Genomic DNA, 44561 nt, shown 5'->3' on the forward strand with positions numbered 1-44561 from the left:
AGCATCTTGAACCTGCCGGGATACGGCAGCACATAACCCATACCCACCCGGGTCAATTCTCAATGGAAACCCCGGGTCACATCTCAGTGGCAATCAACACGCAGCGCCCATAATCATATGCAAGGACCTCGCCGTAGGCCGAAAACTATAATTCGAGCTAATTCAACCCCGTGTACTCCTTCGCGTCACTCTTTTTCTCCTGTTCCATCACCTTAACATGCGCAATGTTATATCCCACAAACGTAATTGCCACGATGGCCAGAACGATACCGATCACCACTACCGCAGCGAGTCCTTTTCGCTTTGCACTCGGCAGGTCGGATTTTTCGCGACGCGTATTCATGAGGCCTCCGTCTGATTGCATGCTGGGGTCGACCAATTCGCGATTGCGTCGGTCAGGCACAGCCCTTGCCAGCAAGGGCTGTGCCCGTTTGGAATTCGTCAATCGCCCTTCGATCCAGAATTCGTATTGCCGCCTGACTTGAGTTCTTGATCGCCGAGCTGGCCGCTGCCGTGATAACCCATTGTCGACTGGCCGCCGTGACCCATCAATGTGTTGGCGAAGTCTTTGCGCTCGGCATCAGACTTGCCGGTATGCGGGTTTGGATAGGGAGCGCCCGCGTCACTGCCATCGCTGGCGCCCCAATCGCCTTGTGTATTCACGCCGTCCGCGCGCCGGGTCGGCCGTCATGCGGCATGGCTTGCAAGGCATGACCGGACGACAGCCCCAATCCGCATGCGTAGTGCTGCTATGGGTCTCATCGATCTGCAGCTTGGCCCCACTCTGATAGTGATCGAATTCCTCCATAAAGCGCTCGGACATTCGGGATTTTTCGTCCGGGGGAAGCTTGTCGCAGAGCGCTGGCAGCCACGTTCCCTCTTCCTGATACATGTGCTGTTGCAGAGCTCCTTCAATGTGCCCCAGCTTTTCCTGAAATTCCTCGGACATCGGATCCAGTTTTTCCAGCTTGGCCAACTGGATTTTGGTCATCGAATGCTCTTCGTACGCCATAACGGCATGGGTCTTGCTCTCATATTCAGATATGTCGGGATAGAGCACAGCCTCCTCGGCCATCGAATGCGCAGTCAGCAACTGAGCCAGTTCCCGTACACCCCATCGCCGGTCTTGCGGGTTGTTAGCGTTCCTGACCTCCGTGATCAGCCTTTCTATCCGCTTATGGTGGTCGAGGATCGCTCCAAGCCAAGGTTCGGACGTCGCCTTCACTTCAGCGAGACGACGGGCTTCAGCGCGTGCGTGATCAGACGCGGCGTGCGTGATCAGACGCGGCGGGCGTGACCGCGGCGGCTATCCTATCTATAAAAGACATCGAGCTTCTCCGTTACTCGGGCGGGCATCTACCGCGATGTACGAAGATCAGACGTAACGACCGCTTCCAGGCGGCGGCTGCCCTGCCGGTTCATGTAGGCCGAACATAGACCAATGGCGTTCGGTTCCAACCGACGGCAAGCCAATTGCAAGGACGAGACGCGCCGTTTCATGCCTGAGCCAAGATTCAGAAGAAACGAGGATGTGTGCCATTGCCAGAATATGGTCGAGCCTGAAGATTGCGCCGCAAAAATACGCGGCACCGACAGCACTAAGGCAATTTATCTCTAGTCCGATACAGCCCGGCTTATTCCGGGCCGTATTTTCGCGAAATGTGGGAGCCCGACTCGGATGAAGCGCATTCTTGGGCTATGACGAAATATCCTCAAAAACGGCGACTGGCTCTCGTCCTCGCGGAATCCACGGTTCAACGCCACTGGCAGGAGCGCGAGCTCGCGCGCGAGGGATATGAAGTTCGCTGCTTCCAGAAAGCGTGGGACGCTTTGGCGATGTTTGGCACCGAGATGCCCGACATCGGGATAATCGGCCAGGCGCAGGATACTGAGTGCCTTGAGTTATTGATCGAGGATCTCGAACGCTACGGCGTGCCGGTAACTGCAGTAGAACCTTTCCGAGACGCGATGCCTCCGGACAGGGCCGTGCTTTTCTCACGGACACGTGGCCGCGCACCGCAATGGCATCACGCTTGAAGCCTATGGGGCGGCCAGCGGATTTTTACACCGCTGCCGCGACATTTCGATACGTTGTTTCAGAGGACTACCAATGTTGGACTTCAGACCAGCCACCGCTCAAACCGAAACCGATTTGTACTTTTCTGACCAGTTCCAGCAGTCGCTTGCGACCTGGAATCGCAAGCGACTGGCACCCCAGTTTCCTGACGCGGATTGGATGCAATCGCTCAAAAATGACGCGCAGATGCAGATCATTGAGGGCGAATTCCTCGAGCACCTCCGCGGCTTGGTACAGGAGAGGGCAAGTCTCGCACCTACTGAGGCCGATGATTTTATCGACTGGTTTGAGGGGCTTAGCGATACCGGGCCGGGACAGAACGATACGCTATTCCCGTGGTTGGCTGAACAAGCGTCCCGCGAAGACCTGCGATGGTTCTTTGAACAGGAAGCTGCCGGCGAAGCAGGTTTCGACGATCTCGTTGCCATGACTCAGATTAAGCTTCCGAACCAGGCAAAGCTCGAACTCGCCCGAAACTATTGGGACGAGATGGGCTGCGGAAATGCAAAGGGCATGCACGGTCCGATGCTGCAGATCGTCGCGGAGGCCCTGGACGTGGACCCAACGATCAAGTCGACCGTCCCGGAAAGCCTGGCGTTGGCCAACGCGATGACTGGGATGGCTTCCTCACGGCGATATGCGTGGCATTCCGTAGGTGCCCTTGGCGTAATCGAGCTCACCGCGCCCGGTCGCTCGGCCTTGGTAGCGAAAGGTCTGCGCCGTATCGGCCTGTCTAACCGCCAGCGACGATATTTTGATTTGCATGCCGTCCTGGACGTCAAGCATAGCGAGACATGGAACCGTGAGGCTCTGCGCCCGCTGGTCGAAGAGGACGGCCGCCGGGCAACGGCGATCGCTGAAGGCGCCTTGATGCGGCTGCTTTGTGGTGAACGGTGCTTTGATCGCTACCGCGCTGAGCTTTGGGACAATGCGACAACCCTGGCGGCTTGAACGGCATATTCTAAAGCGATCGCCGTCGAAAGCCAGATGTCGACGAGCGCCGTGTTCGCATTCCGTCCGCCGCTAGCGCTCATCGCCGGGGGCGTACGGCACGGCCCGGGTGGAGCCTTTAGGTGGTCCGCCTTATCTCTGTGCATGATTGGGGGCGCCTCTGACGCTCATCCGGGCGGCTTTAGCGGCACTTGCCCTCGCTGTTCCCTTGACTTGCACGCTGATACGTCAGTAGGCGCGCCCGCTTTCGATGATATCGGCGGCGAGATCGCCCTAAAAATAGATGGGCCCAGCAAAGCTGCAAGATGGGCTTCCGCGCCCTTTCCGCGGCGGTTCACCCCGCAACGCAGATAGCTCTGGTCAAGATCACGGCGCGAATCTGCTCTTCGGTATATGCGTGATGCGGCAGGCAAGATCGGCTTCGCCGGAGGCGACGACATAGTGATCTCCCCCGTCCGCGATCCCCGTGGTGAAGACTACATCGCGAACGTACATCTGATGTTCGAGTGGCCGGGTCAGCTCAGGATTAGCTTCCAGCAGCGGCGCGTCGTCGGTACGAAGCACGATGCTGGGATCGTCTGCGTCCAGGATCGACCAGTACGTCCGATAGATCCCGACGATCTCCTTTGGCTCTACGCCATGCCAGAGGGTCAGCCACCCGCCGGCTTCGATGCCTCGCGTGAGTACCGGAGGGCTGCCGCCGCCCATTCGGGCAGTTGCGAGAGTAGCGGCATGCGGACGGATGCCAGGCCTGGCATGCGGTTTCCAGAACAAGGCATCTGGCGAGTGGGCAAGATTGATCGAGGGGCCAGCACGCCATTCGCTGCCGGGTGGATAGGCGAAATAGAGATCGCCCAACGGCCGCGTCTGCGCCCAGTAATGGCCATCAATAAGCCCCTCAAAGATCAGCATATCCTTGTTCTGGTGGTCGAGCACGATATCCGCGAAGGTCCAGTCGAGCCCATTGTCGGAAGTGTAGAGCGTAGTCGAGTGGCGCTCTGGGCTGACCGAACATGTGGTCATCAGCCAGCGTTCGCCGACTTTGCTGATCCGCGCGTCCTCGACGCCGTAGCACTGTAGGCTGTTGCGCGGGCCGATCGCCCGGTCGTAATGGATCGCGACCCGTTCGGTGCCGTCCGGCGTGAGCTCGACCGGCAGAAGCCATGACAGGGAAGTCAGCGCCATGATCTTCCACCCCCCGCTGCGCAGCATGAACTTGCGAGGATCGGCAGTGTCGACATGCTCCAACGGCCATTCATCGAGCACGAACTGACCACCATTCATATCCTCCCAGCGAATCGAATGAATGTGGTTATCGAAGACCGGCTCGCGGAGGGCCTCGGCCACTCGCACCATCATCAGCAGATTGCCGTTAGGCAGCCGCGTGAGGGCAGGGTTAAAGGCGCCCAGCACATAGGTCTCGGCATCGAGATGTCCCGCCAAAGGTGAGCGTCCCAGATCGATATCGTCCGGGACCAGAACGAGCTTGTCGATGTCGTACATCATTCCTGCTCCTGAGCGCGGGGAGTGATGGTGAGCTGCTGGACCACCGTTCGACGGGGCTGTGTCAGCAGGTAATGGACGCCGACGGCAATGTCCTCGCCCCGCAACATCGTCTCTTGGATAATCATCTGCCGCTGCTTTTCAGCCGGTATGTCAGGGTATTGAATATCCGCCCCCGTCTTGCCGGGTTCGACAAGAGCAACCCTGATGCCCTTGGGACCAAGCTCCCGGCGCAGCGCTTCTGAAAAACCCGCGATACCGGCCTTCATGCCGGCGTAGACCGTCGATCCAGGCCCAAGCACGTGCGCTGACGTCGAACCGATCAGGACGATATCGCCCTTGTCGGCGAGCAGCGCCTGCGCTGCATGTGCGCTCAACAGATAGGCGGTGAAGTCGACCGCGACCGCATAGCGCACCTCCTCCGCCGTCATTTCGGACAATGACTGGGCCGGCACTGCGGCATTGATCACGGCTATGTCAGGGCACCCGAGCGCATTGTTCGCCGCTTGGAAGAAGCGGTCGAGTTCCGCCGGCTCGGCGAGGTCGACAGCGATGCCATCCCCCTGCCCCACCTCGCGGATCCGCGCGAGCGCATCATCGAGATGTTCGGGCGTTCGCCCGCAGATGAAGACCTCTACCCCCTCGCTGGCGAGCAGAACGGCGATGGCGCGACCGATGCCGGTGGTACCGCCAGTAATGATTGCCTTTCGGCCCTGAAGCGGGCGATGTTCCGTATGCGCGTCCGAAACCCCGATCATGCGCCATGCTCCTCGTCGTTCCAGGTTATGGTCAGCCGGCCACGTGCCGGAACGTTAAAATCAATGCGGTCGGTGCCTTGGGGCGTTCCCCGCAGGACATCACCCCCGGCGCCGACCACTTGGACGCGCGGAACGGTCGCGCGTCTCTCACGAATGAAATTGAGTGCGGCCTGGCACGTCTCGCCCCCGTCGAGAACAATGCTGAGTGAACGGTCGCCTATCCGCTCGGCTCCGCGGATGAAGTGGTCGCAGAAAATCTTGAACGGCGCCCCTTCGACGGTGTGGAAACTGAGGGTCGCAAACACCAGCGCAGCGCCTGCGCCGTATATCTCTTGCCCGACCTGCCCCGGACACTGTCCGTCGGGATAGAGATCCTCGAGGGGAAACGACAGCTTGCGGTCGATGTGGCCATTGCGGTTTTCAGTGGCTAGGATGTCGGCGGGCAGCGCATCCGGGTAATAGTACCAGGCGCGGTCGAGCGCGTACTTGCAGTATTCCGCGACGAGCATACGCACTGCGGGATCCAGGTCGGGCCCGCTGTCGTCGAGATAGGCGGCGAACGCCGTGAAGGCGTCGAAGCACTCGTAGATAGCCATGTAAGGAGCATCCTGCAGGCAGGTCGCCCCGAGGAAATTCTTGTAGTGGACTGCGTGCTCGAGCCGGCTTTCCCATATTTCGCAGTTGTGGAAGAAGCTGGCGAGATAGACATAGCTCTGCTCGGCGTAGACCACGTCGTTGGTGATGCGATAGAGCCGCATGCATGCTGCCGCACCCCAAGCCGTAAGGTTTGCCTGATAGTTCAGGTTGAAGCGCATCCCCATCGCGGCGTCGATCGCCCGCTTCGCTTCATCCAGGAACCGCGGATCGGCGGTCAGTTCGTGGGCCTGCAGCATGATCTGGGCATAGAGGCCGCCGACGTCGGTCTGGCCGCGATCGTCATTGGCTGTGGCGGTAATGACGGAAAAATCCGTCACATCGTACTGAATCGGCCACTTGTAGTCGAAATGCCGCGCGGCGGAGATGCCGAAATCGATGCATTCCAGGAACAGTTTTTCGGAGGGCTTGTCTCCCGCCAGAGCCATCCGCGCGAGGTTGAGCATGGGGTGGTACAGATACCAGCTGTCGACGGCGTTTGCGTCCTTGTCGTCGCCGACATTTGGCAAGTATCGGCGCAGCGCCTTGAGCTTCGGATCGTAAAAGCGGCGCAGACCGGCGCGCAGTTCGGCTTCCAGAGGATGGGCCTCACCGCTCCAGCGCCCCCAGTCGAAGACGGCGGCGAGCACCGACACCTGTACCATGGAATCCGGATATTCGCTCGCCGTGTAGGGATGCACATAGCGATGCCCGTAGTGCCGGATCGTCGCTTCGGGAGCCTTGTCCAGATCGACAAGCGTTCGCTCTGCCCGTTCGATCCAGTCCCGGTACTCTGTTTGGGGTAGCGCAATCAGCTTGTAGGCCTCGCCCAGCATTTGCAGGAACTGGCGGGCGGACTCGCGCTCGTGCGGCGGGGCGTGATGGCGAAACACCACGATCGCATCGGACAACGTGACTTCCACCCCGGCCTGCAGCGGCGCCGACGGCGGCGTGCCGGACTGCGCGGGCGTAGGCGGCAGGTAGCCCAGCTCGGGCCACAGCCCACCCACCGCTCCGTCCGGACTGGTCTTGGTTGCCCGATAATAGTCGTTCATCGCCGTGAGATTCTGGAAGTACAGAACGTTGCCGAAAGCGGGCTTGTCGATCCGAAAATAGAGGACGCCGCTGTTTAGCCCGCGCTGCGCCGCCTCGACATGGCCTTCGGCACCGAGCGGATCGTCGTCGCCATCAAGAGGATAGAGGTCGCGAGGCAGGAATGGGATCAACGTCGGCGTCGATGGCGTGAACTGCACCGTCACCCTGATGTGCTCGAGCGCTTCTCCCCCCGTTGTCACCATGATCCTATGTTGCCCAAGCACGCTGTCGAGGCGCAGGCGAACCGCCTCCTTCGCCCGGGCTTTTTCGCAGGTGCACTCGAATGGCGCGCCCAAGTATGCCGCGCGTAGCGCGATGCCGCCTGCGCCCGGCCGCCGGACCATCACCCAAAGCGAGTCTCGCGACTTGAGGACCTCACCCACCAGCTCGCCGAATTCGAACATGGCCACGCTTTTCCCTTCGCCATCGGCGAGGATTTGCCGAAGCGCCGGAACGTACGGACTGGCAGGACTGACCTGCTTCGCGATCGCGCCGCTTGAGGGAAGCCGCGTCTTTCTGGCGATGTTGGTCATGAAGCTTCAATCCCCGAGGAACTGCCGATCCTGCCAGAGGATAACGATTGGACACCGGAGCCGTTCCGCTACGGTGGATATCGCTTCCGCTGCGATCAGCCAAGCAGCCACAATACCTGGACCAGCGTCTTGGACCGCCCGAGCTTAGGTCCGTTATAGCGTCAGAAACGGTCTGGAAACCTTTCAGGACCTGGGATTGATGGTACCGGTTGACTGCGGAGCTTCGGCACGTCGCGTCTTCCTCGTTCGAAGAAGCGAGCGGGTTGTGGAAAGAACGCAACATTCTGGAACGGAGCCTCGCCTGTGCTGTTGCGAGATCACATTCAGCAAGAGGTATGGCAATGGACAACGACAACAAACGCAGCCACCAGGATAAGGCGCATGGCGATGATAAGAACGAGGAAAGGCTCAATCCCGGCATGAACTCCGAGGGTGCCGGCGGGGCGGGGGCAGACCGGACCAAGCCGCGCGATGGCGGAGCGGCTGAGAAATTTCCACTCGACAGCACCGACCGCGAGCAAGCCGGTAACCAGAGAGATCCGAAGCATCGGAGCGAAGACTAACGGCGTGGTGCCCGCTGTGGAATTTTTTGTCGTCTTTCCTTGGAAAGGTGCTTGAAAGGATAGCGCGCTCGCCTAGCTAATCAGGGCCGGACGCCTGTCAGGGTCCGGTGGACCAGGAGGGCACCGGCTCTTTGGGTTCCGGTGCATCTCAAGTCTGAATTGCTTCATCAGGAGGATTTGGAAATGAGAACGAACTTTGATTTTGCTCCGTATCGCCGGTCGACGGTGGGCTTCGATCGCTTATTCGATCTTCTGGAAACCGGATCTCGTGCGGACACGCCCGACAGCTATCCGCCGTTCGACATCCTGCGAGATGGGGAAGACAGCTATCGAATTTCCATCGCGCTGGCAGGCTTCCGTCCCGATGATATCGAAATCGTCGCGCAGCAGAACTCGCTGATCGTTTCGGCAACCGCAACGTGGACGAGGCAGAAGGCACATATCTCCATCGGGGCATTGCAACGCGCTCATTCGAACGCCGCTTCCAGCTGGCCGATTTTATCGAAGCTGGCAACGCGACCTTCAAAAACGGTCTGCTGACCATCGAACTTAGGCACGTGTTACCCGAGGCGATGAAGCCGCGGCGCATCCAGATCGGCGGCCACGCTGATAACGATCGGATCGAAGGGCCCGGCGACAGAGCACGGGACGCCGCCTGACCTTACTCCGGCCTGCCAGCGCTGTCCCTTCGGGAACTGGCAGGCCACCTTCCTAGGCATCGATATCTGATAGCTTAGTGGTTTGAACCATGCGGACCGAGTCCGCTTGGAACCGCACTGGGGATCCTGAGTTCGAAATCGACTAGCTCGCCACGAAGATCGCTGAGAAACGCCAATGCAACCCTTTCCCTCTTCACCCTCGAATGAACGCCCCCGTCGAATTGAGCTGGACCGGTACCGGGCAATGTCAGCTGCGTGGGAGGCCCATCGCGCAATGATCAAGCGTGTGTGTGGGGGCTCGCGGTTAGTACGGTCGGACCCGTATCGGCTCGATAGCCGGTAATTTCCCGTATCCGCGCGCGCAACGGAACGAGAACAAGAACTGGGGTTTGTTCCAGACATACGAAGGAGAGCGTAATGGCTGCACGTCCCTATTGGAAAGGCCAGATCCGCCTGGCGCTCGTTTCGATCCCCGTCGAAATCTATTCGGCAACCAAAAGCGGTGCGACGATCGCCTTCAATCAGATTCATGAACCGTCCGGCCAGCGCATCAAATATGAAAAGGTCGTGCCAGGGATCGGGCCGGTTGACGTCGACGAGATTGTCAAAGGCTTCGAATATGCCAAAGGCGAATATGTGCTCCTTGATGAAAAGGAAATCGAGGGGGTCAAGCTCGAGAGCAAGAAGACGCTTGAGTTAACGCAGTTCGTCGACGCTCACGATGTCGACATGATCTATTTCGAAAAGCCCTATTACGTAGTGCCGGCTGACGATCTGGCCGAAGAGGCGTTCATCGTGCTGCGTGAAGCGCTGAGACGCACCCGCAAGATCGGGCTCGGGCAACTTGCAATGCGCGGCCGCGAATACGTCGTCAGTATCAAGGCTTGCGGCCGCGGGATGGTCATGGAAACGCTGCGCTACGCCGACGAGGTCAACAAGGCGACAAGCTACTTCCGAGAAATTGGGGACGCCGATCCTGACGAGGAGCTGCTCGATCTTGCGACAACGTTGATCGACAAAAAGACCGGCAAGTTCGATGCAAGCGATTTCCACGACCGCTATGCCGATGCGCTGAAGGAGCTGATCGAACGCAAGAAAAAGGGCAAGACGCTCAATATTGATGCGGACGACAAAGGCGCTGATCCGCGTGGTTCGAACGTTGTCGATCTGATGGCGGCACTCAAGAGTTCTCTGGGAGGGTCCGCTTCGTCCAAGCCAGCGGCCAAGAAACCGGCGTCTAAGACTGAACAACAGGCCGGAAAAACGGCCAAACCGGCAGCCAAAAAGACCGTCGCAAAACCCCCGGCGAAGTCACCGCCCCGCAAGCGAGCTTCATGATGGGTGAACGCGAAAGCACTGCAAACTCGTTGCTCGCTGATGATGACGCCGTTTTTGCTGAAGGCGCCATAACCTTGTGGGCCAACCTGCTCACCCTGATCGGCATGCATCTGCAAGAGACCGGCACCTCGCGTCAGGAGGTGCTCGACATGCTCACCATGCTTCATGAAACCAATGAGGAGACGGTCCGCTCGCCCCGCGCCCGGGCGGTCGCCTCGCGCCATCTAATGTCAGTCTACCGTGCGCTCGGCGAAGCCTGACCGGTCAGGCATCGGGACCGAAGCGGCGGCGCTCCGGATCGCGGCGGCACCGGAAGTGGTGCCTGACACGGCCGCTGAAGAAAGTCCCGGCGGAAGAAGCCTGGCAGAAGGCTTCGAAAATGGCGGCTGGCACGTCTTCGTAGAGGTACTTGCCCGTCTGGCGAAACGAGACCCACAGCGTCCCCCCCTCGTCATCGTAGCTGATCCGATCTATCATCGAGGAATGGTTGAACCGGTGTGCACGCATATCCTGTGGAGCGCGGATTTGCAGTGTGTGTTCCCCCGACCACGCCGAGGCGAATTTGCAGGGGGTCAAAGCGAATGTATCGTGCTGGAACGATCTCCCGTTCGCGGCTTGCTCAACCTGAACGCAGCTTGACGTGGCGGAGGTGAGCGATGAACAGCTGCGCGAAATGGCCCAGCATCGCGGCCTTAAACTCGTCAAGTCACGCAGACGCAAACCTGGCACCGGTGACTTCGGCAAATTCGGATTGAGCGACGCGGCCGGAAACTCTCTTTTCGGTATTGCCGAAGGGGGGCTGACGGCCAGCGCGGAAGATATCCAGCACTATCTGCGGACCAGTGAACTGGGCACATGGAAGCAATCGGCGGACACCACGCCGGATCGCTCCTCTTCTCCGAAAACGCCTCGCACCGAGGCGAATGATGAGGAAACCCCGGGGCCGCGGCGCGCAAGGAAACGGGCATCTGGCAAGCAGTTCGTAACTCCTGTCCCGGCAAAGTCAGCGGCGCGTCAGCCGAAGGCCGAGCAGGTGACGCGGTCAACAGCCCAGCTGCGGATCGTTCCTAAACACGAACCAAAACTCAAGCCGAAGCCCGAACCAAAGCCCGAGCCGGTCCTAAGGATGCGCGCAGCAACCCCGGCCGATAGCGACGCGCTCTTTGGCCTGTTCAACCAGCTTGGCGACACGTCGGTCGATCGAAAGGATGTAGCTGGAAATCTGGACAAAGCGCGCAGGGCAAAGGCTGGAACCCTGGTCGCCGAGCTCGACGAAATCGTCGGCTGCTGCGGCTGGGCACTCATACCTACCCCCCATCGCGGAACGCTGGGCAGGCTCACCGTGCTGGTCGTTGACAAGCGATTCCGGCGACGCGGGATCGCGACGCAAATGTTGGCCGCGGCGCAGAAGGCATTGGAGAGGTCCGGTTGCCATCAGCTTGAAGTGATGAGCGACATCACGGTCAATAACAGCCACAATTTCTTTCGGTCGTTGGACTTCGAGCAGACCAGCTACCGCTTCGTCCGGGCCATCGGCGGATAATTCGCTCTGGAACGAGTCCGGTCCCTTGGGATTTGCAATGAATATCGATCGGGACAGCCATGGCACGAGCTGCAAAAGCAAACCCTACTTCGGCGCAGGAGCGGCTCGCCAAATATCGCGAGAAACGCGATTTTGCGCGCACCGCCGAACCATCGGGCGCAACCGAGCCGACGACCGGAAACGGATTTGTCGTGCAAAAGCATGCGGCATCGCGGCTTCACTACGACTTTCGACTTGAACTTGACGGCACGCTGGTCAGTTGGGCCGTGACCCGCGGACCGAGCATCAACCCGGACGACAAGCGTCTTGCGGTCCGCACCGAAGACCACCCGCTCGATTATGCCCGTTTCGAAGGCACGATCCCCAAAGGCGAATATGGCGGCGGGACCGTTATGCTTTGGGACAATGGCACCTGGGAATCGATTCCTGGCAAGAATCCAGGCGAAACCCTGCCAGAAGGACACCTCCACTTTATCCTGCATGGACGGCGGATGCAGGTGAATGGATACTCTTTCGCCTAAAACCCCGCGGCAGGGAAAAAGGCGAGAATTGGATATTGCGTAAAGTACAGGACGCGTTTGCCGGTGGTTCGGACGACCTGATCGCCACCCACCTGACAAGCGTCGATACAGGGCGCACGATGGAGGAAATCACCGCCGGCAAAGCGGTCGCCAAGCGCAAGACGCGTACCGCCGCCACCAAACCGATCCGGACCGCGCCGGCCCGTCGAAAAAGGGCCGGCATGATCCCCCCGTTCCAGCCGGTGCAGTTGGCCACGCTGGTGGATCATGTTCCAGTTGGCGACCGGTGGCTGCACGAGCTCAAATACGACGGTTACCGTACGCTCCTGGCGATCGGCGGCGGCGAGGGCCGCGCCTATACGCGCTCCGGACTCGACTGGTCGGACCGCTTCGCAGGGCTGATCGCCGAGGCCGTGAAACTCGATGCGGGCAGTGCCCTGATCGACGGGGAGGCGGTTGTCACTCTTCCAGATGGCCGTACCAGCTTTCAGGCCCTTCAGGCGGCGCTCAAGGGCCAACCCGGTGCAATCAATTACTTCGCGTTCGATATTCTCGAACTCGATGGCGAGGACCTGACGCAGCTGCCGCTTACCGTGCGGAAGGAAAAGCTGGCCGCGCTGATTGGGGGCGGCCAAAGTCGCATTCGGTACTCGGACCACATCGTCGGCAATGGCGAGAACCTTCTCACCAGCTTCTGCGACGCTGGCTTGGAAGGCGTCATATCGAAGCGGGCGGATGCGCGCTACTTTGGTTCGCGCAGCGGCAGTTGGGTCAAGACCAAGTGCATCCGCCGCCAGGAATTCGTCATCGTAGGCTGGACCCCGTCGGACAAGCAGCGTGGATTTCGCTCTCTCCTGCTCGGCGTCAACGAGAACGGCAAGCTGCGCTATGCGGGAAAGGCCGGTACCGGCTTCACTGGCGACGAGATCGAGCGGCTGATGGAGCTCATGGCGCCGCTCCAGCGGCAGCAGCCGACTGTAGATGCGCCGCGAGCAGCGGTTCGCGGCGCCCACTGGATTGCACCGAAGCTTGTCGCCGAAATCGCCTATATCGAGTTCACCGATGAAGGCGTGCTGCGCCACCCGAGTTATCTGGGACTGCGCGAGGACAAAAAGCCCGAAGCTATCGTTCTCGAGACCGCGGCACCTGTGGCGGTGGTCACGGCGCCCGCCGCCGCCAGTGTGCGTATCAGCAACCGCGAACGAGTGATTTTCCCCGAGGGCAAACTGACCAAGGGCCAACTGGCGGATTATTACGCGACAGTCGCGCCGATTATGCTCCCATGGGCAGGCAGCCGGCCGATCAGCCTGGTGCGCTGTCCGCAGGGCCGCGGCAAGAAATGCTTCTTCCAAAAACACGATGCCGGCAGCTTCGGCACCGACGTCAAGCAGATCGGCATCCGTGAAAAGGACGGGCATGACGAGCCCTACCTTTTCGTCGACGCTCCCACCGGCCTGCTCACCTGCGTTCAGATGGGCACAATCGAGTTTCATGGATGGGGTGCGCGGATCGAAGATGTCGAAAAGGCCGACAGGCTGGTATTCGATCTCGATCCCGACGAAGGCCTCGACTTCAAGGACGTCGTGTCTGCGGCATTTCACCTTCAGGACCTGCTCGCCCAGATGGGCCTCGCTACCTTTCCAATGGTCACAGGCGGTAAGGGAGTTCACGTCATCGCGCCGCTTACCCCTTCTGCGGTATGGCCTCTGGTGAAAGACTTTGCGCACCGCTTTGCCTTGGCCCTGGCGCAGTCAGAGCCTGATCGGTTCACCGCCGCCCTCGCGAAAGCCAAGCGCACCGGACGCATATTCATCGACTATCTGCGCAACCAGCGCGGCGCGACGGCGGTCATGCCTTACAGCGCCCGCAGCCGGGAATTTGCGCCAATCGCGGTGCCGGTTACCTGGGAGGAGCTTCGCGATCTCGACAAACCCTCGCACTGGCATATCGGCGACAGCGCCGAGATGGTGAAGCGGGCCACGTCGAAGAATCTGGCCCATTGGGGCCGCGCGGACCAGGTTCTGCCGGACATTTGAAAAGGTCAGGGACGGAGAACGACCACTCGGCGCACGCCGGTCCTGCCCCACCCACCACGCCGGGACACTGTCACTATGATTTACGCGCTCCGGTGATCCAGGTGACCGTAATAGGCGTCTTCAATCGTCACGATCACCAAGTGTGTCGTCAGGGTCCTCGACGTCCTCGTCAGGATCATCGTGAAGCAATGGATCGAGATCAAGTTCCGCGATAACTTCAAGCTTGCCGGCAGCTACGATGATCTCGTCCCCGTCCTCAAGCTCGACGATAGTCGTGTCAGATTCCTTGCCGACCTTGACGCCTACCACGTCGTCGCCGTCGATCTCGATTTCATCGCCGTCCGGTGTTTCAAATGTCGATACAGTCATGTTCGTTGGCGCTCCTTGGATTTCGCGTCTCGAACCCAATATCTCGGTCCTAGTTCCCAAGCTTCTAGCGGGACGAACACGAGGCGCCCCGTCGGCTGGCGTAGCTTGCCCCTGTGTCGAAGGTATCGGTGAAACCTGAGTTGCTAGCACGCACGTGGCACTTGATCGTCGAGGACAACCTTATCGCCACTTTTGGCACCTAAGATATCGTCAACCGGTTCGGCGGCGCAATGGAAATAGCGCAGATACCCGAGGCCGCCCACGACTGGCCCAACAAGGGTGCCCGATTTCGCCCCCCCTCAAAATCAACCTTGGCAATCAAGACAGCATCGGCGATCGGCGATCGGACGCCGGCGGGGCGTTCTTCTTCTCCACGGCTGCCGCAACAGGCGCTTCTGCCGGCGAGTAGCGACGGCGCCTCACAGTTGACCGGAACTGAAAGGCATCTCGTGTGCTATATCTCCGTCAGGAGCTGCAGTGGCAGACGTAATATTTAGGAGACGATCATGAGCATCAAGGGTGAAGCCAAGGAAGCAGCCGGATTCGTCAAGGAAGAATTGAACGAACACGGCAAGTCTCCCGAAAGCCAGAAGAAGGCCCAGGAAGGCCGCGACCTTCGGAACGAAGGCCGGGTCGAGGACGGCAAGCCGCCCAAGACCACCGAGCCGGGCACCGGCGCAAAGTAAATCGAACCTACCCCCGCTCCGGCGGGGGTACTTATTTGAGCGTACGCATTTTCGATTGCGCCCCCCATCGAACATTTGTTTGGACTCAGGCGGCGTGCTCGGTGCGGGCGTGGGCGATTTCCTCATCGGTGGGACGGCGGTGCACGCTCAATCTGTCCTGTTCCCACAATACCAGACCCAGCTTTTGGAACGCGGCAAGCCAGCCTTCCATCGGCCAGCGATCCCAGCGAACCCGGAAGACATTCGCGTTGCGCACGATATCGTCCAGGTGCTGCAATGGCGGCTCGAAGCTGTCGTGATGCTGGTGGAAGGCTCCCGGCCCTCCCATGAATAGCAGAGGCAGCCCTACCTCGCGCGCCCGGAACCCGAAATCGGTATCCTCGGCGCCGTAGCCGGTGAAGGCTTCGTCGAAACCGCCGAGGTCGAAGAAGCGTTCGCGGTGGATGCCGAAGACCAGCGACCAGAAAAGCCCGGCGTTCTCCACCTCTCGGATCCCTTGAGCGGGAAACCGACGCCCCGGGTGCCCTGACGAACGGCCCAGAAGCTCCGCCTCCTGCCAGTCCCCGCGCGCGTCCTCGGGCCGAGATACCTGACCTGCGCACAGATCAGCGCGTCGTTCGCGGCGAGCGCATCCGCCATCGCATCCACCAGGCCGCGCATCGGGATACAGTCTACATCGAGGAACAGCAGGTAGTCTCCGCTTGCAGCCCGGGCAGCGGCATTGCGCGCGGCAGCCAGTGGCAGCCCGCCCCCATCCAGCCGCACCACGCGCGCCGGAAAAGGCAGGTCGCCGATGGTGGCGGGCGGATCGCTCCCCATGTCGACAACGACGAGTTCGAACGGAGCGGCGGCGCTGCGCCGCAGTCCCTCGATCAGCTGCGCCAGATGGCCGGCACGGTTCTTGACGATCGTCAGCACGCTCAGTCTCATGGCAGGCGGCGCCAGAGATCGAGCCGGTACTGCGCGGTACGCTCGGCTGTGACGACCGCGATCCTGCCGTTAAGGAAGCCGTTGAGCTTTTCGACCGCCTCGTCCCCGCCTTGCGGGTAATCGGTTTCGCCCGTCCAGTGAGCCAGCAGGATGTCGCCGCCGGTTTCCACCTGCGAGGCGATCCAGGTGGCGGCGCGCCCGATGTCGCGGTCGTCCCAGTAATAGACGACCTCGGACAACACCACGAGGTCGAACGCGCGCGACGGTGCCTGTTGTGGGAACACCATGTTGGCGAACGACACCTGGTCCAGCGGCGCGCACCGCGCCCGCGCCGCCTTCAGCGCGGTGGCGCTGACGTCGATTGCCAGCAAGGCGCCGCAATGGGGCGCGAGGCCGGCGGTGAGCACGCCCTTCGCGCAGCCCACCTCGAACCCCTGCCGGTAGGCCCGTCCACGCAAAGCCTGCACCGTATGGGCGTACTTGCAGCGCTCATAGGCGCTGCTTTCGAGGTCCCAGGGATCTTCGGTGCCGCGAAACATGCTTTCGAAATAGTCGGCCGGGAGGCTGCCCGAGGGGCGGTTCATGGGCGTCTCCGCATGTACAGGCTGTCGGTGGCGGACATCCGCCGGCGTTCGGGCGGCAGGCGGAAACCCGGCCCCAGCGCAGCCGTCAGCTGGCTGCGGTGGGCCTGTAGCGCATAGCGGCGCTTGCCCGGAAGCATCGGCAGCGTACGCGTGCTGCAAAAAGCCCGTGTCTCCGGCGCGTCGCTCCACACGCAATACTCGGCGACCAGCACCCGGCGTTTCGCGCAGGCCTGGACGGCATAGGCCAGCCGGGTGGCTGCGGCATGGTCGCAGTGGGCTTCGTGCAGCGCCGTGACGGCAAGTCCGTCGACCCGCCGCCGGCGGCACAGCGCGGCAAGCCTGCGGGCCGCATGGCCGAAGGCAGCGGTTCCGGGCGCTACAGGTGCGGCGTCCTTCCAATCGAGGTAGAACGGGGGCGCCCTCCGACTTCCCGTCAGCCGGAACAATGCCGTCGCCGCCTCCCGTCGGCGGACGGCGACGAGGCGGCCGGTGCGGCCATCAACGGGTCCGTGCGATCCCGATCCGTCGGTCAGGTAGACGAGCCCCGCCAGCCGCCCCGCCGCCGAGACCTGCGCGATCAGGGCGCCGGCGCCCAGCGTCTCGTCGTCGGGGTGAGGCGCCAGCACCAGCCAGCGCAGCGCCGTTATGCCATGCGCGCTTCGCGGGACGGTCACCACAGGCGGTCCTCCTCACCCCAAGCATCGTGATCCAGCCAGGCCAGCGCTGCCTGGTCGCGCGCATGGTCCGGGCCGGCCTGCCGCAGGTAAAGCGAGAGATCCCGGATGATCTTGTCGATGCGCTGCCCGTCCATGGCGCTGCGCGTGCCGACGATCCGGGCGGCAAGCTCCATCACGTCGAGCGCAGCCCGCTCGACGATGCCGCGCGTCATGCGCGCAAACGCCGGCCCGTCGGGATCGTCGAGGGCAGCGCGCAGGGCGCATTCGCGGACCCACATATACGCCGTGCGCGCCGCCGCGACGCAGTCCGCAAACTTCGCGCGCTGCAGCGGATCGCTGCGGGTCGCCTCGGACATCGCCAGCCGCGTCTCTGCCAGCAGCCCCTCGATCCCTCCCAGTTGCACGGCGGCGAAGCGCCAGGCGCCGGTCGTGAAGCGGGGGTCGCGGTCGTAGTCGCCGGGAAGACCAAGCAGGTCCGCTTCGTCGATGCCGATACCGGTCAGGTCGTAGAGACCACTGGTGGTGGCCCGCATCCCGCGCACGCGCCACTGCGACACGTCGGCGCGCTCTGCGTCGTCAGCGCCCACGATCACCAGTTGCCGCTCGCTTCCGGCTTCCTGCGCTGTCACGATGGCGTGTTTGAGCCCCCCGGCCCCGCTCGCGAACGACTTGCCGCCCTTGAGCACTGCGGTCCCACCTTCACCGCGTTCAATGCTGACGCCGGACTGAGGCTCGGTCGCCCAGACCCCGTAGAACGCACCGTCCTCCAGTTCCCGGCCGAGGCGAACCGCCTGCTCGGGCGAGGCATACCAGTCGAACAGCGCCAGCGCGTTGACGTGGCCTTCGTAGAGCCGCCCGATGCTGAGGTCGGCTCGCCCGACGATGCGCAGGACGTCCATCAACGTCCGGTACCGGGTGGGCACGTCCGCGAAGGCGATCCCGCCGCTCGCGGGAGGGGCGAAATGACGATGCAGGCCGGCAGCGGCAAGGCACGCATGCTCTCGACCGGGAAGACCGGGGCAGCGTCGTAACGGGCGCCGAGATCGGCCAATCGCGAGGCGATCGCGGCGGCCCGCGCCACCGGGTCATCCTGCTCGGCGGTGGTTTGGGTGGATGTTTTCATACCGCGTGTTCCTTGATGCCGCAGGTCACGGCTGCGGCCATGCCTCCCAGCCATGATGCCGCTTTTTGCGCACCCCGTTCGTCGTGCAGAGACCGGCGCGCCGAACTTCGTAGCGACAGGGCTTTCTCTATCAGAACCGGCCAGCTTTCGCCGCCGGGCCACTCCGGCAGCACCACCGCGGCGCCGATCCGGTCGAGGCCGCGCGCGGTCGCCCGCTGTTCGCCGAAGGGTCGATCCTCCGGCACGCATACGAAGGGCTGGTCGGCCGCCATCACCGCGCCGACGAGCCCCGTCTCCGGCTGCTCCCACCACGATCCGGGCGCGGGCGATCTCACGCCCGGGCGCGTCGACCCAGCCCGCGAACTCGAGGTTGGCGGGGATATCGGCGGGCGTGGTTGCTGGGCCGATGACCCGCCACACCCATTGCGGGCAGGCACGGGCGGCATCGGCCAGCATGGCGCCGTCGCCCGCCGCGCCGCCGCGCCCGAACACCACCAGAATACGGCGATCGATCGGCGTGCCAGCGCACGCCTCTGCGGTGATGCCGGGCAGATACCGGGTCTTGTCGCGCACCCAGGCGGGCGTCGCAGCTGCATCCAATGCAGGGGGGAACGGGGCGAGCAGCGCCGACGCCCCGCGAAAGGCGTCGCGATGCGCGGCATCGTCGCGCTCTCCGTTGAGGCGTACGTAGACGGTCGGAACAGACGCCAGCCTGGCGACCATCGCCGCTTCCACCGATACGTCGACGACCATCAGCGCCGGCCGCGCGGTCGCGATCCAGCCGGCCATCTCCGCGACGCGCGCCCGCACGCCCTCGTGATCTAGGGGCGCATAATGAAGCGCGTCCGGGCGGCAGTCTGCGAAGTCCTGCCCATCGAAGCGGCCGGAGACCGGACGGTCGTCGGGCAGTCGATCCCAGCGCCGCCGAGCCCGGTGCCGAGCAGGACGATCGGCCAATCGGAAGCGGCAACGATGGCATCGGCGCGGGCACGGTGGCCGCGCCGTGATGGTGGACGTAGTATCCGATCGGCCGGCGGTTCACGGCGTGACCTCCAGCAGCATGTCGTGGGGCATGGGAGAAAGCAGCGGCTCCGCTTTCGCAATCAGCGCCTGACCGCCCTCCTGCGCGCGCAGGTCGCGGCGCCAGGCCGCGCGTTCGCGCCAGTGCTCGTAACCTGGCGCGCTGGGGCGCTCGCCCCTGGCGGCCAGGTCGAAGAGGTCATGCATGGCCAGAGCCATGCCCCCTTCCGCGCGTCCGTCGCGGCGCGGCGAAACATAAGTGAAGACATCCTGCGGGTGGGCCAGCCGCCCTCCCTGCGCAAGGGCCGCCGCCACCAGCGCGCGATCTTCGCCCGTGGGCAGCAGCGGCACGCGGCCGCAGTCGACATAGAGGGCAGCCCTGATCGCCAGCGAGGCGCCGGTGTGATCCCCGTGCCTTGGCGCGGGGTCCCAGGGCAGCGGGTCGAGCGCATCCTCGATGGCGCGGACTCGCCGCCAGTAAGCGTCCCAGGCCGCACGCAGGCGCGCACTGGCTCGGGCAGCGGTTCGGCCTGCTCGATCTCGATGCGGCCTCCGACGATGTCCGCGCCCCGGGCAAAGGCGCGGCGGATATTCCCGAGCCATTCGGGCGGGGGCCGGGTATCGGCGTCGGTGCTGACCAGAATGCCCCGCCGCAGCGCCGGCAGCATGCAGCCCGCTGTCCATGGCGCACTGCGGGCGGAGCGGCGTGCGCCAGCTCCGGCGCGAACGTCACCTGTTCGACCTGAATTGCCAGCCTGCCTTCGAAGCGAACGCGCGCGCGGTCCACGACCTCGAAGCTGTCGTCGTCCGAGTTGTTGACCACGACCGCGACAGGTATCGGCGCTTGCCAGGTCTGCGCGGCCAGCGCCGAGAGCAAGGTCGGCAGCCGGTCGGCCTCGTTGCGGGCCGGGACGCACACGCACAGGTCGATGTCCCGGCTCTCCGCTGCGCGGCTCTCAGGCATGCAGGCCCGCGCTGCCCGAGGTGGTCGCGTCAGCGCTCTCGAACGCCGCCACACCAAGCGGCATGCCGCCCTGCCCTTGCCTGCGCTGGGCGAGCTGCCGCCGATAGAGCGCTTCGTAGCCTGCCACCATCTGCCCTACGTCGCATATGCGCTCCGCGCGCTGGCGGCAGGCGCGCCGGTCGAGCGACAGCGCCGCCAGACCGGCTGCCGCCAGCGAGGCGACGTCGTCCGGCGTGGCCAGGACACCGCAGGCGGCGTCCAGAATTTCCGGGATCGCGCCGCGTTCAAAAGCCGCGACGGGAACGCCGCATGCGAGGGCCTCGGCTATCACCAAGCCATAAGGCTCGTCCACATCGGGGTGCACAGGAAGACCCTGGCCCCGCCCACCAGGCGCGCCAGTTCGCTATGCGCGAGATGACCGACGTGGACGGCATTGGCACCAAGCTGCGGCGCAATGCGGATGCGATAATACTCTTCGTCCAGGATCGGCCCGGCGATCCTCAGCGGCAGGCCGATCAGCCGCGCCGCCTCGATCGCGAAATGCAGGCCCTTTTCCGGAACGATGCGGCCGTACCAGACAAGGTAGCCCGCCTCGTCCGGGACGGGATGGAAAGCGAACTTCTGAAGGTCGATGCCGTTCAGGATCACCTCGTCCGCCTTCGCGACGTGGTCCCACAGCGCCGCGACCGATTTGGAGACCGCGACGAACGCATGGTCCTCTGCCGAGCACAGGCGAACGCCACTTTCGAGCCAGCAGAACGGCGGCGTGTGGAATGTAGTGACCATCGGCATCGGCAGGCTGTCCGCCAGAGTGACCGGCAGATAGTGCAGCGAATTGTTGTGAATCACATCGAAGTCGCGGCGGCGCAGGCCGTTCATCAAGCTGAGGTAGGCATGATGCTCCTTGAAGAAGGCAATATCCGTCGCCTCGGCCGTCCCGACCTCGCAAAGTGCGGTTTCGGAGCAGATCGCCTCGAGGCCGATACGGCTATCCGAGCGCGACGAGGCGAACACCGTAACGGCATGGCCCCGTTCGCGCAGGGCCCGTGCCAGCAGATGCGTATGCATCTCGAGCCCGCCAGCGAAAGGTTCGGCAATCGGGTGCTTGAGATGGGAGATGATGCCGATCTTCAGGCGGCCGGGGGATGACCCCGGGGGCGACAAAGCGCCGCCCCCGGGGCTGCGTGCCCTGAAGGTAGGTCGATCAGGCTGCGGGCCGTGCATCCAGATCCACCTCGAGTTCCCGGGGCCAATGGCGCAGCGACCGGCAGGCCGTCACGAAGTCTCCGGCATCTTTCGGCCCGGCCAGGGGGAGGCAGGCTTCGTCGAGGTCGTCGGCGATACCGGCCTTGACGAAGATCGCTTCGGCTTCGGCGGTGAACCCGATGAACTTGCAATGTGCGAAAGCATCGGTGACAAAATCCTTGGCCGCCGCATCGATCGACAGCAGCGCGGCGCCCTTCCCGGAAACCACGATGGCCACCGCATCGAACAGGACTGATGGCCCGCCGTCGACCTTCTGCTTGGCCGCAACCGTCGTACCGTCGGACAAGGTAACACCGGCGATTTTCGGCGCGACGACTTCGTAGACTGCACCTTCAACGTCCAGCGCTTCCACGAGCGCCTTGAAGATCGCCGCATCCGCGCCGTCGGTCAGCAAGATACCCAGCTTGCGACCCTTGAAGCTGTTGGGGCCGTTCTTGACGATGCTCAGTTTGTCCGACGGCGCCAGATCGGTGATGGTCTCTCGCGCGGCGACTGCCGGTTCGGGCAGCGCCAGCCCAAGGCCATCGGCGACAGTGGCGGCAAGCGTCGCATCGATATTGAGGAGATGGGAAACCGTACGCGAGCGGATGTCGGGCCGCTCCACTTTCGAAAGCTCGAACACCAGCGCATCACCGATGTGCTTCTGTTCGATCGGCGCCTGGCTGGTAAAGAACTGGCGCGCCTGACTGTAGTGATCGGCGAAGCTCTCCGACCGTACCCGCTGCTTGGGGCCGTCCGGCTCTTCCGCAAAGCTGGTGAAGCCGCGCGCCGGATCCTCTCGCGGACCGCCCCGGGTCGCCCCCCAGCTATTAGGCTCGTAGTTCACCCTTCCCTTGGGATTGCGCATGGCCATGTGGCCGTCCTGCTGGAAGTGGGCCATCGGGCACTTGGGCGCGTTGATCGGGATATGCGTGAAGTTGGGGCCGCCAAGGCGTTTGATCTGGGTGTCGAGGTACGAGAAGTTCCGGCCCTGCAGCAGCGGATCGTTCGAGAAGTCGATGCCGGGCGGGACGTTCTGCGTGCAGAAGGCGACCTGCTCGGTCTCGGCGAAGAAGTTGTCGACGACGCGGTCGAGGACCAGGCGGCCGACCACGCGGATCGGGACGAGTTCCTCGGGAATGATCTTGGTTGAATCGAGTACGTCGAATTCGAAGCTGTCGGCGAATTCATCGTCGAACAGTTGCACGCCCAGCTCCCACTCGGGGAAATCACCGGAATTGATCGCGTCCCAAAGGTCGCGGCGGTGGAAGTCGGGATCGGCGCCGTTGATCTTGACCGCCTCGTTCCAGACGACCGACTGAAGGCCCTGCTTGGGCTTCCAATGGAACTTCACGAACGTCGACTGGCCCTCGGCATCAAGCAGCCGGAAGGTGTGCACGCCGAAGCCCTCCATGGTCCGGAACGAACGCGGGATCGCGCGATCGGACATGGTCCACATGATCATGTGGAAGCTCTCGGGCGTCAGGCTGATGAAATCCCAGAAGTTGTCGTGCGCGGTCTGGGCCTGCGGGAAATTGCGGTCCGGCTCCGGCTTCGCTGCGTGGATGAGGTCGGGGAACTTGATCGCGTCCTGGATGAAGAACACCGGGATGTTGTTGCCGACAAGGTCCCAGTTGCCCTCCTGCGTGTAGAGCTTGACCGCGAAACCGCGAACGTCGCGCGCGAGGTCGAACGAACCCTTCGAGCCCGCCACGGTAGAGAAGCGAACGAAGGCAGGCGTGCGCTCGCCGACACGCTGGAACACGTCGGCGCGGCTGACGTCGGACAGACTGTCGGTCAGTTCGAAGAACCCATGCGCGCCGTAGCCGCGGGCATGGACCACGCGCTCTGGGATGCGTTCATGGTCGAAGTGGAAGATCTTTTCGCGGAAATGGAAATCTTCCAGCAGCGTCGGACCGCGCGCACCCTGCTTGAGGCTGTTCTGGTCGTCGGCGACGGGGATGCCCTGCTGGGTCGTCAGTGTTTCGACTTCGCCGCCTGCTGTCTGGTAAGTCTCGCCTCCACTGCCCTGCGGCTCGGCGAACGACAGCGTGATCTCCGCATCTGCAGGTATGGCAGATGCCTTGGCGGTGGTTTCACCGCCAATATCCACACCAGCCAGATCGGCCGGAGTGAAATCTGCAGGACTGTTAGAGCGTGGTTTCGTGGGAGTCTTGGCCATGGGATGTCCTCTCGAATTAACACAACGCAATACCTGGCTGCCGCAACCTGCCGGAATGCCGCGCCATTTGATCTGCAACCCCAAGCCAACACGCGACAGGCAGCCGAGTTGCGGCTTTCTGGGCAAATTAACTTTTATCAACACGAATAGCTCAGCCTCTTTGCAACGCTGTCTGAAACAGGAGGTTATCCGCTGGGCACGGCGTGAATACCGCGCTTCTGACACATCTGTTGAAGGTCCCCATGCTTACCGAACGGTTCCTTAGGAACAAACGCAACGTCAGCCTTTCGTTGGGCGAACGTGAATGTCTCGAAGCCGCAATCAGTGAAGTGCAAACGATTGAACCGCGACGTGTTTTGGTTAAAGCCGGCGACAAACTAAATCATAGCACGCTGCTCATCGACGGGATTATGTCGCGCCACATCGACGACCATAACGGTCTCCGGCAACTAGTGGCCATTCACGTGCCCGGAGATTTTGTTGACCTTCATGCTTACCCACTGAAGACGCTCGACCATGATGTTGCCTCGATGACCACCGCAGTCGTGGGCATGGTTCCCCACGGGAAGTTGGACGATATCATCTCCGAGCGACCGCAACTGGGGCGAAAGCTTTGGTATGCAACGCTTCTTGATGCCGCCATTCACCGCGCGTGGTTGTTTCGGCTCGGCCGGCTGGCTGCAGTCGGAAGAGTCGCGCATTTCCTCTGCGAAACCAACGCGCGTCTGGCGGCTGTGGGGCTAAGTGATGGACGACAGTTCCCACTGGCACTCACGCAAACCGACATCTCGGAAATCTGCGGATTGACCCATGTCCACGTCAATCGGGTGATGCGCCAGCTTCGCGAAGAACGCCTGTGCATTTTCAGATCGTCCGTCGTCGAAATTCTTGATCCGGTCGGGCTGGCCGCGCGGGGGCAGTTCGATCCCACCTATCTGTACATCGATCAGTGAAACACCCTCCAATCCCTGTTGAAAGTTCGCGTCATGACACACCTGAACAATGAACGCCGACCAGAAACTCAGCCGGGGGTTGCCAGTGCCGAAGACGGGCTGGTCATTCTCGATGGTCCCGATGGCGTGGCCGTGACCATGACCGCCGCGGCGGCAGCGGAGACCGGCCATAACCTCGTGGAAGCAGCACGCGCCGCGCAAATGCAAATCGGAACTACGCCCGGTTCCGACGAGAACTGACTTTCGGTACGTATCTTCGAAATTCTATTACATCCATGAGAGGGATAAAGCCCTGAACGAAATCGCCGGATGGATCGCCCCGATCGCCACGATGCTGGCGGCGATGATGACTGCCGCCAATCTCGGAGCCCGGCTCACCGGGTGGGGCTTCGTCGTTTTTACGTTCGGCTCGATCGCCTGGACCATCGTCGGCCTGACCTCCGGCCAGACCAACCTGATCGCGTCGAACGGCTTTCTCACGCTTGTCAACGTGGTCGGTATCTGGCGCTGGCTGGGACGGCAACGCAAGTACGAGGACGGTGGCCGATCCGCCCGGGAGGCAAGCCGCAGGTCGTCGAAGCCGACGCTATTCACCGCCACTGGGCTCGCCGGAATGCCCGTGGTGCTGGAAGACGGCACGCCGCTCGGCAAGTCCGTCGAGGCACTGATCGAATGCCGCTCGGGCGAAGTCAGCTACGTGGTGGTCGCCACCAGTTCCGCCGCCGGACTGGAGGAGCAACTGCGCCCGGTGCCCGCCCGGTCGATCGGTTTCGGCTGCGACCTGCTGACCCTCGCCATATCGCGAGGAGCCTATGAAGCCATCGCTCCCCTCGACGGCGAGGCCTGGCCCGCCTCAGCCGAGCAAGATACGAAAGCAGTCTCATGAACCTCGCTCTGGTCGCCATGGGCATAGCCCGGGCGTTGGCCTCGGATGATGTCGTATTCCTGGCCGACGACGAACAGCAAGCCCGGGCCCTCTCGGACATCCTGATGGCGCTGCTGCCAGGCGCACCGGTCTTCCATGTCCCCTCGAGCGACGCGCTGCCCGGCGATGTCGCCCCTGCCTCTCCCGCCAATGCGGGACGGCGCGTGGCAGCCTTGCGGGCGCTCCGGCTCGCGCAGGCCGAAGGCGGGCGGCTCCATCTAGCCTGCATCCTGAGCGGAGAAGCGGCGGGGCGCCGCTACCCGCCGCCGCAGGCGTTCGAAGGCGCTCCCCCGACGCTGCTCGCGGGCGACGCGATCGACCCCCGCGCTTTCACGGCGCAGCTGGAGGAACTGGGCTATTTCGCGGACGACCGTGTCGACGAGCCGGGCGAAACGGCCATTCGTGGCGATGTCATCGACGTCTTTCCCGCCGACGCCGGGATGCCAGCCCGCATCGAACTCACCGAGGGCCGGATCAACGCGATCCGGTCCTATGATCCCGTGACCCAGCGCACTGTCTCCGACCTCCAGCAACTCGAGATCGGGCGCGCGGCGGAGCCTGCGATGGATGGCGCGGTCTCGATACTGGCCCATCTCTCGCCCGGCCTGCTCGCCGTGGCCACAAAGGCTCACGCGCGCCGCCTGCGTTTCATACAGCTCGCGCAGGATGCCGCGGGAGGTGGCGATCGCTTGATCGACGCGCTGGACGACGCGGCGTGGCAGGCCGATGCCTCGCGATGGCGCGCGCCGATTTCGGCGGGGATGCAGTGACCGTGCCTCACTTCGCGGAAAGCGGTAGCCCGCTCGCCGCGATGGGCCGCTTCGTGCGACCGCTGCTGGAGGAAGGCCGCTCGCTGGTGCTGGCGGGCAGCCCGAGGGATCTGAGATTCCTCCGATCGCGGATCGCCAGGCGCCTGAAACTGGACTTGTTCGATGTGGAGAGCTGGGCCGAGATCATCTCCTTGCCGCCTGGCGCGTCGGCATCGATCACGATGCCGTCGATGCCGGTATCGTCGACGAACGCCTCGTACTGATCGCCGCCGCCGACGTTATGGGCAGCCGCGCGCTGATCGGTGAAGCCGCGACATCGAGCGCGATCCCCTGGGCCGGCACCGGGGCCGGCATCCGCATCGGCGACGTCGTCGTCCACGAGGACCACGGGGTCGGGCTCGTGCTGGGTCTCGAGGACGCCCCCCCTGCCGAAGGCGCGCCGAGCGAGATGATCGCGCTGGAATATGCCGGCGGCGCCCGCCGCCTCGTCGCCGTCGACGAAGCTGACCGCATCTGGCGGTACGGCTCCGATGCCGAGGCGGTGACGCTCGACAAGCTGGATGGGTCGTCCTGGCTCAAGCGCCGCAGCACCATCGACGCCTCCATCGCTGAAAGCGCGAAGGGCCTGGCCGCGCTGGCGCAGGCACGTGCATCGCTCGAAGCGCCGGTGATCGAACCGGACGCGGCCGCCTACGAACGGTTCGCGGGCGGCTTCGCCTTCAACGAGACGGCCGACCAGGCCCGCGCGATTTCCGCCGTGCGCGACGACCTTGCGCGGGGCCGGCCGATGGACCGGCTGGTGATCGGCGACGTCGGCTACGGCAAGACCGAGGTCGCCCTGCGCGCCGCCGCCCTCGCCGCCCTTTCGGGTCATCAGGTCGTGATCGCCGCGCCGACGACGGTGCTGGTGCGCCAGCATCTCGAGACCTTCCGCCGCCGGTTCCAGGGCACGGGCATCACCGTCGCCGGCCTCTCGCGCCTGTCGAGCGCGCCGAGAAGAAGGCGGTAAAGGCAGGCCTGGCCGATGGCTCGGTGCAGGTCGTGGTCGGCACAGGTGCGGTCATGGCCAAGGGCGTGATTTACGCAAAGCTCGGTCTTGTCGTCATCGACGAGGAACAGCGCTTCGGCGCCGCCGACAAAGCAAGGCTTCGCGGATCGGGCGACGTACACCTGCTCAGCCTGAGCGCGACGCCGATCCCGCGCACGCTGCAATCGGCGCTCGTCGGTCTGCAGCAGATGTCGCTAATCACGACACCCCCGGCGCGCCGCCAACCGATCCGCACCAGCATCGATCGCTACGACGACGCCCGCATCCGCACTGCCCTGTCGCGCGAAAAGGCGCGCGGCGGACAGAGCTTCGTCGTCGTCCCGCGCATCGAGGACATGGCGCCCCTCGCCGAGAAGCTTCGGCGCATCGTACCCAACCTGCAAGTGGTCGAGGCGCATGGAAAGATGCCGGCAGCGGCGATCGACGACGCCATGGTCGGTTTCGGGGACGGCCGGGGCGATATCCTCCTGGCCACCAACATCATCGAGGCCGGGCTCGACGTGCCGCGCGCCAACACCATGATCATCTGGCGAGCCGACCGCTTCGGGCTCGCGCAGTTACACCAACTGCGCGGGCGGGTGGGACGCGGCAACCGTCGCGGGCAGGTGGTGCTGCTGACCGAAAGCGAGAACGCCATCGGCCCGCGCACGCTCAAGCGCCTGCGCACCCTGGCAGCGTTCGACCGTCTCGGCGCCGGGTTCGAGATCAGCGCGCAGGACCTTGACATGCGCGGCGCCGGCGATCTGCTCGGCGAGGACCAGGCCGGGCACATGAAGCTGATCGGCGTCGATCTCTACCAGCACATGCTCGGCGCGCGCTGCGACAGGCGCGGGGAGAAGACGTCAAGCGCTGGACGCCGGAGCTCAACCTAGGATCGGGCGGCGCGTTCCCGGAAGCCTGGATCCCGGAAGACGACGTGCGCCTTGCGCTCTACATGCGATTGGCGCGGATCGATGACGAGGCAGAACTCGATGCTTTCGAGGACGAGTTGCTGGACCGGTTCGGCCCGCTGCCCGATGCGGCAGAGGTCCTGATGGACCATTCCCGGATTCGTATCGGCGCCCGTACGCTGCGGATCGCGCGGATTGACGCGGGCCCCGCCGCCATCGCCCTAACGCCCCGGCGCGATTTCAGCGCCGATGCGAGCCGGGCGGACCTGACAAAAAAGGATGGTCGACTGCTGCTTTCGGAAAAAACTGCGAACGATGAACGCATAACCCGGGTTCGCGTGTTGCTGGAAACGCTTGGCCCATGATCAGCTCGGGCCAAAGCGTTGTGTGATTGCGACGATATTGGGTCGGGGCCGGGGTCTTTATGACGGCTGGCCTCGTTTTACTTACATATCGACGGTCCGACCGGGTTGACCGCCCCAGATAGACGGAGAGCAGAAATGGCAACGGCGAAGGAAGATGCTCCGCCCACAACTTCCAAGGTGCGGGAGGTTCGCGACGCGGAGACGCGCACGGTGCAGGACGCCCAGGGTAGTTCGCTGATTGGGCGGACTGTGACGATCAATCGGCCCCGCGCTGAACTTTACGCCTATTGGCGCGACTTCGCCCGGCTGCCGACTTTCATGGACAACGTACAGCAAGTGGACGTCCGCTCGCCCAAACTCTCGCACTGGGTGGTGAAGGCGCCGGGTGGAAGGACGGTCGAATGGGACGCGCGCATCACCGAGGAGAAGGATGGCGAACTCATCGCCTGGGCCTCGACTGAGGATGCCGACGTGCCCAACAGCGGCCGGATCGAATTCCGTGACGCGGGGGATCGCGGGACGATCGTCACCGCCACCATCGTCTACGAACCGCCCGCCGGCCTGGTCGGCAAGGTAATCGCCAAGATGTTCCAGCGCGAGCCGGCGATCCAGGCGCGGCGCGACCTGCGGCGCTTCAAGCAGCTCATGGAAACCGGCGAAGTCGCTACCTCGTCGCGCACCCGCGCGCAGCTTGAAGAGGAGAAGGCCTGATGCGCGCGCTCACCTGGCACGGCAAGCATGACGTCCGCGTGGATACCGTCGACGACCCTGAAATCCTCAACTCGCGCGATGCGATCATCAAGATCACCTCGACCGCGATCTGCGGGTCGACTTGCACCTCTACGACGGCTTCATCCCTACCATGAAGGCCGGTGACATCCTCGGCCACGAGTTCATGGGCGAAGTGGTCGAGACCGGCCCCAAGTCCACGCTCCAGAAGGGCCAGCGCGTGGTCGTGCCTTTCACCATCGCCTGCGGCAGCTGCTATCATTGCGGCAAGCACCAGTACTCCGCCTGCGACAACGGCAACCCGGCCGACAACCAGGACATCGGCATGGAGCTTTACGGCCAGCCCATGTCCGGCCTGTTCGGCTACAGCCACCTGACCGGCGGCTATGCCGGCGGCCAGGCCGAATACGTGCGCGTGCCCTTCTCCGACGTCGGCCCGATCGTCGTGCCCGATGGCCTGAGCGACGACGAGGTGCTGTTCCTCTCCGACATCCTGCCCACCGGCTGGCAGGCGGCCGAGAATGCCGACATCGAGCCGGGCGACACCGTAGCGGTCTGGGGTTGTGGCCCTGTCGGCCTTTTCGCGGTCCAGTCAGCCTTCCTGATGGGTGCGGCCCGCGTCATCGCGATCGACCACTTCCCGCGCCGACTGGAACTGGCGCGCAAGTTCGGCGCCGAGACCATCAACTTCGAAGAATCGAAGACCTACGAAGCGCTGATGGAAATGACCGGGGGCATTGGTCCCGACGCGGTGATCGACGCGGTGGGCCTCGAGGCCCACGGCTTCTTCGTCGACAACGTGGTCGATCAGATCAAGGCATCGCTGATGCTGGGTACCGACCGCATCCACTCGATCCGCCAGGCCATCGTCGCCTGCCGCAAGGGCGGCCGCGTCTCGATGCCCGCCGTCTATGGCGGCATCGTCGACAAGTTCCCGCTCGGCGCCTTCATGGAAAAAGGGCTGACGCTCAAGACCGGGCAGACCAGCGTGCAGCATTACATGCCGGGACTGCTCAACGCAATTGTTGAGGGCAAGATCGACACTACCTTCCTGATCTCGCATCGGATGAGCCTGGAAGATGCGCCCAAGGGCTACAAGATGTTCCACGACAACCAGAATGAGGTGACCAAGGTCGTCCTCAAGCCCGGCTTCGACGCCGGCACTGCCATCGCTGCGGAATAGGAGAAGCACCAGGCCGAGAAATTCGCGATCATCACCGGCGCCTCCACGGGCATCGGCTTCGAACTCGCCTCGATCGCCGCCGAAAACGGCTATGACCTTCTGGTTGTGGCCGACGAAGGCCTGATCGAAGCGGCTGCCCAGGACTTCCGGCTTCACGGCGTCGCCGTCGAAGGAGTGCAGGCCGACCTGTCGACCATCGAAGGCGTCGACGCGGCTTCTCGGGGCGACTGCGGGGCGAAAGATCGACCTGCTTTGCGCCAACGCGGGGCGAGGCCTCGGCCATGGCTTCCTCGACCAGGATGTCTCCGACTGGCGGCGCGTGGTGGACACCAACATCACCGGCACGCTCTACCTGCTGCAGAACGTGCTCAAGGACATGGTCGCGCGGGATGACGGCAAGGTGCTGATCACCGGCTCGATCGCCGGTTTCATCCCCGGCAGCTTCCAGGCCGTCTACAACGGCACCAAGGCGTTCGTGGACAGCTTCGCCGATGCCCTGCGCAACGAGATCAAGGACGCGAAGGGCGTGACGGTGACCACGCTCATGCCCGGCCCGGTGGAGACCGAGTTCTTCGACCGTGCCGACATGCTCGACACCAGCGTCGGCGCCTCCGAGAGCAAGAGCGACCCCGCCGATGTCGCGCGCGATGGCTGGGATGCCCTGATGAAGGGGCAGGCGCACATCGTCTCGGGCTGGAAAAACAAGATACAGGCCGCAGTGGCCCACGTGACGCCGGCATCCATCCTCGCGGAACAACACCGGAAGATGGCGGAGCCCGGGTCGGCCGAAGTTGATCATGGCGAAGCCCGATAGATCCTCGTCAAACTCATATATCTTCCACCAAAGGACAAACACATGAGCTCCACGATAGAGCGCAGATTCGATAGTCGCCGAGACGCCGAACTCGCGGTCGAAAGACTGGTCCAGGAACATGGCTTCGCGCGAACCGACGTCTTTGTCTCGTCGGCTGGCAGTGAAAACAGCGTAGGCGAAAAGCGCAACGGTGGGGACACCGCGACCCACCTGGAGGAGGAACGCGGCGACGCACCGCTTTCAGATCCGATATCCGTGTCGGTGGACGTCAACGACGATGCCCGCGCCGCTATCGTGGTTCAAGTGTTCGACGAAATCGCCGGCGGCTGACCGGGTCCTATCCGTCTGGACCATATGGGGTAGGGATGGGAGTACGTTGGGTGAACGAGCCGGAAAATCTAATGCCTTCGATATCGCGGGAACCGCCGCAGCTCCCTTCACCGGAAAGAGTGCAGGAATTGCTGTTCGACGCGGCCCGGCTTGGCCGAGACGACATGATCCCGGTCCTGCTAGAAGCTGGCGCGGACATCGAGGCCGTGGACGCGAAGGGTCATACCGCCCTCGTCCTGGCGACCTATCACGGATTCGAGGCCGCCGCGGCGCTGCTGCTGAATGCCGGGGCCAATCCCAACGGCACGACCGCGAGCGGCAGTCCGCTGATGGGTGTCGCTTTCAAAGGGCACATTGCCATTGCCCGGCAACTCCTGACCGCGGGAGCAGACCCGAACATGCGTAATGCAGCCGGACAGACCGCGATCATGATGAGCGCCTTGTTTGATCGACGCGATATCATCGATCTTCTGCTGAGCGCCGGAGCCGATATAGATGCGGTGGACGCGGCCGGAAACGATGCGGCCGCCGTTGCGCGCATGCAAGGCAACGACGAGCTTGCCCAGTGGCTTCAGAGCCCGCGCGAATTGGCGAGTACAGTCAATGCCCAAACCACCTAACGACGGAGCGATTTGCATGGATGACGTTTCGATCGGCCCGGACCCTGAAAATGAGCAGCCGGTGCAGAAAGGTGTGGATGCGCAGTCCGAGACCGAGCGCGACATCGAGATCGGTTTGGCCGGTGCCGAAGCCAAGCCCTTTGCCAGCTCGCCTCAAGACAAGGATACCGTGAAATCTGTTTCCAAGCATGATGAGGAGCCCTCATCCGCCGATGGCGATGAGAACCTCATCGCCGACAGACGCAACGCGGGGCGCGAATAGCTGGCAAGGAAGTCCGTCATGGCCCCACTGGGCCGTACGCTGGCCGAACGGCATGAACGAAGGTCATAGTTCCGGCATCGTGGCATTGGCAGCGCTTATAGATCGGATTTGGCCGCGATACGCTGGTCATTGCTGGTACTATGCGATCGCGCGCGGCGAGGACTATCGGCCGGTCAACCCCAACCGGGTTCGCAAATCCTCGGGCTCGGAAACGACCTTCGAACGTGACCTGACCGACCCTGCCGAGATCGAGGCTGGCGTTCTTCGCATGGTCGACGACGTCTGGCGTTGGTGTGAGACCCGCTCAAGGTTTGGCCGTACCGTGACGGTGAAGATCAAGTACGGCGACTTCAAACAGATAACGCGCCGCCGCAGTCAGGCGGAGGTCGTCGCGACGCTCGACAACTTTCAAAACCTGGCGCGCGATCTCATCCGGTCGGTCCTGCCGCCTACAAAGGGCATCCGGCTCGTGGGCGTCACGGTATCGAACTTCGGTGGGCCTCCCGCCGATCGCGAAGTCGCGCTGCCGATGTTCGCGAAGGAGCAGGCGGCTTGATGCTTGACCTGTTCGACACGCCAGTGCTGCCGGGGCTGAGCACAGAGGCCGACATCATCGACGCTGCCGAAGAACGCGTGCTGATCAGCCGCATCGATTCCAGCGACCTTACGCCATTTCGCTTTCAGGGGTGGACCGGAAAGCGGCTTACGGCGTCGTTCGGATGGAGTTATGATTTTGAAATCGGGCGACCGTTGGAGGCTCCGCCGATCCCGGACTGGCTGCGCCCCTTCCGCGATCGTGCGGCGCGCTTCGCCAATCTCGAGCCCGCTGCCCTTATCCAGGCACTGTTGATCCGCTACGATCCTGGCGCCGGTATCGGGTGGCACCGCGATCGCCCGGTCTACCAGGATGTGATTGGAATTTCGCTGGGCGAGCCGCGGCGATGCGATTTCGACGCAGGCGGGCCGATGGCTTCGCGCGGGTATCGGTGCCGCTCGAACCGCGAGCGGCCTACCACCTGAGCGGGCCTGCTCGGCACGACTGGGAGCATAGCATCGCCGAGATGGAACGGCCGCGTTGGTCGATTACCTTCCGAAGCTTTGCCGGACAGGGGGTTCCCCGAATATAGACCTGCCCCCTCGATGCGCAGCCTTGCCACACGAAGCGGAACAATTCGGTAGCGCAGCCTAACGAGTGGCGCGATCCTATGACGATCCCAATGTTAGGATCGAGCGGGCATGCCTACGTGCGACCGCGTCACGATCCGCCCCGTACCCTCCGCCAAGCGTGCTTGCCAACGGGATCGACCGCTGCCGGGCTGCGTGTGACACTATCTGGTCACGCTCCACCAATCCGGCATCGGTCAGCGCCAACCGCCCCAAGCGGTCATCCACATGCGCATCCACACCCGCCTGCAGCAGGATGAGGTCCGGCCGGAAATCCTCCAGCGCCCCGGTCAGCGTGCGCTTCAGGATGTCCAGATAGACCGTGTCATCCGTCAGGTCGGGCAACGCAATATCCAGGGTGGAGCGCGCCTTTCGGGTGGGGAAGTTCTTTTCCACGTGCAGGGAGAGGGTGAATATATCGCCGCGCCCCGCCGTCAACGCGGCGGTACCGTCCCCTTGGTGGACGTCCAGGTCGAGGATCAGGATGCGCTTTGCATCGCCTTCCTCGATCAGCCTGTTCGCGGCGACCGCGAGGTCGTTGAAAACGCAGTACCCGGCTCCGGTATCCGCAAGGGCGTGGTGGCTGCCGCCGGCGCTGTTGGCGGCGTAGCCATGGCGTAGCGCCAGCTTGGCAGCCAGCCACGTCCCGCCTGGCGAAAGTTGCGATCTTCGCGAAATGCTTTCGTCGATCGGGAACCCTATCCTGCGCTCTTTGGCCGCTGCCACTCTGCACGCAATGATTTCCTCGACATAGCCGGGATCATGGACCGCTTCGAGCCAGGCTCTCGGCATGATGTCCGGGACGTGCACCTTCATCGGCACACCGCTCTCGCGAAGCGCATCCATCACCCGCGCATACTTGTCGTGGCGAAAGGTGCCTTCGCCTCTCGCCGGGACGACATAGTCGGGATGGTGGACAACATGCAGCATAGTGGGAGCCCCGAAAAACAAAGGGGAAGCCGATCGGCTTCCCCTCCCCTGCATCATCCCAGGGTCTTGGCCATCAAGCGCTCCAGCCGCTGGGCAAAGGCTCGTGGATCGGCCGGAGCTTCTCCCTCCGCAATACGCGCCTCGTCGAGGAGCAGGAATGCGATATCCCGCCGCTCATCCTCGCTCGCCGTGGACTGCTCCAGTCTGGCGATGAGCGCATGGCGCGCATTCACTTCCAGCACGGGCTTTTCGCGTTCGGGCGCACGGCCGGCGGCGGCCAGCATCTTCTCAAGCTGAAGATCCATGGCGTTGTCCGGCGCCACGATGCACACCGCGCTGGTGGTCAACCGGTCGGAGATGCGGACGTCAGAAACATGATCCGCCAGCACCTCCCTGGCAAAGGCGACGAACCCGCTGACATCCTCTGCCGGGGGCGATGCATCTGCGCTCTCCTCGGCCAGAGGGATCAGGCTGAGGTCGCTAGCGCCCTGCGTCACCGACTTGAAGGGTTTGCCTTCATAATCGACGCCCATCGTCGTCCAGAAATTGTCGACCTGGTCGGGCAGCAGCAAGACTTCGATACCCCGCGCCTTAAACCCTTCGAGCTGGGGAGACGTCGCGATCCGATCGAGGTCATCGCCCGTGGCGTAGAAGATGGCGGTCTGGTTTTCCTTCAGCGCCGCGACATAATCCTTGAGCGAGCGCCACTCGCCGTCCGATGCCGTGGTCTTGAACCTGGCGAGCCCGAGCAACTGAGCGCGCCGCTCGTAGTCCTCGTAAAGCCCCTCCTTGAGGACAGCCCCGAAGTTGCTCCAGATCGCTGCATAGCGATCGGCATCGCTCAACGAGAGCTTCTCCAGTTCCGAAAGGACGCGATTGCTCACGCCTTTCTGGATGGCGGACAACACGGGGCTTTCCTGGATCATCTCGCGCGACATGTTGAGCGGGACGTCCGCGGAATCGACAAGGCCGCGCACGAACCGCAGATAGCGCGGGAGAATCTCCGCTTCATCGGTGATGAAGACCCTTCGGACATAGAGCTTGATGCGGCCATTGCGGTCGGGATCGAACAGGTCGAAAGGCTTGCTCTCCGGGATAAAGGTCAGCACCGAATACTCGTGCCGCCCTTCGGCCCGGTAGTGCAATGTCACTGCCGGTTTGTCGAACTGCCCCGCCACGCTGCGATAGAAGTCGGCATAGTCGTCCTCGGTGATGTCCGACTTCGCCTTGGTCCACAGCGCCGCGCCGTCGGCAAGCTGCCGTGCTTCTTCCTCGCTGCCGGCTTCCTCAAGGAAAATCGCCACCGGCACATGGCCGGACTGCGCCTTGACGATCCGTTCGATGGTGTGAAGCTCGGCATAGCTTTTCGCCTCATCGAGCAGGGTGAGCCTAACTCGCGTTCCGCGCAGGGGAGCGGCAGCGGGATCGGCCGGAGCTATGGTGTACGTGCCCGAACCATCGGATGCCCAGCTGGCCGCCTCGTCCTCACCAGCGCGGCGGGAGACGACCTCGACTTTCCCGGCGACCATGAAGGCCGAATAGAAGCCCACGCCGAACTGGCCGATGAGCTGCTGTCCTTCACCGTTCTTGTCGGCAGAGAGCCTGTCCATGAACGCCTTCGTCCCTGAACGGGCGATGGTACCCAGGGTCTCGGCCATATCGGCGGCGGTCATGCCGATGCCATTGTCGGTGACGGTGAGTGTTCCGGCGTCCTTGTCGAGCGTCACGGTAATGCGCGGTTGCGGATCGTCGCCGAGCAGTTCCGGGCGGGAAATCGCTTCGTAGCGCAGCTTCTCACAGGCATCGGCCGCGTTCGAGATAAGCTCGCGCAGGAAGACGTCCCGGTCCGAATAGACCGCGTGGACCATCATGTGCAGGAGCTTGGAAACATCCGCCTCGAAAGCGCGGGTCTCAGGAGCTTTAACCGTCTCAGTCGTCATCGTGTCTTTGGCTCACATGTTTCAGATTTACGCCAGCCAGATGGAATGGATCGCTTCCACGTTCAAGAGGGCCTGCCTCGGGACACCCGGGTGGGCCCGGGAACCCAAAGCTAAACCAGCGTGCAGTACGTCAGCCTTCGCTATTTAGGTGCTCCAAAAACTATTGCGCCCAGCGCCTGGCATGTTGGCCGACGTCCGTCGCTGCTGCTGAACATGGCGGTGAGCTAGGGTCAGGACCCATTGATGTGAGAGCGCGATCTGATTCAAGCTCCGTGAGGAGACTGATAATGAGCACCTGTACTGGCTGACGGACGAGCAGATGGCGCGTCTGCGGCCCTATTTCCCCAAGAGCCACGGCAAGCCCCGCGTTGATGATCGGCGGGTGTTGAGCGGCATCGTTTTCGTCAATCGCAATGGGCTGCGCTGGTGTGATACGCCCAAGGACTATGGTCCGCACGAGACGTTGTATAATCGCTGGAAGTGCTGGGGCGAGATGGGCGTCTTCCTCCGCATGATGGAACGATTGGCGGTCGAGGGTGCCGATCCGAAGACGGTCATGATCGATGCGACCTATTTGAAGGCACACCGCACGGCATCGAGCCTGCGGGTTAAAAAGGGGATCTCAGGCGCCTGATCGGTCGCACGAAAGGCGGTATGAACACGAAGCTTCACGCCGTCACTGACGCCAATGGCCGCCCGCTCAGCTTCTTCATGACCGCTGGGCAGGTCAGCGACTACACAGGGGCGGCAGCGCTTTTGGACGACCTGCCAAAGGCGCGCTGGATGCTGGGCGACCGGGGCTATGACGCCGACTGGTTCAGGGACGCCTTGCAGGCGGAGGGTATCGAACCCTGCATCCCGGGCCGAAAATCCCGGATCCAGCCCGTCAAATAGGACAAGCGTCGGTACCGACGCCGCAGCCGCATCGAGATCATGTTCGGACGCCTGAAGGACTGGCGCCGCGTCGCCACACGCTATGATCGATGTCCGACAGCTTTCTTTTCCGCCATCGCGCTCGCCGCCACCGTCATCTTCTGGCTCTGATCAGTGAGTCCTGACCCTAGACGCGCACCCAGTGCCTCTATTGAGCGACGTTAACGGTCTAGAATCCCGCCATTGAACAGCCCCCTTCTATTGTGCGTCGGTGGCTGAACCGGAGCAATGGCCGCACAGATCTTATCGTTTTTGCTTCATGCGTCATCCGTCGTTTGGGCCGCTGTATGGCGATGGGTCCCCAAGGCTTCGGGGCCGCCGCTGGATTGTTCGCGGCTTTCGTTCTCCATGGTTACCTACAGTCTCGTCTGCGGAAGCGACACGACGCAGAAAATCGCGACGCGAGGGTCAGTGATCGTGGCCGGCTCCGGGCAGCGAGACAGCGAAACGCACCTGCATTGCCTGCCTGCAGTGGCGCAAATAGCGGCAGCTTGGGCTGGCGGCAGGACCGGTGCCGCCTAAGGGAAACCTCCAAGCCCTGCTGATCGGCTCGAGCCACGGAACGTGCGACCGAACCGCGCATTTCAGAAAGCGATCGGAGAACGCGATGACCTACTCCACCAGGATGACGGCGATGGCCAGGCTCGGCTTCGCAGCACGGGGCCTTGTCTATATCCTCATCGGATGGCTTGCTTTCGACGCGTCGCGGACGGGCGCCGAGCCAAGTGACAATCAAGGCGCGCTCGGCAGTCTGGCGGAGACCGCTCTCGGCAGGGTCGTCCTCGGCATTTGCGCTGTCGGGTTTGCCAGTTATGCGATCTGGCGATTCACCGAGGCAGCCATGGATCCGGAAGGTCGGAGCCAGAGCGCAAAAGGCAGGCTGGAACGCGCAGCTTACGTGATCAGCGGCGCGGCGAATGCGTCTCTCAGTTTAATTGCCGGAAAGCTCGCCCTCCAGCAGTCTCGTGCCGAGCATGGAAGCCCTGGAGACCAGAGCGCGCAGAGCTGGTCGGGTTGGCTCCTCGATCATCCAGGGGGCGTTCCCCTTCTCATTACAGTTGGCATAATCCTGTTCGCGACGGCATTTACGCAGGCGGTCAAATCATACAAGGCGACGTTCGACGAAATGAACGGCGACGTGCCCGCGCCAGCCTATGTCCGGTGGATCGGCCGGATCGGCTATGCCGCCCGGGCAATCGTATTCGCGATCATCGGTTGGCTGGTGCTTTCTGCGGCGCTCCATCACGATCCGAAGCGGGCTGGGGGATTGGGCGATGCGCTGAGCGAACTACGCTCACAACCGGAAGGCGCCTTACTGCTGGCCATCGTCGGTGTCGGCCTTGGTCTATTCGGCATCTTCAGCCTGGTCGAAGCCCGCTTCCGGCGGTTAAAGGTAGCTAAGCCAAAGATCGCGATCAGCGCCTAAAATCTGTCGCGGGTTCCCTAGCCCATAAGATCGCAGCGCGCCCGATATACCGTTCGAGGCCCCCAGCGCGCTGTGGCAGACGTGCCTTCCCCGAGTAGCTGGGGTTGGCGCTCTCGGTCGCGGCTGCACGATATGGGCAATTGGACGACTGGGTCTCAACACACGCCGCACAGCCATGCGCCTGGCAAGATTGTTTCCGTGGGCAACACGGCCCTGATTTAGCTGATGATTGCAAGGTGCCGGCTTACCAGTTTGCGCCGGTCCATTTATGCAAGGAAATGAAAACGACCTCGCCACGGCTGTGACGAGGTCGTTTCGTTGATGGGGCGCCTCGGTGGCGGATGCGCCCTATCAATCCCTAAAATGGTCTGAGTAAGCCAGTTCATGACCCGAGGCCGGCCTGCTTACCTTGAACTCAAAAGTCTAAGATCACACCGGTATTAGCCGGTTGCTATCGCAGTCGGAGGTTCCGGCTGAGTTCGCAGCCGAAATCTACCGTTGGCCGTGCTATCCGCTTCTGGGGATGCCACGGAGCGGACGGGGTATTTTAGAAGCGGTAGCCGATCAGTGCAGCGACCTGATGGCGGTCGGGCTGAATGCCAGTGCTCTCGTAGTGGCCGTAGTCCGAATAGCGATACTCGAGGCGGGCCAGAAAACCAGACACGTTCGTTTCGACGCCGGCGCCCAGACGGTAGCCTTCGAGCTCGTCACTGCCAGTCACAAGGACGTTGGCATCTTCGTAGCTCGCCTTGACCTTGGCGTTTGTGTAGCCGCCCTTCGCATAGATTAGGAAGCCGGGGACGATTTCGCCGCCGAGACGGATGCCTGCGTAAAGGTCGCGGCCGGTTTTCAGCGAAGCGCGGTCGCCAAGCGTGAATACGTTCTCAACGCTCTCCTTGACGTTGGAATCGGCATACTCGCCCTCGACACCCAGAACGACGCCGTTGATGTTCTTGTCAAAACCGATGACGCCGCCGAAGAGAATGCCATCATCGCTACCCGAGCCGATCGGGGTTTCAATGTTGATATTGTCGTAGCCTGCCATCGCGGCGACGTAGGGACCGTCGAAGGCAACGCCAGCGTCCTGCGCCATTGCAGGAGCGGCGAACGAAGCTGCCAGGGTAACAGCCGAGACGGCGATCATATTTTTCATTATGGTAATTCCTGCACTCAATAACTTTGGCCGAAGCAGGGCCGCTCCTAGCGAGCTTGCGCCTCCTGAGAACCGTCTTCGGGCAATCCGGCGAAATTCATGAATGTTTTGTGACAGTTTAGCACCAGTACCGATGAGTCATGAACATCGCATTCGCTCAAGGCACCACCTGGGTCGCTCGCCGCCGATGGACTACCTAGAGCGGTTTTCGACCGTTCTGAATCGGTCTGGGATTCCCTTCGGGCGCGATTTCTGATTCAGAATCCGTGCTGGTGAAGGAGGCCGGCATGGATGGCTCTTTCGATGGATTTGCGCACTCGGCTGTTGGCAGCGGTGGACAGTGGATCGAGTTGCCGTGCTGCGGCGGCCCGGTTCGGTGTTGCACCATCAACGGCGGTCCGTTGGCGGGCACAGCAGCGCGAGACGGGTGACATAGCCCCAAAGCCGCGCGGCGGGGATATGCGCTCGCGGCGGGTGGAAGAGCGGGCAGCGGACATTCTGGCCATTTGGGAGGAGCGCAGGGACATCACCCTCGAAGAACTACGTCTGGCGCTTGCGGACAAGGGAATGGCCGTTTCCGTGGCCGGGCTACATCGCTTTTTTGTTCGCCGTGGCCTGACGCGCAAAAAAAGACAGGCCATGCGATAGAGCAAGATCGACCAGACGTCCTGAAACAGCGTCAGGACTGGTTCGAGGGTCAACTCGATCTCGAACCGGAGCGCCTGGTCTTCATCGACGAAACCTGGACCGCGACCAATATGACCCGCAGCCACGGACGTTGCCCGAAAGGCGAGCGACTGCGGATGGGCTTCCCGCACGGCCACCGCAAAACCACCACTCTCATCGCTGGCCTGCGCATGACTGGCATGGTCGCGCCCATGGTGCTCGATGGACCGATTAACGGTGACTGGTTCGAAGCCTACGTCGCTCAGGTCCTCGTCCCGGAACTGCGGCCCGGCGACGTCGTCATCATGGACAACCTGTCGAGCCACAAGCGCGCATCGGTGCAGGTGCTCATCGAGGCTGCAGGCGCAACCCTGCGCTTTCTCCCGCCCTACAGCCCAGACTTCAACCCGATCGAGAAAGCGTTCTCCCGCCTGGAGGCCATGCTCCGTAAAGCGGGCGAGCGAACGGTCAGCGGCCTGTGGAGCTTGATCGGCAAACTCTGAGGTGGTCTCGTTTTTCTGGACAGGATGCTAAGCTAATCTCGACCTGATGGATTGGTACGGGAATGAAGACGACGAGGAAGCGCTACAGCGCCGATTTCAAAGCCAAGGTGGCGCTGGAAGCGATCCGGGGTGACCTGACGCTGGCGGAGCTGGCAGCCAAGCACGGCGTGCACCACGCGATGATAGCATCGTGGAAACGCCAAGCGATCGACGGGATGGCTGGGACGTTCTCCGGGGTTGGCGACGTGGCCAAGGCCGTCACCGAAAGCGAGGTGGAAAAGCTGCACGCGAAGATCGGGCAACTGGTGGTGGAGCGGGATTTTTTGGCGAAAGCCTTCGGTCGATGAGCGTAGATCGGAGGCGAGCGATGGTGGAAGTTGCTCACAGCCGCCTGTCGATCTCGGCGCAATGCAATTTGCTACGGATCAGCCGCTCTTCCTATTACTACGCTCCGGTGCCGGAAACGGACGAGACGCTGGGACTGATGACGGTCATCGATGAGACTTTCATGGAATGCCCATGGTACGGCAGCCGCCAGATGGCGCGGCATCTGCGCCGGGCAGGTCATCAGGTAGGGCGCCGCCGGGCTCGACGGCTGATGGCGAAGATGGGCCTGACGCCGATCTACCAGCGGCCGCGCACGAGCGATCCGCACCCGCAGCACCGGGTCTATCCGTACCTGCTGCGCAAGTTGGTGATCGAGCGGCCCAATCACGTCTGGTGTGCCGACGTGACTTACATCGCGATGCGGCGCGGCTTCCTCTATCTGGTGGCGATCATGGACTGGGCGACGCGCAAGGTCTTGGCCTGGCGGTTGTCTAACACGATGGATGCCGGCTTCTGCGTGGCGGCGCTGGAGGAAGCGTTGGGCCGCTTCGGCAAGCCGGAGATCTTCAACACCGATCAGGGCAGCCAATTTACGTCGCAGGCCTTCACCAGCGTGCTGCGCGACGCCGAGGTCCGCATCAGCATGGACGGTCGGGGGCGGTGGATGGACAACGTCTTCATCGAGCGCCTGTGGCGATCCTTGAAGTACGAGTGCGTCTACCTCCATGCGTTCGAGACCGGCTCGGAGTTGCGTGCTGGCCTTGGCCGGTGGATCACCTATTATAACACCCAGCGTCCCCACTCGGGTCTTGCTGGGAAAACCCCGGCAGAGGCCTATGGGGGGTCCGGACAAGCAGATCATGGGGGGCATGCCCCCCATGATCTGATGATCAAGCAGGCGGCATGAACGACAATCGGGATTAGCTTAACTCAGCCGCCAAACTGTCCAAGAAGGCGGGACCACCTCACTCGTCGATATCTTCCAGCCTCAGGAATGCGCCAACTACTTCAGATCGTGCGGCTATGAACCAGAATGATCGAAAACTGCTCTAGTGAGTCATTGCGGCGCTCGCACGGACTATAGGTATCCGTCGTTCCGTTTCTCGAGTGTCGCGGGCCAAGCGATCTTGCAGCATTCTTCCAAAGATTGTTGGAGGCTTTCATGGAAGTCAGCCGGCGACCTCGCTCGGCGGAAGCTGGCGCATCGTTCATGCGAACCTTTCCTGTCCTGCAGTCGACTCCGGGACGTGGCCTCGTGATGGCCTCTCATATCTTGCCCCACGGGCGGTTCTTGCTTCGGTAAAGCAGCACGCGGCAACCCTTGCATTTCGCGAACTGGTCCACGTCGTCGGTCGCCAGGGTGCTACTGTCAGGGACATGCCATCTCACCAGGCAAAGGGACCGCCGGAGCATCGCGTGCAACACCTTAGCCTCTCCACCGCCCACGATTGTGGGCCGGTCCACGAGCAATTGCCATCGAGCAAATCAAGGCCCCCCCCCCTGAGACAAGGGGTAGGTCCAGGCCCCGGCCTCGTCTTCGGGTACCTGACCGCCAGGCACAAGAATCTTGCGCCTCGGGCCTGTAGGATTGGGAGTTCCCGTACCGCTTTCGCAGAAAGTAGCGTTAGGAAGTATTACGCTATATCAATAGTTTGCATATTTCTGCCAAATCGTGTTTCTTTGCAAATCAATGGCTTAATGTGACTTCAGGTTTTGAGCTTGCGTTTAAGCTTGCCGTCGTCCCGCTACTGCGACGCCGGCGTAGTGCTCGATGGGAAAGTGCAGTTTGCCGTGCATGTTGATATGGCGGAAGGCTACCGGCGCGATGTGCCCGAGATGCTCGGCCGGAAACCGATCCGCGCCCTCTCGGTCGACCACTTTCTGCATTGCCGCAGTGTTCCAGGCCATGACGATGTTGGTCAGCAGGGTAAGGGCTCCGGAGGTCGCGGCAACCTCGCGCAAGTTACGCGCGTGCTTGGCTTCAATCCGACCGGCGAAGATGGCGCGCTGAAGTTGGTGCACCGACTCGCCTTGTCCTAGGACGCGGTGCACTTCCCTGCGGAAGACCGGCTTTACAAGATAGTCGAGCAAGAACAAGCTGCGCAGCACTTTGCCAAGTAGCGTCCCGGCTTCGTAGACCGGCATGCCCTTCGCGGCGCTGCCGTGCCGTGCGATGATCGTCGCCGCAGAGCCATGTCCATTCTTAAGCGACAGGATTAAATGGAGCAGGCCATCCCAACCTTCTCGGGCAGCGCGGCTCACCCCAACTCGCTCAACCATGGGCTCCAAGCTCGCGGGCACGCTGACGTCGTGCGGCAGAAACAGCTTGCGGCTCGCAAGATCTGCCAGGCGTGGAGCAAGATCGAAGCCAAGGAGCTTGGCCGCTGCCATCGCGAAGTGCGTAAAGCCATGCGTGTCGACAGCGAGACGTTGGATTGCGATGATGTTTTGTTTCAAAGCTCCTTCAATGGCGACGCCCGCTTGCCGTTCGTTGAGCAGGACAGGTTGGTCATAGATCACAGCCCATCTGTCGCTGATGTGTGAGGTGGTCCCGCCTTCTTGGACAGTTTGGCGGCTGAGTTAAGCTAATCCCGGTTGTCGTTCATGCCGCCTGTTTGATCATCAGATCATGGGGGGCAT

Annotated in this window: 43 protein-coding genes and 7 pseudogenes; 28 read left to right on the forward strand and 22 right to left on the reverse strand. The window is 62.7% G+C overall.

What is annotated here, in order from left to right; genetic code table 11:
• Positions 1–157 precede the first annotated feature (157 nt).
• From ADT71_RS05755 to ADT71_RS30110, 3 genes are all read right to left on the reverse strand, one after another.
• A complete protein-coding gene (locus ADT71_RS05755; protein ID WP_132469963.1) occupies positions 158–343 on the reverse strand; it encodes a hypothetical protein in 186 nt (61 codons plus the stop codon).
• A 98-nt stretch (positions 344–441) separates the two neighbouring features.
• Positions 442–663 (reverse strand): hypothetical protein, encoded by a 222-nt coding sequence (locus ADT71_RS31170; RefSeq protein ID WP_054435768.1) that lies wholly within the window; start codon positions 661–663, stop codon positions 442–444.
• On the reverse strand, positions 623–1225 hold the full coding sequence (locus ADT71_RS30110) for a hemerythrin domain-containing protein (RefSeq protein ID WP_197282928.1): 603 nt from the start codon (positions 1223–1225) through the stop codon (positions 623–625). Before ADT71_RS30110 ends, ADT71_RS31170 begins: the two co-directional genes overlap by 41 nt.
• 473 nt (positions 1226–1698) lie before the next feature.
• Between ADT71_RS30110 and ADT71_RS05770 the strand changes: the two genes are divergently transcribed.
• Both ADT71_RS05770 and ADT71_RS05775 read left to right on the forward strand, forming a co-directional pair.
• Complete coding sequence (locus ADT71_RS05770; protein ID WP_054435770.1) at positions 1699–2037, forward strand: hypothetical protein; 339 nt, start codon at positions 1699–1701, stop codon at positions 2035–2037.
• 73 nt (positions 2038–2110) lie between these two features.
• Positions 2111–3028 carry an iron-containing redox enzyme family protein gene (locus ADT71_RS05775; protein WP_054435771.1) on the forward strand — a complete coding sequence of 306 codons (918 nt, stop codon included), beginning with the start codon at positions 2111–2113 and terminating at the stop codon, positions 3026–3028.
• A 366-nt stretch (positions 3029–3394) separates the two neighbouring features.
• Here ADT71_RS05775 and ADT71_RS05780 read toward each other — a convergent pair whose 3' ends face one another.
• Genes ADT71_RS05780 through ADT71_RS05790 form a run of 3 tightly spaced genes read right to left on the reverse strand, consistent with a single transcriptional unit; the run spans position 3395 to position 7550 of the window.
• Positions 3395–4534 (reverse strand): glycosidase, encoded by a 1140-nt coding sequence (locus ADT71_RS05780; protein ID WP_054435772.1) that lies wholly within the window; start codon positions 4532–4534, stop codon positions 3395–3397.
• The gene (locus ADT71_RS05785) at positions 4531–5289 is read right to left on the reverse strand and encodes an SDR family oxidoreductase (protein ID WP_054435773.1); all 759 of its coding nucleotides are present in this window, start codon (positions 5287–5289) and stop codon (positions 4531–4533) included. Before ADT71_RS05785 ends, ADT71_RS05780 begins: the two co-directional genes overlap by 4 nt.
• On the reverse strand, positions 5286–7550 hold the full coding sequence (locus ADT71_RS05790; RefSeq protein WP_231635628.1) for a hypothetical protein: 2265 nt from the start codon (positions 7548–7550) through the stop codon (positions 5286–5288). The genes ADT71_RS05785 and ADT71_RS05790 overlap by 4 nt, the downstream gene beginning before the upstream one ends.
• A gap of 341 nt (positions 7551–7891) precedes the next feature.
• Here ADT71_RS05790 and ADT71_RS05795 point away from each other — a divergent pair, with 341 nt between their 5' ends.
• The 4 genes and pseudogenes from ADT71_RS05795 (at position 7892) to ADT71_RS05810 (ending at position 10370) form a co-directional block, all read left to right on the forward strand.
• Complete coding sequence (locus ADT71_RS05795) at positions 7892–8113, forward strand: hypothetical protein (protein ID WP_054435774.1); 222 nt, start codon at positions 7892–7894, stop codon at positions 8111–8113.
• A 183-nt stretch (positions 8114–8296) separates the two neighbouring features.
• Positions 8297–8772: pseudogene (locus tag ADT71_RS05800) on the forward strand (Hsp20 family protein).
• 417 nt (positions 8773–9189) lie between these two features.
• Positions 9190–10110, forward strand: a complete 921-nt coding sequence (locus ADT71_RS05805; RefSeq protein WP_054435775.1) for a Ku protein — start codon at positions 9190–9192, stop codon at positions 10108–10110.
• Complete coding sequence (locus ADT71_RS05810) at positions 10107–10370, forward strand: hypothetical protein (RefSeq protein WP_231635629.1); 264 nt, start codon at positions 10107–10109, stop codon at positions 10368–10370. The genes ADT71_RS05805 and ADT71_RS05810 overlap by 4 nt, the downstream gene beginning before the upstream one ends.
• Before the next feature lie 4 nt (positions 10371–10374).
• Here the strand turns inward: ADT71_RS05810 and ADT71_RS05815 are convergent, their stop codons facing one another.
• Positions 10375–10587 (reverse strand): KTSC domain-containing protein, encoded by a 213-nt coding sequence (locus tag ADT71_RS05815; RefSeq protein WP_054435797.1) that lies wholly within the window; start codon positions 10585–10587, stop codon positions 10375–10377.
• 172 nt (positions 10588–10759) lie between these two features.
• On the opposite strand from ADT71_RS05815, the gene ADT71_RS05820 reads away from it, so the two are divergent.
• Positions 10760–11653, forward strand: a complete 894-nt coding sequence (locus ADT71_RS05820) for a GNAT family N-acetyltransferase (RefSeq protein WP_231635630.1) — start codon at positions 10760–10762, stop codon at positions 11651–11653.
• Positions 11654–11712: 59 nt separating this feature from the next.
• Positions 11713–14210 (forward strand): annotated as a pseudogene (ligD, locus tag ADT71_RS05825) (DNA ligase D).
• 120 nt (positions 14211–14330) lie between these two features.
• On the opposite strand, the gene ADT71_RS05830 reads toward ligD, so the two are convergent.
• The gene (locus tag ADT71_RS05830; protein ID WP_054435778.1) at positions 14331–14579 is read right to left on the reverse strand and encodes a hypothetical protein; all 249 of its coding nucleotides are present in this window, start codon (positions 14577–14579) and stop codon (positions 14331–14333) included.
• 506 nt (positions 14580–15085) lie between these two features.
• Here ADT71_RS05830 and ADT71_RS05835 point away from each other — a divergent pair.
• Positions 15086–15265, forward strand: a complete 180-nt coding sequence (locus ADT71_RS05835; RefSeq protein ID WP_007687593.1) for a hypothetical protein — start codon at positions 15086–15088, stop codon at positions 15263–15265.
• Positions 15266–15350: 85 nt separating this feature from the next.
• Here ADT71_RS05835 and ADT71_RS33020 read toward each other — a convergent pair whose 3' ends face one another.
• The 9 genes and pseudogenes from ADT71_RS33020 to ADT71_RS05875 form a co-directional block, all read right to left on the reverse strand.
• Entirely contained in the window at positions 15351–15722 is a 372-nt protein-coding gene (locus ADT71_RS33020) for a glycosyltransferase family 2 protein (protein ID WP_231635642.1), read from the reverse strand.
• Positions 15611–16195: a glycosyltransferase family 2 protein gene (locus ADT71_RS05840; protein WP_231635631.1), complete on the reverse strand. Its 585-nt coding sequence runs from the start codon at positions 16193–16195 to the stop codon at positions 15611–15613. The genes ADT71_RS33020 and ADT71_RS05840 overlap by 112 nt, the downstream gene beginning before the upstream one ends.
• On the reverse strand, positions 16192–16779 hold the full coding sequence (locus ADT71_RS05845; protein ID WP_054435779.1) for an SAM-dependent methyltransferase: 588 nt from the start codon (positions 16777–16779) through the stop codon (positions 16192–16194). The genes ADT71_RS05840 and ADT71_RS05845 overlap by 4 nt, the downstream gene beginning before the upstream one ends.
• Positions 16776–17453, reverse strand: coding sequence for a PIG-L deacetylase family protein (locus tag ADT71_RS05850; RefSeq protein ID WP_231635632.1), 678 nt, complete (start codon positions 17451–17453; stop codon positions 16776–16778). Before ADT71_RS05850 ends, ADT71_RS05845 begins: the two co-directional genes overlap by 4 nt.
• Positions 17450–18379: an acyl-CoA dehydrogenase family protein gene (locus ADT71_RS05855; RefSeq protein ID WP_231635633.1), complete on the reverse strand. Its 930-nt coding sequence runs from the start codon at positions 18377–18379 to the stop codon at positions 17450–17452. The genes ADT71_RS05850 and ADT71_RS05855 overlap by 4 nt, the downstream gene beginning before the upstream one ends.
• The gene (locus tag ADT71_RS05860; protein ID WP_231635634.1) at positions 18355–19389 is read right to left on the reverse strand and encodes a hypothetical protein; all 1035 of its coding nucleotides are present in this window, start codon (positions 19387–19389) and stop codon (positions 18355–18357) included. The genes ADT71_RS05855 and ADT71_RS05860 overlap by 25 nt, the downstream gene beginning before the upstream one ends.
• A gap of 228 nt (positions 19390–19617) precedes the next feature.
• Positions 19618–20202 (reverse strand): glycosyltransferase family 2 protein, encoded by a 585-nt coding sequence (locus ADT71_RS35490; RefSeq protein WP_231635635.1) that lies wholly within the window; start codon positions 20200–20202, stop codon positions 19618–19620.
• A gap of 353 nt (positions 20203–20555) precedes the next feature.
• Positions 20556–21697: pseudogene (locus ADT71_RS05870) on the reverse strand (glycosyltransferase).
• 70 nt (positions 21698–21767) lie between these two features.
• Positions 21768–23990, reverse strand: coding sequence for a catalase (locus ADT71_RS05875; RefSeq protein WP_165913343.1), 2223 nt, complete (start codon positions 23988–23990; stop codon positions 21768–21770).
• A gap of 242 nt (positions 23991–24232) precedes the next feature.
• Here ADT71_RS05875 and ADT71_RS05880 point away from each other — a divergent pair, with 242 nt between their 5' ends.
• The 4 genes from ADT71_RS05880 (at position 24233) to ADT71_RS33030 (ending at position 26638) form a co-directional block, all read left to right on the forward strand.
• Complete coding sequence (locus tag ADT71_RS05880; RefSeq protein WP_054435780.1) at positions 24233–24943, forward strand: Crp/Fnr family transcriptional regulator; 711 nt, start codon at positions 24233–24235, stop codon at positions 24941–24943.
• Between the two features lie 33 nt (positions 24944–24976).
• Positions 24977–25183 (forward strand): hypothetical protein, encoded by a 207-nt coding sequence (locus ADT71_RS05885; protein ID WP_054435781.1) that lies wholly within the window; start codon positions 24977–24979, stop codon positions 25181–25183.
• Between the two features lie 91 nt (positions 25184–25274).
• Complete coding sequence (locus ADT71_RS05890; RefSeq protein ID WP_054435782.1) at positions 25275–25829, forward strand: PRC-barrel domain-containing protein; 555 nt, start codon at positions 25275–25277, stop codon at positions 25827–25829.
• Positions 25826–26638, forward strand: a complete 813-nt coding sequence (locus ADT71_RS33030; RefSeq protein ID WP_231635636.1) for a hypothetical protein — start codon at positions 25826–25828, stop codon at positions 26636–26638. The genes ADT71_RS05890 and ADT71_RS33030 overlap by 4 nt, the downstream gene beginning before the upstream one ends.
• Positions 26639–26645: 7 nt before the next feature.
• Here ADT71_RS33030 and ADT71_RS33035 read toward each other — a convergent pair whose 3' ends face one another.
• Positions 26646–27026, reverse strand: coding sequence for a hypothetical protein (locus ADT71_RS33035; protein WP_231635637.1), 381 nt, complete (start codon positions 27024–27026; stop codon positions 26646–26648).
• Positions 27027–27038: 12 nt separating this feature from the next.
• On the opposite strand from ADT71_RS33035, the gene ADT71_RS33040 reads away from it, so the two are divergent.
• From ADT71_RS33040 to ADT71_RS05935, 11 genes and pseudogenes are all read left to right on the forward strand, one after another.
• The gene (locus tag ADT71_RS33040; RefSeq protein ID WP_231635638.1) at positions 27039–27647 is read left to right on the forward strand and encodes a DEAD/DEAH box helicase; all 609 of its coding nucleotides are present in this window, start codon (positions 27039–27041) and stop codon (positions 27645–27647) included.
• Positions 27648–27700: 53 nt separating this feature from the next.
• Positions 27701–28558, forward strand: coding sequence for a helicase-related protein (locus tag ADT71_RS33045; protein WP_231635639.1), 858 nt, complete (start codon positions 27701–27703; stop codon positions 28556–28558).
• A 44-nt stretch (positions 28559–28602) separates the two neighbouring features.
• Positions 28603–28941: a TRCF domain-containing protein gene (locus tag ADT71_RS33050; RefSeq protein WP_231635640.1), complete on the forward strand. Its 339-nt coding sequence runs from the start codon at positions 28603–28605 to the stop codon at positions 28939–28941.
• A gap of 135 nt (positions 28942–29076) precedes the next feature.
• Positions 29077–29652, forward strand: a complete 576-nt coding sequence (locus tag ADT71_RS05900) for an SRPBCC family protein (RefSeq protein ID WP_054435783.1) — start codon at positions 29077–29079, stop codon at positions 29650–29652.
• Positions 29652–30853 (forward strand): annotated as a pseudogene (locus ADT71_RS05905) (zinc-dependent alcohol dehydrogenase). Before ADT71_RS05900 ends, ADT71_RS05905 begins: the two are co-directional and overlap by 1 nt.
• 27 nt (positions 30854–30880) lie before the next feature.
• Positions 30881–31667: pseudogene (locus ADT71_RS05910) on the forward strand (SDR family NAD(P)-dependent oxidoreductase).
• A 42-nt stretch (positions 31668–31709) separates the two neighbouring features.
• Positions 31710–31997 carry a hypothetical protein gene (locus ADT71_RS05915; RefSeq protein ID WP_054435784.1) on the forward strand — a complete coding sequence of 96 codons (288 nt, stop codon included), beginning with the start codon at positions 31710–31712 and terminating at the stop codon, positions 31995–31997.
• Between the two features lie 119 nt (positions 31998–32116).
• Complete coding sequence (locus tag ADT71_RS05920; protein ID WP_347812953.1) at positions 32117–32617, forward strand: ankyrin repeat domain-containing protein; 501 nt, start codon at positions 32117–32119, stop codon at positions 32615–32617.
• 16 nt (positions 32618–32633) lie between these two features.
• The gene (locus ADT71_RS05925; RefSeq protein ID WP_054435786.1) at positions 32634–32879 is read left to right on the forward strand and encodes a hypothetical protein; all 246 of its coding nucleotides are present in this window, start codon (positions 32634–32636) and stop codon (positions 32877–32879) included.
• A gap of 52 nt (positions 32880–32931) precedes the next feature.
• Positions 32932–33435 carry a hypothetical protein gene (locus ADT71_RS05930; RefSeq protein WP_231635641.1) on the forward strand — a complete coding sequence of 168 codons (504 nt, stop codon included), beginning with the start codon at positions 32932–32934 and terminating at the stop codon, positions 33433–33435.
• Positions 33435–33899 carry an alpha-ketoglutarate-dependent dioxygenase AlkB gene (locus ADT71_RS05935; RefSeq protein WP_369818183.1) on the forward strand — a complete coding sequence of 155 codons (465 nt, stop codon included), beginning with the start codon at positions 33435–33437 and terminating at the stop codon, positions 33897–33899. The genes ADT71_RS05930 and ADT71_RS05935 overlap by 1 nt, the downstream gene beginning before the upstream one ends.
• Positions 33900–34082: 183 nt before the next feature.
• On the opposite strand, the gene ADT71_RS05940 is transcribed toward ADT71_RS05935, so the two are convergent.
• Together ADT71_RS05940 and htpG are read right to left on the reverse strand one after the other, a co-directional pair.
• On the reverse strand, positions 34083–34973 hold the full coding sequence (locus ADT71_RS05940; protein ID WP_054435787.1) for a histone deacetylase: 891 nt from the start codon (positions 34971–34973) through the stop codon (positions 34083–34085).
• Positions 34974–35026: 53 nt separating this feature from the next.
• The gene (gene htpG / locus ADT71_RS05945; RefSeq protein WP_054435788.1) at positions 35027–36913 is read right to left on the reverse strand and encodes a molecular chaperone HtpG; all 1887 of its coding nucleotides are present in this window, start codon (positions 36911–36913) and stop codon (positions 35027–35029) included.
• 319 nt (positions 36914–37232) lie between these two features.
• On the opposite strand from htpG, the pseudogene ADT71_RS30115 reads away from it, so the two are divergent.
• Positions 37233–37957, forward strand: a pseudogene (locus ADT71_RS30115) (IS5 family transposase).
• Between the two features lie 496 nt (positions 37958–38453).
• The gene (locus ADT71_RS05960; RefSeq protein ID WP_054435790.1) at positions 38454–39272 is read left to right on the forward strand and encodes a DUF1206 domain-containing protein; all 819 of its coding nucleotides are present in this window, start codon (positions 38454–38456) and stop codon (positions 39270–39272) included.
• A 547-nt stretch (positions 39273–39819) separates the two neighbouring features.
• On the opposite strand, the gene ADT71_RS05965 is transcribed toward ADT71_RS05960, so the two are convergent.
• Positions 39820–40425, reverse strand: a complete 606-nt coding sequence (locus tag ADT71_RS05965) for an outer membrane protein (protein WP_082370180.1) — start codon at positions 40423–40425, stop codon at positions 39820–39822.
• Between the two features lie 291 nt (positions 40426–40716).
• Between ADT71_RS05965 and ADT71_RS31175 the strand changes: the two are divergent.
• Both ADT71_RS31175 and ADT71_RS05985 read left to right on the forward strand, forming a co-directional pair.
• A pseudogene (locus tag ADT71_RS31175) lies at positions 40717–41591 on the forward strand (IS630 family transposase); the annotation flags it as partial.
• 65 nt (positions 41592–41656) lie between these two features.
• Positions 41657–42828 (forward strand): IS3 family transposase gene (locus tag ADT71_RS05985; protein ID WP_369818182.1). Its coding sequence is split into 2 segments (ribosomal slippage): positions 41657–41921 and positions 41921–42828, totalling 1173 coding nucleotides; the frame shifts between segments, so codons are not numbered across the junction.
• An 818-nt stretch (positions 42829–43646) separates the two neighbouring features.
• Here the strand turns inward: ADT71_RS05985 and ADT71_RS05995 are convergent.
• Positions 43647–44459: a transposase gene (locus ADT71_RS05995; protein ID WP_255351611.1), complete on the reverse strand. Its 813-nt coding sequence runs from the start codon at positions 44457–44459 to the stop codon at positions 43647–43649.
• Between the last annotated feature and the right edge of the window lie 102 nt (positions 44460–44561).

The organism is Novosphingobium sp. ST904, from assembly GCF_001298105.1.
Classification (GTDB): domain Bacteria; phylum Pseudomonadota; class Alphaproteobacteria; order Sphingomonadales; family Sphingomonadaceae; genus Novosphingobium.

What these genes read in the sequence shown, in the direction of transcription:
- ADT71_RS05885 (WP_054435781.1), top strand. Translation starts at nt 24,977, where the DNA reads ATGACACACCTGAACAATGAACGCCGACCAGAAACTCAGCCGGGGGTT.
- ADT71_RS05880 (WP_054435780.1), top strand. Translation starts at nt 24,233, where the DNA reads ATGCTTACCGAACGGTTCCTTAGGAACAAACGCAACGTCAGCCTTTCG.
- ADT71_RS05930 (WP_231635641.1), top strand. Translation starts at nt 32,932, where the DNA reads ATGAACGAAGGTCATAGTTCCGGCATCGTGGCATTGGCAGCGCTTATA.
- ADT71_RS05770 (WP_054435770.1), top strand. Translation starts at nt 1,699, where the DNA reads ATGACGAAATATCCTCAAAAACGGCGACTGGCTCTCGTCCTCGCGGAA.
- ADT71_RS35490 (WP_231635635.1), bottom strand. Translation starts at nt 20,202, where the DNA reads ATGGCTCGGGAATATCCGCCGCGCCTTTGCCCGGGGCGCGGACATCGT.
- ADT71_RS05795 (WP_054435774.1), top strand. Translation starts at nt 7,892, where the DNA reads ATGGACAACGACAACAAACGCAGCCACCAGGATAAGGCGCATGGCGAT.
- ADT71_RS05790 (WP_231635628.1), bottom strand. Translation starts at nt 7,550, where the DNA reads ATGACCAACATCGCCAGAAAGACGCGGCTTCCCTCAAGCGGCGCGATC.
- ADT71_RS05780 (WP_054435772.1), bottom strand. Translation starts at nt 4,534, where the DNA reads ATGATGTACGACATCGACAAGCTCGTTCTGGTCCCGGACGATATCGAT.
- ADT71_RS33045 (WP_231635639.1), top strand. Translation starts at nt 27,701, where the DNA reads ATGGCCAAGGGCGTGATTTACGCAAAGCTCGGTCTTGTCGTCATCGAC.
- ADT71_RS05890 (WP_054435782.1), top strand. Translation starts at nt 25,275, where the DNA reads ATGCTGGCGGCGATGATGACTGCCGCCAATCTCGGAGCCCGGCTCACC.
- ADT71_RS05845 (WP_054435779.1), bottom strand. Translation starts at nt 16,779, where the DNA reads ATGAACCGCCCCTCGGGCAGCCTCCCGGCCGACTATTTCGAAAGCATG.
- ADT71_RS05925 (WP_054435786.1), top strand. Translation starts at nt 32,634, where the DNA reads ATGGATGACGTTTCGATCGGCCCGGACCCTGAAAATGAGCAGCCGGTG.
- ADT71_RS05900 (WP_054435783.1), top strand. Translation starts at nt 29,077, where the DNA reads ATGGCAACGGCGAAGGAAGATGCTCCGCCCACAACTTCCAAGGTGCGG.
- htpG (WP_054435788.1), bottom strand. Translation starts at nt 36,913, where the DNA reads ATGACGACTGAGACGGTTAAAGCTCCTGAGACCCGCGCTTTCGAGGCG.
- ADT71_RS05840 (WP_231635631.1), bottom strand. Translation starts at nt 16,195, where the DNA reads ATGAGACTGAGCGTGCTGACGATCGTCAAGAACCGTGCCGGCCATCTG.
- ADT71_RS05940 (WP_054435787.1), bottom strand. Translation starts at nt 34,973, where the DNA reads ATGCTGCATGTTGTCCACCATCCCGACTATGTCGTCCCGGCGAGAGGC.
- ADT71_RS05815 (WP_054435797.1), bottom strand. Translation starts at nt 10,587, where the DNA reads ATGATAGATCGGATCAGCTACGATGACGAGGGGGGGACGCTGTGGGTC.
- ADT71_RS05810 (WP_231635629.1), top strand. Translation starts at nt 10,107, where the DNA reads ATGATGGGTGAACGCGAAAGCACTGCAAACTCGTTGCTCGCTGATGAT.
- ADT71_RS05875 (WP_165913343.1), bottom strand. Translation starts at nt 23,990, where the DNA reads ATGGCCAAGACTCCCACGAAACCACGCTCTAACAGTCCTGCAGATTTC.
- ADT71_RS05965 (WP_082370180.1), bottom strand. Translation starts at nt 40,425, where the DNA reads ATGAAAAATATGATCGCCGTCTCGGCTGTTACCCTGGCAGCTTCGTTC.
- ADT71_RS05915 (WP_054435784.1), top strand. Translation starts at nt 31,710, where the DNA reads ATGAGCTCCACGATAGAGCGCAGATTCGATAGTCGCCGAGACGCCGAA.
- ADT71_RS05835 (WP_007687593.1), top strand. Translation starts at nt 15,086, where the DNA reads ATGAGCATCAAGGGTGAAGCCAAGGAAGCAGCCGGATTCGTCAAGGAA.
- ADT71_RS05775 (WP_054435771.1), top strand. Translation starts at nt 2,111, where the DNA reads ATGTTGGACTTCAGACCAGCCACCGCTCAAACCGAAACCGATTTGTAC.
- ADT71_RS05755 (WP_132469963.1), bottom strand. Translation starts at nt 343, where the DNA reads ATGAATACGCGTCGCGAAAAATCCGACCTGCCGAGTGCAAAGCGAAAA.
- ADT71_RS05830 (WP_054435778.1), bottom strand. Translation starts at nt 14,579, where the DNA reads ATGACTGTATCGACATTTGAAACACCGGACGGCGATGAAATCGAGATC.
- ADT71_RS05785 (WP_054435773.1), bottom strand. Translation starts at nt 5,289, where the DNA reads ATGATCGGGGTTTCGGACGCGCATACGGAACATCGCCCGCTTCAGGGC.
- ADT71_RS05935 (WP_369818183.1), top strand. Translation starts at nt 33,435, where the DNA reads ATGCTTGACCTGTTCGACACGCCAGTGCTGCCGGGGCTGAGCACAGAG.
- ADT71_RS05805 (WP_054435775.1), top strand. Translation starts at nt 9,190, where the DNA reads ATGGCTGCACGTCCCTATTGGAAAGGCCAGATCCGCCTGGCGCTCGTT.
- ADT71_RS05960 (WP_054435790.1), top strand. Translation starts at nt 38,454, where the DNA reads ATGACCTACTCCACCAGGATGACGGCGATGGCCAGGCTCGGCTTCGCA.
- ADT71_RS33030 (WP_231635636.1), top strand. Translation starts at nt 25,826, where the DNA reads ATGAACCTCGCTCTGGTCGCCATGGGCATAGCCCGGGCGTTGGCCTCG.